Annotated in this window: 48 protein-coding genes, 5 tRNA genes, 3 rRNA genes and 2 pseudogenes; 19 read left to right on the forward strand and 39 right to left on the reverse strand. The window is 40.0% G+C overall.

Going from position 1 to position 57671, the window contains the following annotated elements; all coding sequences use genetic code 11:
• The first annotated feature begins 55 nt into the window (after positions 1-55).
• On the forward strand, positions 56-748 hold the full coding sequence (gene can / locus PARA_RS08640) for a carbonate dehydratase (RefSeq protein ID WP_014065436.1): 693 nt from the start codon (positions 56-58) through the stop codon (positions 746-748).
• A 59-nt stretch (positions 749-807) separates the two neighbouring features.
• Here the strand turns inward: can and bioD are convergent, their stop codons facing one another.
• The 8 genes from bioD to rlmE form a co-directional block, all read right to left on the reverse strand.
• Positions 808-1542 (reverse strand): dethiobiotin synthase, encoded by a 735-nt coding sequence (gene bioD / locus PARA_RS08645; protein WP_014065437.1) that lies wholly within the window; start codon positions 1540-1542, stop codon positions 808-810.
• Between the two features lie 102 nt (positions 1543-1644).
• Positions 1645-1911, reverse strand: a complete 267-nt coding sequence (locus PARA_RS08650; protein ID WP_014065438.1) for a YcgL domain-containing protein — start codon at positions 1909-1911, stop codon at positions 1645-1647.
• Positions 1912-1981: 70 nt separating this feature from the next.
• Positions 1982-2527 carry a histone gene (locus PARA_RS08655; protein WP_014065439.1) on the reverse strand — a complete coding sequence of 182 codons (546 nt, stop codon included), beginning with the start codon at positions 2525-2527 and terminating at the stop codon, positions 1982-1984.
• Positions 2528-2769: 242 nt separating this feature from the next.
• The gene (gene sixA, locus PARA_RS08660) at positions 2770-3261 is read right to left on the reverse strand and encodes a phosphohistidine phosphatase SixA (protein WP_014065440.1); all 492 of its coding nucleotides are present in this window, start codon (positions 3259-3261) and stop codon (positions 2770-2772) included.
• A gap of 70 nt (positions 3262-3331) precedes the next feature.
• On the reverse strand, positions 3332-4666 hold the full coding sequence (gene glmM / locus PARA_RS08665; RefSeq protein ID WP_014065441.1) for a phosphoglucosamine mutase: 1335 nt from the start codon (positions 4664-4666) through the stop codon (positions 3332-3334).
• A gap of 76 nt (positions 4667-4742) precedes the next feature.
• Positions 4743-5570 carry a dihydropteroate synthase gene (gene folP / locus PARA_RS08670; protein ID WP_041918270.1) on the reverse strand — a complete coding sequence of 276 codons (828 nt, stop codon included), beginning with the start codon at positions 5568-5570 and terminating at the stop codon, positions 4743-4745.
• Positions 5571-5684: 114 nt separating this feature from the next.
• A complete protein-coding gene (gene ftsH / locus PARA_RS08675; RefSeq protein ID WP_041918271.1) occupies positions 5685-7583 on the reverse strand; it encodes an ATP-dependent zinc metalloprotease FtsH in 1899 nt (632 codons plus the stop codon).
• Positions 7584-7675: 92 nt separating this feature from the next.
• Positions 7676-8308, reverse strand: coding sequence for a 23S rRNA (uridine(2552)-2'-O)-methyltransferase RlmE (rlmE, locus tag PARA_RS08680; protein ID WP_005697532.1), 633 nt, complete (start codon positions 8306-8308; stop codon positions 7676-7678).
• A gap of 166 nt (positions 8309-8474) precedes the next feature.
• On the opposite strand from rlmE, the gene yhbY reads away from it, so the two are divergent.
• A complete protein-coding gene (gene yhbY / locus PARA_RS08685; protein ID WP_014065444.1) occupies positions 8475-8774 on the forward strand; it encodes a ribosome assembly RNA-binding protein YhbY in 300 nt (99 codons plus the stop codon).
• A gap of 32 nt (positions 8775-8806) precedes the next feature.
• Here the strand turns inward: yhbY and greA are convergent, their stop codons facing one another.
• A complete protein-coding gene (greA, locus tag PARA_RS08690) occupies positions 8807-9283 on the reverse strand; it encodes a transcription elongation factor GreA (RefSeq protein WP_014065445.1) in 477 nt (158 codons plus the stop codon).
• A gap of 151 nt (positions 9284-9434) precedes the next feature.
• Here greA and dacB point away from each other — a divergent pair, with 151 nt between their 5' ends.
• A complete protein-coding gene (gene dacB, locus PARA_RS08695) occupies positions 9435-10874 on the forward strand; it encodes a serine-type D-Ala-D-Ala carboxypeptidase (protein WP_014065446.1) in 1440 nt (479 codons plus the stop codon).
• 126 nt (positions 10875-11000) lie between these two features.
• Here dacB and purF read toward each other — a convergent pair whose 3' ends face one another.
• The 3 genes from purF to yfbV form a co-directional block, all read right to left on the reverse strand.
• Complete coding sequence (gene purF, locus PARA_RS08700; protein WP_014065447.1) at positions 11001-12518, reverse strand: amidophosphoribosyltransferase; 1518 nt, start codon at positions 12516-12518, stop codon at positions 11001-11003.
• Positions 12519-12532: 14 nt separating this feature from the next.
• Positions 12533-13024: a CvpA family protein gene (locus PARA_RS08705; RefSeq protein ID WP_005696203.1), complete on the reverse strand. Its 492-nt coding sequence runs from the start codon at positions 13022-13024 to the stop codon at positions 12533-12535.
• A gap of 105 nt (positions 13025-13129) precedes the next feature.
• Positions 13130-13576 (reverse strand): terminus macrodomain insulation protein YfbV, encoded by a 447-nt coding sequence (gene yfbV, locus PARA_RS08710; RefSeq protein WP_014065448.1) that lies wholly within the window; start codon positions 13574-13576, stop codon positions 13130-13132.
• 221 nt (positions 13577-13797) lie between these two features.
• Here yfbV and PARA_RS08715 point away from each other — a divergent pair, with 221 nt between their 5' ends.
• The 3 genes and pseudogenes from PARA_RS08715 to pta form a co-directional block, all read left to right on the forward strand.
• Positions 13798-15003: an acetate kinase gene (locus tag PARA_RS08715; RefSeq protein WP_014065449.1), complete on the forward strand. Its 1206-nt coding sequence runs from the start codon at positions 13798-13800 to the stop codon at positions 15001-15003.
• 64 nt (positions 15004-15067) lie between these two features.
• A pseudogene (locus tag PARA_RS10525) lies at positions 15068-15346 on the forward strand (phosphate acetyltransferase); the annotation flags it as partial.
• 183 nt (positions 15347-15529) lie between these two features.
• Positions 15530-16519 (forward strand): annotated as a pseudogene (gene pta, locus PARA_RS08720) (phosphate acetyltransferase); the annotation flags it as partial.
• Between the two features lie 87 nt (positions 16520-16606).
• Here the strand turns inward: pta and rnd are convergent.
• The 14 genes from rnd to wecA all read right to left on the reverse strand — a co-directional run bounded on the left by rnd (position 16607) and on the right by wecA (position 29817).
• Positions 16607-17758: a ribonuclease D gene (gene rnd, locus PARA_RS08725; protein WP_014065451.1), complete on the reverse strand. Its 1152-nt coding sequence runs from the start codon at positions 17756-17758 to the stop codon at positions 16607-16609.
• A gap of 69 nt (positions 17759-17827) precedes the next feature.
• Positions 17828-19516 carry a long-chain-fatty-acid--CoA ligase FadD gene (fadD, locus tag PARA_RS08730; protein ID WP_014065452.1) on the reverse strand — a complete coding sequence of 563 codons (1689 nt, stop codon included), beginning with the start codon at positions 19514-19516 and terminating at the stop codon, positions 17828-17830.
• Positions 19517-19562: 46 nt separating this feature from the next.
• Positions 19563-20105 (reverse strand): Slp family lipoprotein, encoded by a 543-nt coding sequence (locus PARA_RS08735; RefSeq protein ID WP_014065453.1) that lies wholly within the window; start codon positions 20103-20105, stop codon positions 19563-19565.
• Between the two features lie 20 nt (positions 20106-20125).
• Positions 20126-20836, reverse strand: a complete 711-nt coding sequence (tsaB, locus tag PARA_RS08740; RefSeq protein ID WP_014065454.1) for a tRNA (adenosine(37)-N6)-threonylcarbamoyltransferase complex dimerization subunit type 1 TsaB — start codon at positions 20834-20836, stop codon at positions 20126-20128.
• A 2-nt stretch (positions 20837-20838) separates the two neighbouring features.
• On the reverse strand, positions 20839-22761 hold the full coding sequence (locus tag PARA_RS08745; protein WP_014065455.1) for an ATP-dependent DNA helicase: 1923 nt from the start codon (positions 22759-22761) through the stop codon (positions 20839-20841).
• Positions 22762-22882: 121 nt separating this feature from the next.
• Positions 22883-22998 (reverse strand): 5S ribosomal RNA (gene rrf, locus PARA_RS08750).
• A 144-nt stretch (positions 22999-23142) separates the two neighbouring features.
• Positions 23143-26040: ribosomal RNA gene (locus tag PARA_RS08755) — 23S ribosomal RNA — on the reverse strand.
• 244 nt (positions 26041-26284) lie between these two features.
• A tRNA-Ala gene (locus tag PARA_RS08760) sits at positions 26285-26360 on the reverse strand.
• 53 nt (positions 26361-26413) lie between these two features.
• A tRNA-Ile gene (locus tag PARA_RS08765) sits at positions 26414-26490 on the reverse strand.
• A gap of 82 nt (positions 26491-26572) precedes the next feature.
• Positions 26573-28112: ribosomal RNA gene (locus tag PARA_RS08770) — 16S ribosomal RNA — on the reverse strand.
• Together the 16S, 23S and 5S rRNA genes with 5 tRNA genes alongside form the textbook arrangement of a ribosomal RNA operon.
• Before the next feature lie 173 nt (positions 28113-28285).
• Positions 28286-28362: transfer RNA gene (locus tag PARA_RS08775), tRNA-Pro, on the reverse strand.
• Between the two features lie 24 nt (positions 28363-28386).
• Positions 28387-28462, reverse strand: a tRNA-His gene (locus PARA_RS08780).
• 30 nt (positions 28463-28492) lie between these two features.
• Positions 28493-28569, reverse strand: a tRNA-Arg gene (locus PARA_RS08785).
• 183 nt (positions 28570-28752) lie between these two features.
• Positions 28753-29817, reverse strand: coding sequence for a UDP-N-acetylglucosamine--undecaprenyl-phosphate N-acetylglucosaminephosphotransferase (gene wecA, locus PARA_RS08790; protein ID WP_014065456.1), 1065 nt, complete (start codon positions 29815-29817; stop codon positions 28753-28755).
• A 120-nt stretch (positions 29818-29937) separates the two neighbouring features.
• On the opposite strand from wecA, the gene hemL reads away from it, so the two are divergent.
• On the forward strand, positions 29938-31221 hold the full coding sequence (gene hemL, locus PARA_RS08795) for a glutamate-1-semialdehyde 2,1-aminomutase (protein ID WP_014065457.1): 1284 nt from the start codon (positions 29938-29940) through the stop codon (positions 31219-31221).
• A 45-nt stretch (positions 31222-31266) separates the two neighbouring features.
• On the opposite strand, the gene glnD is transcribed toward hemL, so the two are convergent.
• Positions 31267-33852: a bifunctional uridylyltransferase/uridylyl-removing protein GlnD gene (gene glnD / locus PARA_RS08800; RefSeq protein ID WP_014065458.1), complete on the reverse strand. Its 2586-nt coding sequence runs from the start codon at positions 33850-33852 to the stop codon at positions 31267-31269.
• A 291-nt stretch (positions 33853-34143) separates the two neighbouring features.
• The gene (map, locus tag PARA_RS08810; protein WP_014065459.1) at positions 34144-34947 is read right to left on the reverse strand and encodes a type I methionyl aminopeptidase; all 804 of its coding nucleotides are present in this window, start codon (positions 34945-34947) and stop codon (positions 34144-34146) included.
• 125 nt (positions 34948-35072) lie between these two features.
• Between map and erpA the strand changes: the two genes are divergently transcribed.
• The 12 genes from erpA (at position 35073) to PARA_RS08870 (ending at position 47041) form a co-directional block, all read left to right on the forward strand.
• Positions 35073-35420, forward strand: a complete 348-nt coding sequence (erpA, locus tag PARA_RS08815) for an iron-sulfur cluster insertion protein ErpA (protein ID WP_005696219.1) — start codon at positions 35073-35075, stop codon at positions 35418-35420.
• A gap of 1 nt (position 35421) precedes the next feature.
• Positions 35422-35775, forward strand: coding sequence for a YacL family protein (locus tag PARA_RS08820; protein ID WP_041918273.1), 354 nt, complete (start codon positions 35422-35424; stop codon positions 35773-35775).
• Positions 35776-35799: 24 nt separating this feature from the next.
• Positions 35800-38199, forward strand: coding sequence for a penicillin-binding protein 1B (gene mrcB / locus PARA_RS08825; RefSeq protein WP_014065461.1), 2400 nt, complete (start codon positions 35800-35802; stop codon positions 38197-38199).
• A gap of 219 nt (positions 38200-38418) precedes the next feature.
• Entirely contained in the window at positions 38419-40323 is a 1905-nt protein-coding gene (locus tag PARA_RS08830) for an FTR1 family protein (protein ID WP_014065462.1), read from the forward strand.
• A gap of 28 nt (positions 40324-40351) precedes the next feature.
• Positions 40352-40873, forward strand: a complete 522-nt coding sequence (locus PARA_RS08835; RefSeq protein ID WP_005696223.1) for an iron transporter — start codon at positions 40352-40354, stop codon at positions 40871-40873.
• A gap of 114 nt (positions 40874-40987) precedes the next feature.
• On the forward strand, positions 40988-42382 hold the full coding sequence (locus tag PARA_RS08840; RefSeq protein ID WP_014065463.1) for a Fe-S-containing protein: 1395 nt from the start codon (positions 40988-40990) through the stop codon (positions 42380-42382).
• On the forward strand, positions 42382-43722 hold the full coding sequence (locus tag PARA_RS08845; protein WP_014065464.1) for an ABC transporter permease: 1341 nt from the start codon (positions 42382-42384) through the stop codon (positions 43720-43722). The genes PARA_RS08840 and PARA_RS08845 overlap by 1 nt, the downstream gene beginning before the upstream one ends.
• Positions 43709-44842, forward strand: coding sequence for an ABC transporter permease (locus PARA_RS08850; RefSeq protein ID WP_014065465.1), 1134 nt, complete (start codon positions 43709-43711; stop codon positions 44840-44842). Before PARA_RS08845 ends, PARA_RS08850 begins: the two co-directional genes overlap by 14 nt.
• A gap of 1 nt (position 44843) precedes the next feature.
• Positions 44844-45515, forward strand: a complete 672-nt coding sequence (locus PARA_RS08855; protein WP_014065466.1) for an ABC transporter ATP-binding protein — start codon at positions 44844-44846, stop codon at positions 45513-45515.
• On the forward strand, positions 45505-45984 hold the full coding sequence (locus PARA_RS08860) for a TlpA family protein disulfide reductase (RefSeq protein ID WP_014065467.1): 480 nt from the start codon (positions 45505-45507) through the stop codon (positions 45982-45984). The genes PARA_RS08855 and PARA_RS08860 overlap by 11 nt, the downstream gene beginning before the upstream one ends.
• A 5-nt stretch (positions 45985-45989) precedes the next feature.
• Positions 45990-46313, forward strand: a complete 324-nt coding sequence (locus PARA_RS08865; RefSeq protein ID WP_014065468.1) for a c-type cytochrome — start codon at positions 45990-45992, stop codon at positions 46311-46313.
• Positions 46314-46414: 101 nt separating this feature from the next.
• The gene (locus tag PARA_RS08870; RefSeq protein WP_014065469.1) at positions 46415-47041 is read left to right on the forward strand and encodes a hypothetical protein; all 627 of its coding nucleotides are present in this window, start codon (positions 46415-46417) and stop codon (positions 47039-47041) included.
• A gap of 55 nt (positions 47042-47096) precedes the next feature.
• Here PARA_RS08870 and PARA_RS08875 read toward each other — a convergent pair whose 3' ends face one another.
• From PARA_RS08875 to PARA_RS08925, 11 genes are all read right to left on the reverse strand, one after another.
• Positions 47097-47918 carry a glutathione synthetase gene (locus PARA_RS08875; protein WP_041918326.1) on the reverse strand — a complete coding sequence of 274 codons (822 nt, stop codon included), beginning with the start codon at positions 47916-47918 and terminating at the stop codon, positions 47097-47099.
• 70 nt (positions 47919-47988) lie between these two features.
• Entirely contained in the window at positions 47989-48423 is a 435-nt protein-coding gene (locus tag PARA_RS08880) for a pseudoazurin (RefSeq protein WP_014065471.1), read from the reverse strand.
• Positions 48424-48435: 12 nt separating this feature from the next.
• Positions 48436-49209 carry an ABC transporter ATP-binding protein gene (locus tag PARA_RS08885; protein ID WP_005696236.1) on the reverse strand — a complete coding sequence of 258 codons (774 nt, stop codon included), beginning with the start codon at positions 49207-49209 and terminating at the stop codon, positions 48436-48438.
• The gene (locus PARA_RS08890) at positions 49209-50258 is read right to left on the reverse strand and encodes a FecCD family ABC transporter permease (RefSeq protein WP_014065472.1); all 1050 of its coding nucleotides are present in this window, start codon (positions 50256-50258) and stop codon (positions 49209-49211) included. The genes PARA_RS08885 and PARA_RS08890 overlap by 1 nt, the downstream gene beginning before the upstream one ends.
• 15 nt (positions 50259-50273) lie before the next feature.
• Positions 50274-51389, reverse strand: coding sequence for an ABC transporter substrate-binding protein (locus tag PARA_RS08895; RefSeq protein ID WP_014065473.1), 1116 nt, complete (start codon positions 51387-51389; stop codon positions 50274-50276).
• Between the two features lie 99 nt (positions 51390-51488).
• Positions 51489-52628, reverse strand: coding sequence for a cytochrome-c peroxidase (locus PARA_RS08900; protein WP_014065474.1), 1140 nt, complete (start codon positions 52626-52628; stop codon positions 51489-51491).
• A 79-nt stretch (positions 52629-52707) separates the two neighbouring features.
• On the reverse strand, positions 52708-53820 hold the full coding sequence (locus PARA_RS08905; protein WP_014065475.1) for a lytic murein transglycosylase: 1113 nt from the start codon (positions 53818-53820) through the stop codon (positions 52708-52710).
• A 33-nt stretch (positions 53821-53853) separates the two neighbouring features.
• Positions 53854-54657 carry a glycosyltransferase family 2 protein gene (locus PARA_RS08910; protein ID WP_014065476.1) on the reverse strand — a complete coding sequence of 268 codons (804 nt, stop codon included), beginning with the start codon at positions 54655-54657 and terminating at the stop codon, positions 53854-53856.
• 22 nt (positions 54658-54679) lie between these two features.
• Positions 54680-55561, reverse strand: coding sequence for a glycosyltransferase family 2 protein (locus PARA_RS08915; RefSeq protein WP_014065477.1), 882 nt, complete (start codon positions 55559-55561; stop codon positions 54680-54682).
• Positions 55554-56753 carry a hypothetical protein gene (locus PARA_RS08920; RefSeq protein WP_014065478.1) on the reverse strand — a complete coding sequence of 400 codons (1200 nt, stop codon included), beginning with the start codon at positions 56751-56753 and terminating at the stop codon, positions 55554-55556. The genes PARA_RS08915 and PARA_RS08920 overlap by 8 nt, the downstream gene beginning before the upstream one ends.
• Before the next feature lie 7 nt (positions 56754-56760).
• Positions 56761-57531 carry a glycosyltransferase family 25 protein gene (locus PARA_RS08925; RefSeq protein ID WP_014065479.1) on the reverse strand — a complete coding sequence of 257 codons (771 nt, stop codon included), beginning with the start codon at positions 57529-57531 and terminating at the stop codon, positions 56761-56763.
• Positions 57532-57671: the final 140 nt, after the last annotated feature.

The raw sequence follows: 57671 nt of genomic DNA on the forward strand, positions 1-57671 counted from the left end.
TTTCATTTATTGTGCTTAAAGCAATCGTTCAGTACGCATATTAAGGAAAGTAAAAATGGACAAAATTAAACAGCTCTTTGCTAACAATTACAGTTGGGCGCAAAGAATGAAGGAAGAAAATTCCACTTATTTTAAAGAACTGGCTGATCATCAAACCCCTCATTATCTTTGGATTGGCTGCTCTGATAGCCGTGTTCCCGCCGAAAAATTAACAAATCTTGAACCTGGCGAGTTATTTGTTCATCGTAATGTAGCCAACCAGGTTATCCATACCGATTTAAACTGTCTTTCTGTTGTGCAATATGCCGTTGATGTACTCGAAATTGAACATATCATTATCTGTGGCCACACAAATTGCGGTGGTATTAAAGCAGCTATGCAAGATAAAGATCTTGGATTAATCAATAACTGGTTACTCCATATTCGTGATATCTGGTTCAAACATGGGCACATATTGGGAAAACTTTCTGCAGAAAAACGTGCAGATATGTTAACTAAATTAAATGTGGCAGAACAAGTTTATAACCTTGGACGTTCTTCTATCGTAAAAAGTGCTTGGGAACGAGGACAAAATCTTTCTCTACATGGATGGGTGTATGATGTAAATGATGGATTCTTAGTAGATCAAGGTGTAATTGCAACAAGCCGAGAAACCCTTGAAATATCTTATCGCAATGCCATTGCTCGTTTATCTAGCCTAGCGGAAGAAGATATTCTGAAAAAAGAACTCTCTGAAAACGAAGAATAAAAAAGTGCGGTTAAAATCTAATAAGTTTTAACCGCACTTTTACTTTTTATTTAAAGTGACTATTTAACTAATTCTGTCTGCATATACATTAAGCGATCAATATTCGTTAAATAATGTCCTAACTCTTGGGATTCTGGTTTATGGATATAAGGAATTTTCCCTAATAATGGTGCATCAATCTGAGCTTCTAAAATCTCTATAACTTCTTTGTAGTGGCCCAAGCAAGGATTAATTCGATTCGCAATCCAACCCAGTAAAGGCACGCCAAGTTGTTTAATTACTTGAGCAGTAAGTAGTGCATGATTGATACAGCCTTCCTTAATGCCAACAACCAATACAATGGGCATTTTATGCTCAACAACCCAATCAGCAAAGCTTTTACCTTCCGCCATGGGGGTGAGTAAGCCAAATGAGCCTTCCACGACAACAGATTGATATTTTTTAACTAATGTCGTTAAAGCCTGATCAATCTTGCTTAATTTAATGCGTGATTTATCTCGAGTCAGCATCGGCAAAGAATGAGCAAAAGTATAGCTATTTACTTCTTGATAAGATACGGGCTCATTCGTTGCATCCATTAAAGCTAACACATCTGAATTATTGTCAGCATCATAATCTGTTTGGGATTCATTAGACTGATTTTCGACAGGATAGATACCCTCTTCACAGCTACAAGCTATTGGCTTATAACCCACAATTCGCACGCCCTTTGCTTGTAATGCCTGAATAATGGCACGGCAGGCGGTGGTCTTACCCACGTCGGTATCTGTACCTGCCACAAAGAAACTACTCATTTTCATTCTCCTTTTAAAAGTGCGGTGAATTTTAAATGAGTTTTTTGAAGAAAATATTGAGGTAAAGCAAGATTTGAAGATTTTTACGAAAAAATAAGAAGGTTATTTGATCTCACTCAAACTATTAAATAACCCATCATCCTGTTTTGGCATCTGAAGATAAAATCCTTGCTGGGTAATTTTCTCCATGACTTCATCTTTATCAGCCTGAACAAGCGGTTTACTTCCTTTCAAATTGAAAGGCATAAGAAACTGAGGTTTACCAAAACTCTGCATCAATATATCTGGTACAGCTGAAAAATCATCTCGTTTGGAAATGTAAAGGTAACAGCCAGGTTTACGTTTACTTTTATAAATTGCACATAACATTCATATTGCTCCCAAAATAAAAAAACCTACCAGATAATCTCTGATAGGTTTTTATTCTACAAAAGTTTAATTATTTAGTCACAGCTTCTTTTACTTCAGCTGCTTTATCTGCCGCTGCATCTTTCATTTCTGTGGCTTTATTTACTGCAGCATCTTTTGCTTCAGAAGCGGCATTTTTTACCTCTTCAACTTTAGAAGATACGGCTTCTTTTGCTTCAGCTACTTTATTAGCTGCTGCATCTTTTGCTTCTTCTACTTTAGCAACGGCTGAATCTTTCGCTTCTGTCACTTTAACTACAGCTACATCTTTCGCTTCAGCTACTTTTTCTACTGCTGCATCTTTTTTGTCTGCTGCAGCTTCTTTAGCATTTGTTGCAGCTTCTTTTACAGAATTCATTGCATCACTTGCTGCATTTTTAACATCAGCTGCAGCTTCTTTTGCTGCATCTTTCACATCGTTAGCTGCTGAAGCTGCTACATCTTTAACTTGTGCAGTGGCGTTTGCTGCTGCATCTTTTGATGCGTCAACTTTTTGAGCGGTTTCTTGTTTATCGAAACAACCTGTTACCGCTAAAGATGCACCTAATACTAATGCAGCTAATACTGATTTTTTCATTGTTACTCTCCATTTTATGGTTAAGAACTAATCCAAAGCCATTTACTTTGTGCGACTTAGTCTACGCAAAAACACTTAAAAGAAAATACCTTCAAAAAAAATTTACATTTCTAAAGACATCACTTTTTGAGATTTTCTTTAATAATCGTTCATAACTAAATGATTTTAAATAAGTTAAATAAAAGTTCCACAGGAAATTTTTATTTTTTGTAAAGATTGAAAATTCATTTTTTGTATTTTTTTTAATCAAAAACTTCATTTTCTTTTGGATAATGGAAAGCTTCAATGATGCCTTTTTCTCCATTCCAGTCAATTTGAACGATCGTTGAGGGATAAAAACTGATAGGATTTCTCTTACCATAAAGCTCTGAAACAATGCTTCCTACTAAAGGTAAATGAGAAACGAGCAAAACACTTTCAATGCCTTGTTCCTGCAAAACAGATAAATAATCTGCTACCAGTGTCGCATTCCCATAAGGTGTAATCCCACTCCAAGTTTCAACATCACTAAGAATATTGTCTAACGCTGAATTGACAAGTTCAAACGTTTCTTGAGCACGAACATAAGGACTGACAATCACTTTCTGAACTGAAAGTGCGGTTGAATTTAGATGTGTTTTAAGCCATTGACCTTGTGATATTGATTGTTTGCGTCCATAGTCAGTTAAACGCCGAGTCTCATCTGATGAAGCCACTACTTCAGCCTCCCCATGTCGCATAATAAAAATTTTCATCTCTTTGCTTTCCTAAAAATAATAAAAGATAAATTTTATGATCAAAAATGGGGCCCCCCCCCCCATTCAATTAATTCGCTTTCACTGCTTCTGCAATTTCTTCTGCGCATTGTTTTGCAAGTGCACCGTCTTCACATTCCACCATTACGCGAATAAGTGGCTCAGTACCAGACTTACGCAGTAAAATTCGACCTTTACCTTCTAAGCGTTTTTCCACATCAGCGGCTACCGCTTTTACTGCTTCACTTTCTAATGGATTTGCACCGCCCGCAAAACGAACATTAATCAACACTTGAGGGAACAATTTCACTGCACTTGCAAGCTCGTTTAATGATAAACGATGTTGAACCATTGCACTTAATACCGCTAACGATGCAATAATACCATCACCTGTTGTGTTTTTATCAGCAATAATGATATGGCCTGAGTTTTCTCCACCTAATGTCCAGCCATGCTCTACCATTTTTTCTAATACATAACGGTCACCAACATTAGCACGAACGAAAGGCACACCTAACATTTTTAAGGCAATTTCTAGGCTCATATTACTCATTAATGTGCCGACTACGCCACCTTTTAATTGACCTGAACGTAAAGCTTCACGAGCGATAATGAAAAGAATTTGGTCGCCATCTACCTTATTACCTAAGTGATCCACCATCATAATACGGTCGCCATCACCATCATAAGCTAAGCCAACATCCGCTTTAGTTTCAAGCACTTTTTCTTGTAATGCTTTTACATCGGTTGCACCACATTTCTCATTGATATTAATCCCATTTGGAGTAGCACCAATTTCAATTACTTCAGCACCTAATTCACGTAATACATTTGGTGCAATGTGGTAGGTCGCACCATTTGCACAATCCACTACGATTTTATAACCATCTAAACCAAGATGTGCAGGGAAAGTGCTTTTACAAAATTCGATATAACGTCCTGCGGCATCACTGATACGGCTTGCTTTACCTAAATCAGCAGACTCCACACAATCCATTGGCTGATCAAGCATGGCTTCAATCGCTTCTTCAATATCATCTGGTAATTTTGTGCCTTGTGAAGAGAAGAATTTAATCCCGTTATCATAATAAGGATTATGTGATGCCGAAATGACAATACCCGCTTCTAGACGGAAAGTGCGGGTTAAATACGCCACGGCAGGTGTTGGCATTGGACCAGTAAATGCAGCGGTTAATCCTGCTGCAGCTAAACCTGCTTCAAGTGCAGATTCCAACATATAACCTGAAATACGAGTATCTTTCCCGATTAATACCGTGCGAGAACCTTGAGAGGCTAAAACCTTACCTGCAGCCCAACCTAATTTCAATGCGAAATCTGGCGTGATTGGATATGTACCCACTTTTCCACGTACACCATCAGTACCGAAATATTTACGATTTGCCATGTTTATTCCTTATTAAATTTGAATAATGATGTTGCAGAAATCATTTATTCTACAACATATAAAATCTGTTAGTTTTTTACGCTTGTTGCGTTGCCTGCCATACCTTCAAGGCATCTGCTGTTGCTGCTACATCATGTACACGCAAAATTGTCGATCCATTTTGTGCCGCAATTAATGCGCCAGCTACACTTCCTACAACACGTTCAGTCACGGGCTTATCTAATACAGCACCAATCATCGATTTGCGTGAAAGCCCTGCTAAAACAGGATATCCGCTTTCACAGAAGTGAGCCAACTGTTGTAAAAGCTTGTAGTTATGCTGTACTGTTTTACCAAAACCAAACCCCATATCCCAAATAATATTTTCTTTGGCTATGCCTGCTGCTAAACAAGCTTGAGTTCTATCAGTTAAAAACTGATAAACATCTTGAACCACATCATCGTAATGCGGATTAGTTTGCATTGTACGAGGTTGTCCTTGCATATGCATAATACAAGTGGGTAAATTCAACTGTCCTGCTATTTCGAGTGCACCAGGTTCACGTAGAGCACGAATATCATTGATTAAATCCATGCCGACCTTCGCCGCTTCTTGCATCACAATTGCTTTAGAGGTATCCACTGAAATCCAACACTCAAAACGTTTTTGCACGGCTTCAACCAAAGGTATCACTCGTTGCAATTCTTCAGTTTCAGACACTTCTTCCGCCATTGGACGAGTTGATTCACCGCCAATATCAATAATTGTTGCACCTTCGTTCAGCATTTTTTCAACTTGAAATAATGCTTTGTCTAGACTGAAAAACTGCCCGCTATCAGAAAACGAATCAGGTGTGAAATTCAAAATCCCCATAATTTGAGGGAATGATAAATCTAGACATTTGTTATTAGCATAAAGTTTCATAAAGTGCGGTCAATTTTTAAATCAAATTTGAAGGGTTAGATTATAACGGAATATAGTCATGAAAAGAATGAAATAATAAATAAAAAAGCCTTCCCAATTAGGAAGGCTTTAATTTTATGCTTCAGGATCTTCTGAATGATTAACCGCACTTTCAGTTTTCTCTTCCTTCGGTTTTGCTGTTGGTTTCGTGTCTTTGTTATCTTCCCAACCAGATGGTGGTGTAACAGGTTCACGATTCATCAATTGCTTGATTTGTTCTTCTTCAATGGTTTCATATTTCACTAACGCATCTTTCATGGCGTGAAGAATATCCATATTGTCGATCAAAATCTGTCTTGCTCTCGCATAGTTACGATTTACAATAGCACGAACTTCTTCATCAATTGCATGTGCTGTTTCGTCAGACATATGTTTTGCTTTCGCCATTGAGCGACCTAAGAACACTTCGCCTTCATCTTCAGTGTAAAGAATCGGACCGAGTTTATCTGAGAAGCCCCATTGAGTCACCATATTACGTGCAATATTCGTTGCCACTTTAATATCGTTAGATGCACCGGTAGAAATATTTTCTTCACCATAAATCAAATCTTCTGCTAAGCGTCCCGCATAAAGTGTTGAAAGTTTACTTTCTAATTGTTTTTGGCTGATACTAATTTGATCGCCTTCAGGTAAGAAGAAAGTTACACCTAATGCACGGCCACGAGGAATAATCGTCACTTTATGTACCGGATCATGTTCAGGCACTAAGTAACCCACAATCGCGTGACCCGCTTCATGGTACGCTGTAGATTCTTTTTGTTTATCCGTCATGATCATGGTGCGACGTTCAGGTCCCATATTGATCTTATCTTTGGCTTTTTCAAACTCAAGCATCGATACAGTACGTTTATTGCTACGCGCAGCAAATAATGCCGCTTCATTAACCAAGTTCGCTAAATCCGCACCTGAATAACCTGGTGTACCACGAGCAAGTGTCATCGCATCAACATCATCAGCAACTGGCACTTTACGCATGTGTACTTTTAAAATTTGCTCACGGCCTTTCACATCTGGTAAGCCCACAACAACTTGACGGTCAAAACGGCCTGGACGAGTTAGTGCAGGGTCAAGTACATCTGGACGGTTCGTTGCGGCAATAACGATTACGCCTTCGTTACCACCGAAACCATCCATTTCAACTAACATCTGGTTAAGGGTTTGTTCACGCTCATCGTGTCCACCACCTAAGCCGGCACCACGTTGACGACCTACCGCATCAATTTCATCAATAAAGATTAAGCATGGTGCATTTTTCTTCGCTTGCTCGAACATATCACGTACACGAGAAGCACCAACACCCACAAACATCTCTACAAAGTCAGAACCTGAAATGGTAAAGAAAGGTACTTTTGCTTCCCCCGCAATAGCCTTAGCTAATAAAGTTTTACCTGTACCTGGAGGGCCAACCATCAAGATACCTTTTGGAATTTTACCGCCAAGGTTTTGGAATTTTTTCGGTTCACGCAAGAAATCAACCACTTCACCGACTTCTTCTTTTGCTTCATCGCAACCTGCAACGTCCGCAAAAGTGACTTTGATTTGGTCTTGGTTCAGCATTTTAGCGCGACTTTTACCAAAGCTCATGGCTTTGCCACCACCACCTTGCATTTGGCGCATGAAGAAAATCCATACCCCAACAAGGAATAGCATCGGGAACCACGAAATCAAAATTTGTGATAGTAAACTACGTTTTTCAAAAGGCGTACCTTCGATTTTGACTTTTTTATTTAATAAGTCATCTAAGAGTTTTTTATCTTCCAACGGTGGCATAACGGTCATATATTTAGAACCGTCATTTTTGGTCACAGTGATTTCATTCGCATCAAAACGCGCTTCTTTCACTTGACTATTACTCACATCATACACAAAAGTTGTGTAATCTGTTGAGTCACTCACGCCATTGGAGTTAAAACTTTGGTAAGCTGTCATCATGACAACTGCAACCACAACCCATAGAACTAGATTTTTGACCATATCGTTCAAGGTTTAACCTGCCTTTCTTAAGTTAATTAAAATAAAACGAAATACTATCTCATCCGTGACACAATGAAAAGCTATCAAAGCAATTATTCGCCTTTATAACCACTCGCGACAATATAAACTTCGCGAGAACGTCCACGAGAGGCTTCTGGCTTACGTACTTTTACCACACTAAACAGCGAACGAATTTCACGTAAATATTCATCGAAGCCTTCTCCCTGGAATACTTTGACCACAAAACTGCCTTTTTTCGCCAAAACTTGCTTACACATATCTAAAGCCAGTTCTACTAAATACATTGCTCGCGGAATATCAACCGATGGCATACCGCTAAAATTCGGTGCCATATCGGACATCACTACATCAACTTTAGCTTCCCCAACCCGTTCTAATAATGCATTCAACACGTTTTCATCACGGAAATCGCCTTGTAAAAAATCAACGCCGACAATTGGATTCATGTCCAAAATATCACACGCAATGACTCTTCCCTTTCCACCGATTTGGCTCACGACATATTGTGACCAACCACCTGGAGCAGCTCCGAGATCCACTACGGTCATTCCTGGCTTGAACAATTTATCTGTTTGTTGAATCTCATCTAGTTTAAAGTAAGCACGAGAGCGTAATTTTTGCTTGTGTGCTTTCTGAACAAACGGATCTTTAAAATGTTCGTTTAGCCAACGAGAAGAACTCGCTGAACGTTTTTTCTTTCCCATAAACTCTATCTTTTGTACTATTTTTTGTAGTAGTTTCATCTATATTTGGGTACAATCTGCCTAATTCAAGGCTAGACTTACCAAAAAGTGCTGAAAAACCACATTTTTCCTGACCGTTTTTTTCGGTCTCTTCATGACAAATATTCATTTTATTAAAGGATCCCTTATGACAATTTTATCAACAAAACAAAAACAATTTTTAAAAGGACTCGCTCATCACCTTAGTCCTGTCGTCATGCTTGGCGGTAACGGCTTAACCGAAGGGGTATTGGCCGAAATCGATAATGCATTAAATCATCACGAACTCATCAAAGTGAAAATTGCTGGCGCAGATCGTGAAACCAAACAACTTATCATCGATGCGATCGTGCGTGAAACACAATCATCTAACGTTCAAACTATCGGACATATTTTGGTTCTTTATAGACCAAGCGAAGAAGGCAAAATACAGCTGCCTCGTAAATAATTGTTATCCCCTCAATTTGAGGGGATGTTTTTTTAGATGTAATTAACTTCAATAATCTCGAACTCAACCGTTCCACCTGGTGTGGTGATATTCACGGTATCATCCAACTCTTTGCCTATCAAACCACGGGCAATCGGTGAATTCACAGAAATCAAACCTGATTTAATATCTGCCTCATCATCACCTACGATTTGATAAGTCACTTCTTCATCGGTATCGGTATTCACTAATACAACTGTGGCACCAAAAATAACTTTACCGTTATTAGGTAATTTAGTGACATCGATAACCTGACAATTTGCAAGTTTGCCTTCAATCTCTTGAATACGTCCCTCGCAAAAACCTTGTTGCTCACGCGCGGCGTGATATTCTGCATTTTCTTTTAAGTCGCCGTGCTCACGTGCTTCAGCTATCGCCTTGATAATTTCTGGGCGACGCTCATTTTTTAAGAAATCTAATTCTTCTCGTAATAACTCCGCACCGCGCACGGTCATTGGAATTTGTTTCATTCTTTTTCCTTGAAATTTGGTAAAAACAAAACCACGACAACGTCTTGCAACCTTGCCGTAGCCAATGAAAAATAAAAAATGATTTACTCAATTGAGTTCGGGGCTTATTATTATCCGTCTTAAGAAAAATAGCAACTAGAACAGTACAAAAATGAGTAAAAAATCTTCCATTTCGACCGCACTTAAAGCGGCATTTATCACTCTCGGATTTTCTTTTTCTTCTATGGCTGAAGTTAATGTTACTTCAATCACCCAATATTTACCGGAAGGTGCATCGGCTGGCATCATTGCCAAAAACCTCAATAAAGATCAAATTATTGCCGATTACAATGGATCAACCTTTATGTTGCCAGCCAGTACGCAAAAGATCTTTACCGCTGTGGCAGCTAAATTAGTATTAGGTGATGCTTTCCAGTTTGAGACTTCACTTTTAAGTAACGGAAAAACTCAGAATAATACCTTAGAAGGTGATCTTGTTGTGCAATTTACTGGGGACCCCGATCTCACCAGTGGCCAACTTTATACCCTACTCGCTAATTTAAAAAATCAAGGTATTCAGAAGATTAACGGCGATCTCGTGTTAGATACCTCTGTCTTTGCGAGCCACGACCGTGGGTTGGGTTGGATTTGGAACGATCTCACCATGTGCTTTAACTCTCCTCCTGCTGCGGCAAACATCGATAATAACTGTTTCTATGCAGAACTGGATGCGAATCAACCTGTAGGTGAAACCGTCAAAATTAACGTTCCCGCTCAATTTCCTATTCAAGTTTTCGGACAAGTTTATATTGTGGATCAGCAAGAGGCCGGTTATTGCCAGTTAGACGTTGTTGTTCACGACAATAATCGCTATCAAGTTAAAGGCTGTATTGCGCGTCAAGCAAAACCTTTCGGGCTCAGTTTTGCTGTACAAGATCCAGATGCCTATGCAGCTGCTATTATTCAACGCCAACTAAAACGTCTTGGCATCGAATTTACAGGTAAAGTGAAACAGCCTCAAAAACCACAGCAAGGGCAAAAACTTGCACAACATTTATCTAAACCACTGCCTGAATTATTGAAAAAAATGATGAAAAAATCAGATAACCAGATTGCAGATGCTTTATTTAGAGCGGTAGCCTACAATTACTATAAACGCCCAGCTTCATTCCAATTAGGTACATTGGCGGTTAAATCAGTATTACAAAAACAAGGCATTAAATTTGGCAACAGCATTTTAGCCGATGGTTCTGGCCTTTCTCGTCACAATTTGGTTGCACCGAAAACCATGCTTTCTGTTTTGGAGTACATCGCTAAAAATGAAGATACACTGCATTTAATGGAAACTTTCCCGATTGCAGGTGTGGATGGAACCATCAGCGGACGCGGCGGGTTAATTAATCCACCATTGGTTAAAAATGTCATTGCGAAAACAGGCTCATTAAAAGGTGTTTATAACCTTGCTGGTTTTATGACCAATGCAAGAGGTGAAAAAGTGGCTTTCGTTCAATTTATCAATGGTTACTCCACTGGTGATTTAGAAAGTAAGACAAAACGAGCACCACTTGTGCAATTTGAAAGTACACTTTATAACGATTTTTATAAAGACTAAAACGCATAAAAAAATGACCGCACTTTGAATACATCAAGTGCGGTCATTTTTCTTTATATTTAACCAAAAAGAAAAAGCACTAAACGCTTCATTGAATTTAGTGCTTTTTTACGACCTTAAATGCGATTAACCTTCATTATGAATTTCAAGGTTGCTTGCATCTTTTTCACGTTTTTTCTTTGCCGAATCACTACGTTGAGAAGCGATGCTATCAAGGTATTCTGGTGTGATATCGCCCGTAATATATTCACCAGTAAAGACTGAACAATCAAAGCCTTGAATAGCTGGATTTTCTTGGCGTACTGATTCAGTCAACGCCTCAAGATCTTGGAAAACTAATTTATCTACGCCAATCAATTTCGCAATTTCATCAACATTGCGGCCATAGGCAATAAGTTCTTGTTTTGTAGGCATATCAATACCGTATACATTCGGATAACGAATTTCTGGTGCCGCAGATGCAAAGTAAATTTTCTTCGCACCTGCTGCTCTAGCCATACTCACAATTTGTTCAGATGTGGTACCACGAACAATAGAATCGTCGACTAATAACACATTTTTGTCTTTAAATTCTGCTTTAATCGTATTGAGCTTGCGACGGACTGAACTGATACGTTGTGCTTGACCAGGCATGATAAATGTACGGCCAACATAGCGATTTTTCACAAAACCTTGACGATAAGGTTTGCCTAAAATTTTCGCAATCTGTAAAGCAATGTCAGTTGAAGTTTCTGGTACTGGAATCACAACATCAATGTTGTCTGCTTCCTCAACCCATTCTTTAGCAATTTTTTTACCTAAATGTTCGCCCATGTGAACTCGTGCGGCATAGACAGACACACCATCTATTGTTGAATCAGGACGAGCAAAGTACACGTATTCAAAAATACACGGATTTAAGACCGCACTTTCTGCGCACTGCTCAGCATAAAGCTGGCCATCAAAGGTCACATAAATCGCTTCGCCCGGTGCAACATCACGTACTAATTCAAAACCTGCGACATCTAACGCCACACTTTCAGAGGCAAACATATATTCCACAGAACCATTTTCTTCTCGTTTACCTAACACGAGTGGACGAATACCAAACGGATCGCGAAATGCTACCATGCCATGTCCAATAATCATGGCTAAGCATGCATAAGCACCACGGATATCTTTATGTGTTGCACGAATTGCATCAAAAATGTCTTGTGGATCGAGATGGTATTTATTCACTCTATCCAAATGGTTGGCAAGGATATTGAGAAGTAGTTCTGAATCCGAATTGGTATTTACATGACGACGCGCTTCTTTAAATAATTTATCTTTTAATTCGGCTGAGTTGGTTAAGTTGCCATTGTGAACAAGGCTTAAACCATAAGGTGAGTTAACATAGAAAGGCTGCGCTTCAGATACACTTGAACTGCCTGCAGTCGGATAACGTACATGTCCGAGGCCAGCATTGCCTTGTAAACGTAACATATGTTCTTGTCTGAAGACATCGCTTACAAGACCATTAGCCTTACGCAAACGAAAGCGGTTTTCATCATCGACCGTGACAATCCCTGCCGCATCTTGACCTCGATGCTGTAATAACGTTAATGCTGCATAAATGGATTCATTAACCGGATTTTGGCTAACGATACCGACAATTCCACACATACTGATTGACTACCTTATTGTTTAAAAGTTGAGTTTAAAAAACTAGAACTTGCTTGTAGTTGTTGGAAGAACCATTCAATAATGAAGCCGAAATGAGGAATTAATTTTGATTCTTTCCACCAATCGGTTTGTTCAAAGTTAGTGAAGGTATCCAAGAAGAATAAGATCGCAGCAACGATTAACGCCCCACGAATTAAGCCAAATGCCGCACCGAGAACACGATCTGTTCCGGTAAGTCCTGTTTTATCCACTAATTGGCTAATCACATAATTAACAATGCCACCTACGATTAAGGTTAAAACAAATAAAATGCCGATTGCGGTGCCGTTACGCACGTAGTCAGATTCGATTTGAGTGAGATAAGTGGCGAGATAAGGATAAAATTGGCTAGCAACAATAAATGCAACGACCCAGCTTGCAAGGGACATCACCTCTCGCACAAATCCACGTAATAAACTCACGATAATCGAAAATGCGATGATGCCAATGATAATATAATCAATCATTAAATAGTCTCTCAATTAAAAAGGGTCGCCATTGCGACCGCAGTATTTTACATAAAAAAAACACAAAAGGAAAACGTTTGCGTCAATTAAATTTGAAGCAATTGGCTAGATTTCTTGCCAAAATGCTTTATCCAATTTCTGCTGTGCCTTTCGTAATACTTCTGCCAAGTGCTGATATGTCGGTTTATCTTGCACGGTTGGCAAACTTTCATGTTGTTTTCTCAAACGTTCACTAATCTCATAAAACCACTGAGAACTTTGCGGTTCTAAGGGTGATTTTGCTCGTTTCCCCAACCAATATAAGCCTTGCAATGGCGTCACTAACGCACAAAGTGCGGTCAAAATAGCAATCGCTAATGCAGTAAGATCCGTCTTGGCATAAAGCTGTTGCCAAACCACCGAAAATACCGCCATAAAAGGCATGAACTTTTGTGCAAATTTCGTGGCTTTAATAATGCGATTTTCGGGAAAAATAATGCCGAGCTTTGCTTCTAATGGCCACGTTTGCAAATATATTTGCCCACATTTTAAGGTTGAAAAAAATGATGACATAAAAACATCCTAGAAAATAACCGCACTTATAATACTCTAGTTTAGGTTTAATTGTCATCCTTAACTAGAAACTGTTGAAATTTTCAACTTTTCTAATAAAAGATCGTATTTTTCCCCTCCAGTTAATTTATTTTATACGCTAAAAGGTGTATTCTATGCAAGATTTGTAGTCTGTTCTTTTGAATGGATTTTTATTAACCTCAATCAAAAATAGGGTTCCTATGTCAAAACTTGTTCTCATCCTTAACTGTGGTAGTTCTTCATTAAAATTTGCAATCCTTGATCCTGCAACAGGTGAAGAAAAATTATCAGGCTTAGCAGAAGCATTTTATCTTCCTGAAGCTCGTATCAAATGGAAACTTAACGGTGAAAAAGGTAGCGCAGATTTAGGTGCTGGTGCAGCGCACACTGAAGCGCTTAACTTCATCGCGTCAAATATTATGACTGATGAGCTTAAAAACTCTATCACCTCGATTGGTCACCGTATCGTTCACGGTGGTGAGAAATACACCCAATCTGTTGTTGTAACAGATGAAGTGGTTAAAGGTATTGAAGATGCAGCACAATTTGCTCCACTTCACAACCCAGCTCACTTAATCGGTATCCGTGAAGCATTCAAAACATTCCCACACTTAAAAGATAAGAACGTTGTCGTATTTGATACAGCATTCCACCAAACCATGCCTGAAGAAGCATACTTATATGCACTTCCATACTCACTTTACAAAGAACACGGCGTACGTCGCTACGGTGCACACGGTACCAGCCACTACTTCGTTTCTCGTGAAGTAGCTGAATACGTAGGTAAACCGGCAGACCAAGTAAACGCAATTATCTGTCACTTAGGTAACGGAGGTTCTGTTTCTGTGGTTCGTCATGGTAAATGTATCGACACTTCTATGGGCTTAACCCCGTTAGAAGGTTTAGTGATGGGTACACGTTGTGGCGATATCGACCCTGCAATCGTTTTCTACCTATATAAAGAATTAGGTATGTCAATGGATCAAATCGAAGAGACTTTAGTGAAAAAATCAGGTCTTTTAGGTTTAACTGAAGTAACAAGTGACTGCCGTTATGCAGAAGATAACTACGACGATGCATCTAAACCAGAAGCAAAACGTGCATTAGATGTTTACAGCTACCGTTTAGCGAAATACATCGGTGCATACATGGCCGTTTTAGGTGATGATCACTTAGATGCCATCGCATTTACGGGTGGTATTGGTGAAAACTCTGCTCACGTTCGTGAATTAGCCTTAGGCCACTTAAAATTATTCGGCATCAAATTAGACAAAGAACGCAACCTTGCTGCTCGCTTTGGTAAATCTGGCGTGATCACTGCTGATGACTCTGCATTCAAAGCGATCGTTCTTCCAACTAACGAAGAATTAGTAATTGCACAAGATACAGCACGTTTAGCGGGCTAATCAACTTCCTTCAAACCTGCTGAGAAATCAGCAGGTTTTTTCATTCATTAAAAGGTATATCAAAATGACTAAAGCAGTTATTCTTATTCCAACTAGTGCAGAAGCAAATTTAGCAGCAGCACTAGACGCAGCTAAAACAACAGGCGCGGTCGTATTCAATGCAGTAGAAGATGTAAAAGCCGCTCAAGCATTAATCGCAAATAATCAAAAAGACGTATTGTTAGAAAAAATCGTGGCTGATTTCCAAGCATTAAATGCAAATCTAGTGGTTGTTAAAGGTGTTCAACCTTTAGCTCAAGCACCTTTTGCAAATAGCTTAAACTTTGCGATTGCGCAAACCTTAGATGCACAAATCATCTTAGTGGCAAACAATGAAGAAGGCACATTAGTAGAAGCTGTTGCTTCAGAATTTGGCGGTGTGAACAACGCTGACATCTTAGGTGTATTTGGTGCGCAAGCCAGCAAAATTAAAGCCTTAGATGCACAAACATTAGCTGCGGCAATTTCTGCACCACTTGCTCGTGAAGCACGTATTTCTCCAGCAGCATTCCGTTTCAAATTAACTGACTTAGCACGTAAAGCGGGTAAAACTATCGTATTACCAGAAGGTGATGAACCTCGTACCGTTAAAGCAGCAGCTATCTGTGCTGAACGTGGTATTGCAAAATCGGTGTTATTAGCGGATCCAGAATCCGTGAAAAAAATTGCGGCAGAACAAGGCGTGACTTTAGGTGCTGACGTAACAATCATCAATCCAGCTGACGTACGTGAAAACTATGTTGCTCGTTTAGTTGAATTACGCAAATCTAAAGGTTTAACTGAAGAACAAGCACGTGCACAATTAGAAGATACCGTTGTATTAGGTACGATGATGTTAGAAGCGGGCGAAGTAGATGGTTTAGTCTCTGGTGCCGTTCACACCACTGCAAATACCATTCGTCCACCGATGCAAATCATTAAAACCGCACCAGGTAGCTCAATTATCTCGTCTGTATTCTTCATGTTATTACCAGACCAAGTATTAGTGTATGGTGACTGTGCAGTAAACCCAGAACCAACCGCTGAACAACTGGCTGAAATCGCAATCCAATCCGCTGAATCTGCCAAAGCGTTTGGTTTAAATCCAAAAGTTGCAATGCTTTCTTACTCTACCGGTACTTCTGGTTCAGGTCAATCTGTAGAGAAAGTGAAAGAAGCAACGCGTATTGCACAAGAAAAACGTCCTGATTTATTAATCGACGGTCCATTACAATACGATGCTGCGGTTATGAAAGATGTGGCGGCGTCTAAAGCACCAAACTCTAAAGTAGCAGGCCAAGCAAACGTATTTGTATTCCCTGATATCAACGCAGGTAATATCGGCTATAAAGCAGTTCAACGTTCTGCTGATTTAGTCGCTGTAGGCCCAATGCTTCAAGGTATGCGTAAACCGGTTAATGACTTATCTCGTGGTGCATTAGTGGATGATATCATCTACACCATCGCATTAACTGCAATCCAAGCAACTCAAGCTTAATTAAAGCCATCGTTGTAAAACACTAAAGAAAATAACCGCACTTTTGATGATTCAAAGTGCGGTTATTTTTAGGCTTGTTTTAAATGACTACTCTACGGATTTTAAGTATTCAACCAGCTTCAAGCCAATCTCTCTTCGCCACCCTAAAAGTAAATCGGGCTGTTTTGCCATATCTTCATTTTTTAACCAGACCCATTTAATGAGATCTTCTAAATTTCGTTTACTCGCCAGAATATCGAGGGTTAATCCTTTTGGGGTCAGTTCATAGGCTTTTTCTTGTAACAATCGAATTGCCTTTTTATAACGAGGATCATCCACAATACGCACTAAGCGTTTAGGGTAATCATAAGGGGAAATTCGGCGGCTTTGTGCTAACAATTGAAGCATCTTTTTGCCGCGTACACGCACTTCATTTTCAGATAATCCAAGCGCTAGCATTTCTGACGTATTGCGAGGATTATTTTTTGCTACTTTCCAAAGGTTGTCAGATTTCACCACATAAGAAAGGGCTAAATTTCGCGCAATTGCAGTTTCTTGTCGCCATTTGGCCAATAGCTGTAAACGCGCTAATTCGAGCGGATTCAATTTCCAAACATTCGGAATATCCAAATAAGCTTTATTTGGATCGCGATCATCTAATTTACTGGTTTTCGAGATCGCAAGCTGGCAATCATCAATTACGGCTTGAAGCCAAGGTGATTGCGCTAATTCTATTTGCATTTTTTGATAGACTGGCAATAAGTACCACACATCCCCTGCAGCATATTGTAGCTGTACAGGTGAAAGTGGACGTTTTAACCAGTTTGTACGGGTCGCCCCTTTATCCATTTCAATGCCTAAATAATGTAACACCAATTTGGCTAGACCCGCTGAATTAGCAAAACCGAGAAAACGTGCCATAATTTGCGTATCCATCATAGGTTGTGGAAGTGCATCAAACTCTTGTAAGAAAACCAATAAATCTTCATTACAAGCATGCAAAATTTTTGTCACCAGCTGATCGCGTAATAATTCTACAAAAGGTGAAAAATCAGTGATGGATAAAGGATCGATCAATGAAACACGTTCACCATCATAAAGTTGAATTAATCCTAATTTAGGATAATAGGTCGATACCCGCATAAATTCGGTATCTAAAGCGACCGCACTTTGCTGACGTGCTAACTGACAAACCTGAGCCAGTTCTTCATTATTTTGAATTAATGTAAAGTGCGGTTGATTTTGGCATTCTTTTATCATTGTAATAGGATGTATTTTCAAATAGAGGTACAGACTAAACAGGGATATGAACACATATCCCTGATTTAATTAATGTTGCGCGCGTTTTGCTATTTCTTCATCACGCAGTATGCGTCTTAAAATTTTGCCTACATTACTTTTCGGCAATTCATCGCGAAACTCAATATCTTTCGGGACTTTATAACCTGTGAGATGTTGTCTGCAATGCTGACGTAATTCATCACGCGTGAGGCTATCATCTTTCTTCACAACGAAGATTTTAATAGTTTCTCCCGACACCTCATGTGGTACACCGATAGCGACGACTTCAGCGACTTTGTAATTTAGCATCACCACATCTTCGATTTCATTTGGATAAACGTTAAACCCTGAAACCAAGATCATGTCTTTTTTGCGGTCAACAATACGGAGGCTATAGCTCTCGTCCATAATGACGATGTCACCCGTTGCCATCCAGCCATCTTTAAGTACTTCAGCTGTCGCTTCAGGACGTTGCCAATACCCACGCATGACTTGTTCACCTTTAACCCAAAGCTCTCCGGCTTCACCAAGTTGTGCTTCTGAGCCATCGTCTTTGATAATCTTAATATCAGTATTTGGCACTGGTACACCGATTGTACCATTGTGTTTCACCACATTAATCGGACAAGCGGCAATTAGCGGTGAGCATTCTGTCATGCCGTAACCTTCAATAATGTTACAGCCGGTTAAATCATGCCAACGTGTTGCGACTGATTGTTGGATCGCCATACCGCCGCCAACAGAAAGTTTTAATCGTGAAAAATCCACTTCTTTGAAATTTTCATTATTAAGCAGCGCATTAAACAAGGTATTTACCCCTGTAATCGCTTCAAAGCGGTATTTTTTGAGCTCTTTAACAAAGCCATCAATATCACGTGGATTCGTAATTAAAAGCGCAGTCACGCCAAGCTCTAAGAAAAGTAAACAGTTTACCGTTAAGGCGAAGACATGATAAAGCGGTAAAGCCAGTACGGCAACACGTTGCTTAGCATGATCGCCAATAAATGGCTCTGCAATCCACTTCGCTTGGAAAATATTGGTAATAATATTGCCATGTGTCAGCATTGCACCTTTGGCAACACCTGTTGTACCGCCTGTATACTGTAAAAAAGCTAAATCTTCACGATCCACTTGTGGACGAACATATTGGCGATATTTACCAATGCTTAACACTTCACGGAAAGTCACTGCATTCGGTAATTTATATTTTGGCACTAACTTTTTGACGTATTTCACCACAAAATTGACCAAATTACGCTTACCAAAAGAAAGCTGATCACCCATTCTTGTTAAAATCACGTGTTTCACTTTAGTATTAAACACGATTTTTTCTAAGGTTGAAGCGAAGTTTGAAACAACAACAATCGCCGTTGCGCCGCTATCTTGTAACTGATGTTCTAATTCACGTGGGGTGTAAAGTGGATTCACGTTTACGACAACTAGGCCCGCTCGTAAGATACCGAAAAGCGCAATAGGATATTGCAATAAATTCGGCATCATGAGAGCAACACGATCACCACGTTTTAATTTCAATTCATTTTGTAAATATGCAGCAAATGCACGGCTTCGCTCTTCTAATTTGCGAAAAGTTAGCACTTGTCCCATATTGATATAAGCAGGACGGTCTGGATGCTCACGAATTGCTTTATCTAAAATATCAAGAATCGAATCATATTTTGAGGTATCCAGCGTGGTTGGTGAACCTTCTGGATAATTTTGAAACCAAACTTTTTCCATTTTTTATCCTTATTCTTTGGAAAATTTTCTTAATTTTATCATGTAGTTAATAGAGATAATAGCGAATTTCAGGCTCGCCATACCAATAATATGGTCGTCGACCAAAAAAGCCCCAATCATCCCATATATCATCTTGATAATAATAGCTTTGCGAAAGTTTCCAGACACGATAATGATTGGTTTTAATAACCGGATAAATATAATTGGCTTGATCAACCTTGCCTTGTTCTGTTTTCAGTAAGGTGCCGCCAATTGTAATAAATTGGTCTTTTAAACTTTCTGGCTCCACAAAACCATCAAGATAAGTAATAAAACGTCCATTAGGTTGTTCATCAATCATAGGTTTTGCTGAGCTTGAATAAACTGGATAGCTTAATACTTCAATCTTAGTTTTATTTGGCAAGGCTTGTGCTGTTAATACTTTTCCGCCCAAACGAATTGATTTGCACTGACAGCTATAATCACTCGGTTGAATTGAAGATAATGATTTTAGAGTAAACTGCTCTTTTTCCAATCCTTTCGGTGCATTAACACATCCCACTAATGTGGCCGAAAGTGCGGTCAAAACTAAGATCGTTTTTTTATTCATCTTCAACTCCTTTTTAAAAATTATTCACGCCCAGGTAATTTTTTCCAAGTTACTTCATTACGCAAATAAACCGGTTCAATTTCCAAGGCAGATATGACTTTATTCTGCGCATAATCTGTTAAAGCAAGCTCAAGCATATATTGTGCAGAAGGTAAAATAATATCACTCCCTTCTAAACCACTGTCTTTAAATTGAGGATACGCAGCCCAACCTGTTCCGACTCGATAGGCGGTTAAATCTGAAAATTGCTCAAGTACTTTTTCTGGTTGGCAAACTTGTTCTTCAATAACAGGATTCCATTGGAAAAACTCACCCAATTCTGACCGCACTTTTTCTCGTTTTATTTGAGAAAAATAAACTTCATTCATTCTTGCATCAATGGCAGCTGCCACATTTTCAGCTTGATGTAATTCAAATGCAGCCTGAGCCATTGCTGTTAAATTTGATACCGCAATAACAGGTAAATCAGCACCAAATGCAAGCCCTTGAGCAATCCCTGCACCAACACGAACACCAGTAAAACTACCAGGGCCGCGTCCAAATGCTAACGCATCTACTTGCTTCAAATTGATACCTGAATTGGCAAGTAACTCATCAATCATTGGAAGAATACGTTTTGTGTGTGTACGTTGCGCTAATTCATCTAAATATGTTTTTTCGCCTTTATGCCAAAGTGCAACAGAACAGGCTTCTGTTGAAGTATCAAGTGCTAATAAGGTGATATTTTTCATTATTAATCCATTTTCTCATTTTGTAAGAATTGTACCACTTTGTTGAGATCTCGGGTACGGGTTGAATTAGGTAAACTTTTTAGAAAGGTTTCGCCGTAATTTCGCATAACAAGACGATTATCACAAATAATTACCGCACCACGATCAGTAACATCTCGAATTAGGCGTCCTACACCTTGTTTCAGCGTAATAACCGCTTCAGGGATCTGTATATCATTAAATGGATCGCCACCTTGTAATCGGCAATCTTCAATACGTGCTTTTAGTAAAGGTTCATCTGGTGCGGTAAAAGGCAATTTATCAATAATGACTAAGGAAAGAGCATCACCACGGACATCCACGCCCTCCCAAAAGCTAGAGGTGGCAACCAATACACTATGGGTTTCATGAATAAATTGTTCGAGTAATTTAGCTTTAGGCATTTCACCTTGTAATAAGATAGAAAGCTCACTATTTTCTCTAAAATACTCTGCCAAGCCTCTCATCATTAAATAGGAAGTACAAAGCACAAAGCATCGACCTTTATTCGCTTCAATGATAGGCAACAACATTTCACCAAGAGATTGTAACGTATTATTTTGATTCGTTGCCGGCAAATAACGTGGCACACAAAGTAGCGATTGATTAGGATAATCAAAAGGACTGTGAAGAATTTTTTGTTCTGCTTGCTCAATACCAAGTCGCTGACAGAAATGATTAAAAGTACCGCCGACTTCAAGCGTTGCCGAGGTGAAAATCCAAGCGGCTTCTTTATTATTTAACTGTTCACCAAATTTATCTGCGACAGTAAGTGGCGTAATATGTAAACCAAATTGTCGTCCCATACTTTCGTACCAATAACAATAGCCAACAATGGCCGTATCACAAAGACGCGTTAATTGATTCTTGATACTTTCAATACGTTCAAAAATACTATCCAAGGTTTGAGAGCGACCTAATGCAATCTTGATAACCTCAGAAAGAAACTCAATTTTTTCTTGTAATAATTCAACCGATTTTTTGACCGCACTTTGCTTAAATAGCTCACGCCAATTTCCTCGCTGATTTCCTTCACCAAGTAGAAGACGGAAATCCTGAATGACTTTAAGCAAAGTATCTGCCGTTGTGCCAAGCTGTGGCATATCTTTCAATTCTGTTCGATAAACAATATTTATATCTTTACATAAATCAAATAACTGGCGAGAGGTTAATGATTGACCAAAATACTGGCTTGCTATATCGGGAAGTTGATGTGCTTCATCAAAAATAATAACTTCTGCATTGGGAATAAGCTCACCAAAGCCACTTTCTTTTACCGCCATATCAGCAAAGAAAAGATGATGATTTACAACAACGAGATCTGCATTTAATGCCTTTTTACGAGCTTGTGCAACATAACATTCAGCGTAGTTAGGGCAATCTGTTCCCAAACAACTTTCTGCCGTACTCGTCAATTGAGGCAAAATTGGGCTATCTTCAGCCAATTCAATACATTCGGTCAAATCACCTGTTTTCGTCGCATTATTCCATTTTCTTACTTTACTTAAATCGGCTAAAACAGATTTATCCCCAAGCACACCTTGAGCAATAACTTGATCCAGACGCTCCAAACACAAATAATTGGATCGTCCTTTCAATAACGCAATTTTTCCAGAATAATTTAAGGCTTTTTTTATGGCTGGTAGATCTCTTGAAAAAAGCTGATCTTGTAGATTTTTAGAGCCAGTTGAAATGATTGTTTTTTTTCCTGCAATGAGTGCCGGCGCCAAATAAGCAAAAGTCTTTCCTGTGCCTGTTCCAGCTTCTACAACAAGCGATCGCTTATGTTGAATAGCATATCCTACAGATTGAGCCATTTCGAGCTGCTCTGCTCGTGGCTTAAATCCTTTGATATTCTTACTCAATTCGCCATCACTGGAAAAGATCTTACTTATCTGTTTTTTCATAATTATTGCTATCTAGAAATAGGCGAAGATTTTATCATTATTAGACTCATTTATATATGAATTCTAATATTTTATATAAAACAAAAACCCCAAGCCATTCAGCTCGGGGTTCACATTCAGTACCTGGCGGTGTCCTACTCTCACATGGGGAAGCCCCACACTACCATCGGCGCATCGGCGTTTCACTTCTGAGTTCGGTATGGGGTCAGGTGGGACCACCGCTCTATCGCCGCCAGGATTATTCCTTTAATAACTTCTTCTATCTCTTTCTGCTCTCACTATCTCTAGTGCTCACAACCAAACAAGCTGATTTAACCTTAAAACTTTCTTCTTTTCTGAGTTTGTTTCGTCTTCTCAACACCCAAAACCCTTGAGCGTTGTATAGTTAAGCCTCTCGGGCAATTAGTATCTGTTAGCTCAACGGCTCGCACCGCTTACACACCAGACCTATCTACGTCTTAGTCTTAAACAACCCTTACTGTCTTAAAGACAGGGAGAACTCATCTCTTGGCAAGTTTCGTGCTTAGATGCTTTCAGCACTTATCTCTTCCGCACTTAGCTACCCGGCAATGCGTCTGGCGACACAACCGGAACACCAGTGGTGCGTCCACTCCGGTCCTCTCGTACTAGGAGCAGCCCCAATCAATTCTCCAACGCCCACGGCAGATAGGGACCGAACTGTCTCACGACGTTCTAAACCCAGCTCGCGTACCACTTTAAATGGCGAACAGCCATACCCTTGGGACCTACTTCAGCCCCAGGATGTGATGAGCCGACATCGAGGTGCCAAACACCGCCGTCGATATGAACTCTTGGGCGGTATCAGCCTGTTATCCCCGGAGTACCTTTTATCCGTTGAGCGATGGCCCTTCCATTCAGAACCACCGGATCACTATGACCTACTTTCGTACCTGCTCGACTTGTCTGTCTCGCAGTTAAGCTTGCTTATACCATTGCACTAACCTGACGATGTCCGACCGTCATTAGCAAACCTTCGTGCTCCTCCGTTACTCTTTGGGAGGAGACCGCCCCAGTCAAACTACCCACCAGACACTGTCCGAGACCACGTTTCGTAATCTTCGTTAGAACATCAAACGTTAAAGGGTGGTATTTCAAGGACGACTCCACAATCACTGGCGTGACTGCTTCTAAGTCTCCCACCTATCCTACACATCAAAATTCAATGTTCAGTGTCAAGCTATAGTAAAGGTTCACGGGGTCTTTCCGTCTAGCCGCGGGTACACCGCATCTTCACGGCGATTTCAATTTCACTGAGTCTCGGGTGGAGACAGCCTGGCCATCATTATGCCATTCGTGCAGGTCGGAACTTACCCGACAAGGAATTTCGCTACCTTAGGACCGTTATAGTTACGGCCGCCGTTTACTGGGGCTTCGATCAGGAGCTTCTCTTTCGATTACACCATCAATTAACCTTCCAGCACCGGGCAGGCATCACACCCTATACGTCCACTTTCGTGTTTGCAGAGTGCTGTGTTTTTAATAAACAGTTGCAGCCAGCTGGTATCTTCGACCGGTTCAACCTTCGCCCGCAAGGGACTACAATCTACGCCGGCGCACCTTCTCCCGAAGTTACGGTGCTATTTTGCCTAGTTCCTTCACCCGAGTTCTCTCAAGCGCCTGAGTATTCTCTACCTGACCACCTGTGTCGGTTTTCAGTACGGTTTAGATAAACCTGAAGCTTAGTGGCTTTTCCTGGAAGTGTGGTATCGGTTACTTCAGCTCCGTAGAGCCTCGTCATCATCTCTCAGTGTTAAAGAAGTCCGGATTTGCCTAAACTTCACACCTACAAACTTAAACGCACATATCCAACAGTGCGATAACCTAACCTGCTCCGTCCCCACATCGCAGTTTATCCAAGTACGGGAATATTAACCCGTTTCCCATCGACTACGCTTTTCAGCCTCGCCTTAGGGGCCGACTCACCCTGCCCCGATTAACGTTGGACAGGAACCCTTGGTCTTCCGGCGAACGGGTTTTTCACCCGTTTTATCGTTACTTATGTCAGCATTCGCACTTCTGATACGTCCAGCAAACCTCTCGATTCACCTTCATCCGCTTACAGAACGCTCCCCTACCCAACAGACTTTCGTCTGATGCCGCAGCTTCGGTGCTATATTTGAGCCCCGTTACATCTTCCGCGCAGGCCGACTCGACTAGTGAGCTATTACGCTTTCTTTAAATGATGGCTGCTTCTAAGCCAACATCCTAGCTGTCTAAGCCTTCCCACTTCGTTTCCCACTTAATATAGACTTTGGGACCTTAGCTGGCGGTCTGGGTTGTTTCCCTCTCCACGACGGACGTTAGCACCCGCCGTGTGTCTCCTGAGTATCACTCTTCGGTATTCGTAGTTTGCATCGGGTTGGTAATCCGGGATGGACCCCTAGCCGAAACAGTGCTCTACCCCCGAAGGTGTCCGCTCAAGGCTCTACCTAAATAGATTTCGGGGAGAACCAGCTATCTCCCGGTTTGATTGGCCTTTCACCCCCAGCCACAAGTCATCCGCTAATTTTTCAACATTAGTCGGTTCGGTCCTCCAGTTAGTGTTACCCAACCTTCAACCTGCCCATGGCTAGATCACCGGGTTTCGGGTCTATACCTTGCAACTAGACGCCCAGTTAAGACTCGGTTTCCCTTCGGCTCCCCTATTCGGTTAACCTCGCTACAAAATATAAGTCGCTGACCCATTATACAAAAGGTACGCAGTCACCCCAAAAGGGCTCCCACTGCTTGTACGTACAAGGTTTCAGGTTCTATTTCACTCCCCTCACCGGGGTTCTTTTCGCCTTTCCTTCACAGTACTGGTTCACTATCGGTCAATCAGGAGTATTTAGCCTTGGAGGATGGTCCCCCCATCTTCAAACAGGATATCACGTGTCCCGCCCTACTTATCGTTAGCTTAGTACCATGACCTGGACTTCGAGTACGGGGCTATCACCCTGTATCGCCAAGCTTCCCAGCTTGTTCCTCTGTCTCTGTCATTATCACTAACAGGCTCCTTCGCGTTCGCTCGCCGCTACTAACGAAATCTCGGTTGATTTCTTTTCCTCGGGGTACTTAGATGTTTCAGTTCTCCCGGTTTGCCTCACTTACCTATGGATTCAGTAAGTGATAGTAGATTCTTCATCTACTGGGTTTCCCCATTCGGACATCTTGGATTAAACGCCTCTTATCGACTCATCCAAGCTTTTCGCAGATTAGCACGTCCTTCATCGCCTCTGATTGCCAAGGCATCCACCTTGTACGCTTAGTCACTTAACTATACAACCTCAAAAATTCTTGATGTTGTGTTTTCAACTAAACACTTGATTGCTTTTGTTCAATCAAGATTTTATTCTTACTCAGACTTTTTCTTATCCTTTAAAGGACTTGAAAGTCTCTTCAGTTTTTCAGCTTGTTTCCTGGTTGTTAAAGAACAGAAATAACATTTTCAGTTATCATCGTTAAATAAACTCATTAAAGCATTTTAAGCATTAAATCAGTCAATTTACTTAACGATGATAAGTGGTGGAGATAAGCGGGATCGAACCGCTGACCTCCTGCGTGCAAGGCAGGCGCTCTCCCAGCTGAGCTATATCCCCATGTCATCGTTTATTTATTACCTTATTCACCTTCGTCACTCACTCAGTTTGAGTGGTGGGTCTGAGTGGACTTGAACCACCGACCTCACCCTTATCAGGGGTGCGCTCTAACCACCTGAGCTACAGACCCAAGGGAATAACGGCTTTCTGCTCTATATTGTCTACAATATATCAATCAATCTGTGTGGACACTTATTGTCTCTCGTTTTTGGTAAGGAGGTGATCCAACCGCAGGTTCCCCTACGGTTACCTTGTTACGACTTCACCCCAGTCATGAATCATACCGTGGTAAACGCCCTCCCGAAGGTTAAGCTATCTACTTCTGGTACAACCCACTCCCATGGTGTGACGGGCGGTGTGTACAAGGCCCGGGAACGTATTCACCGCAACATTCTGATTTGCGATTACTAGCGATTCCGACTTCATGGAGTCGAGTTGCAGACTCCAATCCGGACTTAGACGTACTTTGTGAGATTCGCTCCAGCTCGCACTATCGCTTCCCTCTGTATACGCCATTGTAGCACGTGTGTAGCCCTACTCGTAAGGGCCATGATGACTTGACGTCATCCCCACCTTCCTCCGGTTTATCACCGGCAGTCTCCTTTGAGTTCCCGACCTAATCGCTGGCAACAAAGGATAAGGGTTGCGCTCGTTGCGGGACTTAACCCAACATTTCACAACACGAGCTGACGACAGCCATGCAGCACCTGTCTCAGAGTTCCCGAAGGCACCAATCCATCTCTGGAAAGTTCTCTGGATGTCAAGAGTAGGTAAGGTTCTTCGCGTTGCATCGAATTAAACCACATGCTCCACCGCTTGTGCGGGCCCCCGTCAATTCATTTGAGTTTTAACCTTGCGGCCGTACTCCCCAGGCGGTCGATTTATCACGTTAGCTACGGGCGCCAAACTTAAAGCTCAACCCCCAAATCGACATCGTTTACAGCGTGGACTACCAGGGTATCTAATCCTGTTTGCTCCCCACGCTTTCGCACATGAGCGTCAGTACATTCCCAAGGGGCTGCCTTCGCCTTCGGTATTCCTCCACATCTCTACGCATTTCACCGCTACACGTGGAATTCTACCCCTCCCTAAAGTACTCTAGCGACCCAGTATGAAATGCAATTCCCAGGTTAAGCCCGGGGCTTTCACACCTCACTTAAGTCACCGCCTGCGTGCCCTTTACGCCCAGTTATTCCGATTAACGCTCGCACCCTCCGTATTACCGCGGCTGCTGGCACGGAGTTAGCCGGTGCTTCTTCTGTAGTTAACGTCAATCACCTAGTCTATTAAACTAAATGCCTTCCTCGCTACCGAAAGAACTTTACAACCCGAAGGCCTTCTTCATTCACGCGGCATGGCTGCGTCAGGGTTGCCCCCATTGCGCAATATTCCCCACTGCTGCCTCCCGTAGGAGTCTGGGCCGTGTCTCAGTCCCAGTGTGGCTGGTCATCCTCTCAGACCAGCTAGAGATCGTCGGCTTGGTGAGCCTTTACCTCACCAACTACCTAATCCCACTTGGGCTCATCCTATGGCATGTGGCCCAAAGGTCCCACACTTTAATCTTTCGATATTACGCGGTATTAGCTACAGTTTCCCGTAGTTATCCCCCTCCATAAGCTAGATTCCCAAGCATTACTCACCCGTCCGCCACTCGTCATCAAAGAAGCAAGCTTCTTTATGTTACCGTTCGACTTGCATGTGTTAAGCCTGCCGCCAGCGTTCAATCTGAGCCATGATCAAACTCTTCAATTCAAGTTCAATCGCTCAATACTGCTGACATAAAATGTCACTACTTAAAAAAGTATTATGAATTTCTAGTTAGCACCTATTAAGACTTCAAAATTAAAAAATATTTTTAAAACAAGTCAATCAACAAGTGCCCACACAGATTGTCTGATATATTGTTAAAGAGCAAAAAAATAAATTGGTCGGCGAGATAGGATTTGAACCTACGACCCACTGGTCCCAAACCAGTTGCGCTACCAAGCTGCGCTACTCGCCGTCAGATTTCTCAATTAAGAGAATATGGGGTGGCTAATGGGATTCGAACCCACGACAACTGGAATCACAATCCAGGGCTCTACCAACTGAGCTATAGCCACCATTGATTAGTTGTTTACCGCATTGACTTCTGGCGCGCTCGACAAGATTCGAACTTGCGACCTTTGGCTCCGGAGGCCAACGCTCTATCCAACTGAGCTACGAACGCGTTACTGCGTCGTTGCAGGGGCGTATATTAATGATTTCCCAATACCTTGTCTAGCACTTTTTTGAAAAAAAATATCAAAAGATAAATTTTTGTTCAATTTGTATAGAATTTATTATGTATTCGTCTATTTTTAGTGCTAAAACGTAAAAAAGGATAGCAAATGGCTATCCTCTTTTATTTAATTTATTGCTTGTTACGACGTGCACGACGTTTCATTCTTCTTACCCATCGGGTGATTTTCCATGCTTTTGTTATTGAATAAGCATAAAGGAAGAATAATACAATAAACGCAATAAACATTGCCCATTCATTAATATAGAAGACTTCACCTAAGATCCCGATTGTCGCACAAATTGCCGCAAAGAAGGTAATTAATAAAAAGGCTTGGCGAGAGGTTAATCCTGCACGAACCATTAAGTGGTGTACGTGTAAGCGATCCGGACGGAATGGACTTTTCCCTTTACGTAAGCGACGATAAATAATGGCCACCATATCAATTAAAGGAACAGCAATAATCCAAAGTGCGGTCACTGGATTCATCGGATGTCCTTTTCCTTGTGTACTTAAAAGTAGAATCCAAATAATAGTAAAGCCGATTAAAGTACTTCCTGCATCGCCCATGAACACTTTATATTTTGGTCCGAATGGAATCCCTAAGTTTAATAATAGATAAGGTAAAATCGCTACAATTAAGCCAAAACTCCAATATGCCATATCCATCTGTCCATCACGGAACATTAAGATACCAATGGCAGCAAATGAAACAATAGACAACCCTCCTAGCAATCCATCAATACCATCAATCATATTAAAGGCATTAATAATCGCGATTGTGGCAAATACGGTAATAATCAATCCGATAGAACCAAGTGTTAATTGGAATGGCCCGAGAATTTGGCCTAAATGATCTAAATAAACATTACCTAAGTCGATCATTAAAATGGCAAGCACCGCTTGAATTCCTGCACGCAAGAAAGGGCTAATATCAAAGCGGTCATCTAAGATACCGATTGCGAGTAGAACAAAGATACTGAATATATAAAGATAAGGTAAACGAAGTTGATCCCACTCCATTAAATAATAGCAAAGGTTTCCTATAAAAAGAGAAACACCGCCAATCAGTGGAATCGCACCTTGGTGACGCTTACGATAATTTGGCTTATCAACCAAGCCAATTTTATTGGCAATTGGTCGCATGACAATTAAGGTTAAAAATGCCCCTAAAAAAGTGACGAGAAGACTTAGCATAGTTTTTATCCTAAAATTTTTTTGCAAAGGATAACATAAAGAAAAATCAGCACACAAAGATTTTTCTCAAATTCAGTTTTTTAGTACAATATGACCACTTTTAATATAAGGATTCAAATCATGACAAAATCAACCGCACTTTTCTCTCGTGCACAAGAAGTTATTCCTGGTGGCGTAAACTCCCCTGTTCGTGCCTTTAAAGGCGTAGGTGGTACACCTGTATTTATTCAAAAAGCCAAAGGCGCTTATATTTACGATACTGAAGGCAAACAATATATCGATTACGTAGGCTCTTGGGGTCCTATGATTTTAGGTCACAACCACCCTGCTATTTTAGATGCCGTATTAAAAGCAGCGGAGAATGGTTTAAGCTTTGGTGCACCAACCCCCTCTGAAATTGATTTAGCAGAATTAGTCTGTGAAATTGTGCCATCTATTGAAATGGTTCGTATGGTGAGTTCTGGTACTGAAGCAACCATGACAGCTATCCGTCTTGCGCGTGGTTATACAAATAGAAGCAAAATCTTAAAATTTGAAGGTTGTTACCACGGCCATTCTGATTCACTTTTAGTAAAAGCCGGTTCGGGTGCATTAACACTTGGTCAACCAAGCTCACCAGGTGTACCTGAAGATTTTGCAAAACACACTTTAACAGCAGAATATAACAATCTTGATTCTGTTAAAAAACTCTTTGAAGAATTCCCTAACGATATTGCTTGTGTGATTATTGAACCTGTCGCAGGCAACATGAACTGTGTTCCACCAAAAGAAGGATTCTTACAAGGCATTCGTGAAATTTGTGATCAATATGGTGCACTTTTCATTATTGACGAAGTCATGACAGGTTTCCGTGTTTCACTTGCCGGCGCACAAGCTTATTATGATGTAACGCCGGATCTCACCACATTAGGTAAAGTCATTGGCGGCGGTATGCCTGTTGGTGCTGTGGGTGGTAAAAAAGTGATTATGCAACACCTTGCACCGACCGGTCCGGTTTACCAAGCGGGTACCCTTTCTGGTAACCCGATTGCAATGGCTGCAGGTTTAGCCTGTTTAACTGAATTGAAAAAAGCAGGTAACGAGCAACACCTTGCAGAATTAACCACAAAACTTTGTGATGGCTTAAAAACATTAGCCCAAAAACATAATGTGCCATTTGTGATTAATCATGTAGGCGGAATGTTTGGTATTTTCTTCACTGACCAAAAACAAGTGGCCTCTTATGCAGAAGTCATGAAATGTGATACCGAAAAATTCAAAATATTCTTCCATAAAATGCTCGATCAAGGCGTTTATCTTGCCCCTTCTGCTTTTGAAGCTGGCTTTATGTCTTTAGCACATACAAATGAAGACATTGAAAAAACGCTTGCTGCCGCTGATATTGCATTTGCCGCAGTGGCTTAAATACAAAAAGTGCGGTTAAATTTAACCGCACTTTTTTATTTCATATTATAAACGTTCATAGAGCACGTTTTCTAACAATCCCCTTTCCTCTTCAGTTAATGCTGTGCCTTTTTCATTTGTCAGAATGAAGAAGTCTTCGGCTTTTTCCCCTACAGTCGTGATTTTTGCATTACAAATATTGAGTTTTAACTCGGTAAAAATTTGACTGATTTGAGCCAATAAACCGGGTTTGTCTAAAGCAACGATTTCTAACTCCGTATGCTCTTTTTTGGTTTCTTTCAAAAAACGTACATCAGTTTTTACGGTAAAATGTTGCAACTGTCGATTATTTGCAAAAGACACAGATGGCAATTTTTCGCCTAATAAAACAGAGGTTAATACTGCTTCTAATTCTCGGCGACGTTCTGAACGAACCAATTCACCATTTAATTCTGTGATGATAAAGCTGTCGAATACATACCCATCATCCGATGTTAAAATTTGGGCATCATGAATACTGAATTTTTTCGCACCAATGGTTGAAACCACTTTATTAAATAAGTTGGCTTGATCAGGGCAATAAACGAAAATTTCAGTCCCACCGCTAGAAAAACGATTACTAATTTTAACCAGTACTTCACCATCAAATTCAGTTAATAACTCGGTATGCCATGCAATTTGTTTTGGGCTATTTCGTAAAAAATAATCATCAGGACAACGTTGCCAGAGTGCTAAGATTTTTTCTTCCGATAATTCTGGTTGATCTTCGGATAAAATTGCCAGCGCCAATTGGCGATTTTCAAGGATCTTTTCTTTATTATCTAATAATAAATTCATCCCTTGTCGGAATTGTTGCGACGTATAATCGTATAAAGAGGCAAAAAGAGAACGTTTCCAGCTATTCCACAAGGTACCGTTTGTTGCACAAATATCGGCAACCGTCAAACAAGTGAGATAATCTAAACGCACATGATTTTGTACACTTTCCGCAAAGCTCATCACAACTTCTGGATCATGAATATCTCGACGCTGTGCAGTGATTGACATGAGCAAATGCTCTCTCACTAGCCAAGCCATCGTTTCAATTTCTCGACGATCAAAGCCATGCAAATGAGCAAATTCAGCTATATCTTCAGCCCCTAACTCTGCATGATCCCCTCCTCGGCCTTTCGCTATATCATGGAAAAGTGCGGCAACATAAAGCAAAGTGCGGTCAGAAATTTGACTAAATATTTGATGGCAAATGGGGTGAGATTCTGCCTCATTTTCGGCTAAGAAACTTTCCAATTTCAACATCACTCGCAAGGTATGCTCATCCACGGTGTAAATATGGAAGAGATCAAATTGCATCAAGCCTTCAATCCCCTGCCATTGTGGCAAATAAGCCGTTAACACACCATATTGGTGCATTGGGAGGAATGCACGCTGAATCGCTTTCGGTTGATTAAATAACCGAATAAATTTTTCTCTTGCTTCAGGAATATCACACAATTTCTGCGTCAAACTTTCTAACGCAATCTGAAGTTGGCGTAATGTTGAGGAATGAATTTCGGCTTGTTCATGCTGCGTTAGATAGAAAAAAAGATCCAAAATACGATCGGGATAACGTAAAAACAGATCATCTTGACGTAAACACAAACTTTGATTTACTAGCTCAAAATTATCATCCAAAGGATGAATAGAAACCTCGCCATCCGTTGATAAAAAATGTTCTTTATAATGCTTAATCAGGATATCGGTTAAACGAGAAATCGTGCGTAAAGCTTGGAAAAAACATTTCATCATTTTTTCGACACCACGGTTTCCGTCGCCTTCAAAACCAAGCATCTCGCTCACTTTGATTTGACGATCAAACAGTAGTCGGTTGTCATAACGTTTTAAAATCAAGTGTAAAGCGAACCGCACTTTGAATAAAAATGCTTGGCTCTCTAATAATTGTTGGTGTTCTGATGGGTAAATAAAGCCGCTTTCCAAAATGCCATCAAGGGTCATTTCTCCGGTATGACGTAATGCGATCCAATATAAAAGGTGAAGATCCCGTAAACCACCTGGGCTGTATTTTAAATCGGGTTCTAGATTATAACTGGTGTTGTTATAGCGCTGATAACGTTCAATTTGTTCTTGTACTTTTGCGTCAAAGAATAGTTTTACCGCCCAAAAATCTGGCTTTTTCAATATTTCCCCTAAGGCATTAAAAAGGGATACATCTCCCGATAAATAACGAGACTCAAGCAAATTAGTGGCAATAGTAATGTCGTGTTTGCCTTCCTTTTCACATTCTTCTAAAGAACGAACACTGTGCCCTACGTCGAATCCACAATCCCATAGAAACTGAACGAGTTGACCAATTTTCTCTTCTGTTTCAGACTCTCTTTTTTCTTTTGAAAGAATAAGAACATCCAAATCAGATAAAGGAAACATTTCTTGTCTTCCGTACCCACCTACTGCAATTAAGGTAAGATTAGCTTTATCTAATTCAAATTGCTGCCAAAGCTGTTTTAACAAATCATCACAAAATTGTGTACGGTTAGCGATCAGCTCAAAAACAGAATAATCAGTAAAGTGCTGACGTTCAAATTCCTTCAAATTTTCACGCTGAATTTTGACCGCACTTGGCGTGAGTGGAGAATCGAAATGATAAGGAAAAAGCATACTGTTCTCTTAATTAAATAAAAAGCCCATAAAAATGAGCTTTCAATAACCATGATAGGAATTAATCTTTGTCAAATACCCAATGAAACACTGAACAGATCCAAAAGACACCTAGTACAACTGCACCAATTGGTAGTGTAACGAAGTAGCCAATCCACACTAAAGCTATTACAGGCTCTCCTTCTCCTATCACCTCAAAAATAATAAGGGGAAGGCACGCAAAAAATACGATAACTAAACTGATCAGAAGGAAAGTTCTAAATCTCATAACTCAAATTTTCTTTTAATACTTTAAATATTGACCATCATACGTTGAATTCGGCCTTCTGCAATTTCTTCATCACGAATAGTCATCACTTCACAACCGGTTTCTGTCACAACAATTTGGTGTTCATATTGCGCTGAATGGCTACGGTCTTTGGTTTTTACCGTCCAACCATCGCCCATAATGCGCACTTCTTTTTTACCCGCATTAATCATTGGCTCAATGGTGAATACCATGCCAGGTTTTAAAATCACACCACCATCATCGGCATAATAGTGTAATACTTGCGGTTCACAGTGGAATTCAGTTCCCACGCCGTGACCACAGTACTCACGCACTACACTAAATCCTTGGCTTTCAGTATATTTTTGTACCGCTTTACCAATTTCGTTTAAACGAATACCCGGCTTAACCGTACGTAATCCCACATAAAGTGCTTCTTGTGCCGCTTCAACCAATTTTTGGCTACGAATATTGGTTTCTCCCACGACATACATCTTCGAATTATCACCGAAATAACCGTCTTTAATCACAGTCACATCAATATTGACAATATCACCACGTTTTAATTTTTTATCGTCGCTTGGAATACCATGGCAAACCACTTCATTTATAGAAATACAGGTTGCTTTCGGAAAACCATGATAATTTAAGCACGCAGGAATCACTTTTTGTACATTCACCATATAATCATGACAAATGCGATCCAATTCACCTGTGGTCACCCCTTCTTTGACATAAGGTTCGATCATGACCAAAACATCAGACGCTAATTTACACGCTTCACGCAACTTAACAAGTTCTTCTTCAGTTCTTAATGGAATGCCCATTATTTCTCCTTATTTAATTCTGATTTATTCGCATATAATAGCACTAATTCCGTGAAAAATCTTGAATGAATTAACAGGTTATTAGATAATACAAGGATTATTTTTAGGAAAGTGGGGATAGAGATATGTCAGATTTAGATATGGCCGTACCGCTAACTTTTACTGATGCGGCAGCCAATAAAGTAAAAAGTTTAATTAGCGAAGAAGAAAACAACGAATTAAAACTACGCGTTTATATCACCGGTGGCGGTTGCAGTGGTTTCCAATATGGTTTCACCTTTGACGATAAAGTCAATGAAGGTGACTTAACCATTGAAAAAGCCGGTGTGCAATTAGTGATTGACCCAATGAGTTTACAATACTTAATTGGCGGTACCGTGGATTACACTGAAGGCTTGGAAGGTTCTCGTTTTGTGGTGAACAATCCAAATGCAACCAGTACCTGTGGTTGTGGTTCTTCATTCAGCATCTAACATGGATTTTCAATTTACCCATTATCTAGGCAATGTACATACTAAATGTTCGATGGAACACATTGCCCTAGCCAATTGGTTTAATTCAGAAGTGCGGTCAAATCCTCAAGCGTTTTTGACCGCACTTTCTGCCTGTGAGCAGATTAAAAATAATGATGAAGTCACGCTGATTGGCTCTGAATACACGCTTTTTATCAATACCGATGAAGTGATGATTCGCGCCAATAACCTTGCGATTGAAACAGATGAAATTTTAGAAGACGACTTCCATTATTATGATGAAGAAAGTATCGCCTTCTGCGGTACAACAGACTTCATCCACTTTCTTAATGCCTATTTTGAATTTATTGCTTAACCTCATTCTCTGAAGCTAACTATTATGTCGGAAACGGAAAACACCTCATCAGAACAACAAGAAACACAAGCGCCAAATAAGCGTCGTTCTTGTAAAATCTTTTTAGCCAAAGCGGCCTTTACTTTAGGGACGCTTGCCGTATTTTATGGTGGCTATTTAGACTGGCAAATTCGCTCCAAAATGGATGGCCAGATTTGGCGTTTACCGGCAGAAGTGTATAGTCGCTTAGAAAGCGTTAAACTTTCTGATAACCTTTCTTTTGACGAAGTGATTCAAATCTTACTCGATAACGAATACCGTCAAACTACCATGATTGCAGCACCGGGCGATTTTAAACTCGAAGAAGATACCATCGTATTACTTCGTCGCGCATTCCCTTATCCTGACAAGCCAGAACCACAACGTGTATTACGTTTACGTTTTACAGATAACAAACTTTCTCGCATTGAAGACTTAGTCAACGTAAAAGCGGTTGATGAATTCCGTCTTGCGCCTAAATTAATTGCAATGTTGGAATCAGATAATGAAGATCGTTTAGCAATCCCGTTACAGCAATACCCTCGTTTACTCATTGATGCCTTATTACTTACAGAGGATCGCCGTTTTTATGAGCATAACGGGATTAATCCAGTAGGGATTGTGCGGGCAATGATTGCCAATATTAAAGCCGGTCAAACGGTTCAAGGCGGCAGTACGCTCACTCAGCAATTAGTTAAAAACTTATTCTTATCCAGCGAACGTTCTCTGACACGTAAAGCCAATGAAGCCTTGATGTCATTGGTGCTAGATTGGCGATATGATAAAAACCGAATCTTAGAAACCTATCTTAACGAGATTTACCTTGGTCAAAATGGTGATATCCAAATTCACGGTTTTGCATTGGCGAGCCAATTCTATTTTGGTCGTTCTATCCGTGAAATTAGCCTAGATCAAATTGCCCTTTTAGTTGGCATGGTGAAAGGACCATCCCTTTATAATCCATGGCGAAATCCACAATATGCACTCGAACGCCGAAATGTGGTGTTAAAACTGATGCTTGATCACCAAATGATTGGAGATGAGCTTTATGAGATGTTGAGTAAACGTCCATTAGGTGTACAAGCAAAAGGACAAATTTCACGTAAATATCCTGCTTTCATTCAAACCTTACAAGCGGATCTTCGCCGTCAATTAGGGGAAAACAAAACCTCTGCACTACTTGGTGCGAGAATTTTCTCCACCATGGATTTAAAACAACAGGAACAAGCTGAAAATGCCGTGGTAAATACGGTCAATCAATTGCAAGTACAAACTAAAAATCCACATTTAGAAGGTGCAATGATTGTCGCGGATTATCACTTAGGTGAAATACGTGCGGTTGTCGGTGGATTACAAACAGAATATGCCGGATTTAACCGCGCCTTAATGTCAAAACGTCAAATTGGTTCTTTAGTAAAACCATCCATTTATTTAACCGCACTGATGAATCCGGAACAATTCCGTTTAAATACACCAATTCAAAACCAACCAATCACGATTTATGTTAAAGGTAGCCAACCTTGGCAACCTCGTAACTACGATCGCAAATACAGCGGTTCGGTGATGTTGATGGATGCCCTCGCTCGCTCGCTGAATATTCCAACGGTAAATATTGGGATGAAAGTTGGCTTAAGCAAAGTGATTGATACACAAAAAGCCATGGGTTGGGATAATGTAGCCATTCCAAAAGTGCCTGCAACCTTGCTCGGTTCTTACAGTATTTCACCTTATGATGTGACCAAACTCTACCAAACCATTGCGAATCAAGGTGGCAAAATTGAGTTAAGTACCATTCAAAGCATTGCCGATCGTCAAGGAAATATTATTTACGAACACAATACCGTGCCGGATCAAGTGGTGCCGAGAGAAGCGGCTTATCAAACCTTGTATGCGATGCAACAAACGGTCGAACGTGGTACCGCGCGTAGCTTACAAAATGATTATGAGGATCTTCGTCTTGCGGGTAAAACGGGGACCACCAATGATGCACGTGATACGTGGTTCGTGGGTATTGATGGTAAAAATGTCAGCACCATTTGGTTAGGTCGTGATGATAACGGTGAAACCAAATTAACCGGTGCCTCAGGTGCATTACAAATCTATAAAGATTACTTAAACCGTGTTGTCATTGAAAAACTGAAACTTGGTCAACCTTCTACCATTAAATGGGTTGGCATCAATGCTTACGGTAGTTGGAGTTGTGGTAGCAGCCGAACAATCCCAGTTTGGGCAAATAAAGATCAAAATTTCTGCGCTTCTGCACCAACGACGAGTACTGCGACTGCTACCGCGGCGCAAACCACGCAATCGCCACAACCTGAACAACCAGAATCCCCCAAACAAGAAAGTGTATGGGATGTGTTAGATAATAAAGCGCCTGTTGAAGAAGCAGCACCCACTCAATAAACTCGCTTATTTTTGACCGCACTTTTATCTCTCCATAAAGCGCCTAACAAAGGCGCTTTATTCTTTTAAGCATACAATCACCCTCTAGACATTTCCGACTCTTGTGAATTTTTTGATCTCCATCACAAAAATTAAAATTATTTATTGTCATTTCACTGATATCAAAAGATAATTATAAATAGGAATTAATTTCATTTTAGGCAATGAGGTAAATAGACGATGCTATTCCGTTCTATTCGATTTTTCTTTTTAATTTTTTCACTCGCCTTCTCTTCTTCACTCTTTGCGCAAGACAACTACCAACAGTGGGTTAATGATATTACGTCGCGCTTAGACAAAACCGCTCAACTTGTCCAGCAAGGTAATACCGATGATGCGCGTACTGAAGTGCAAATGGCTTATTTTGAAGTGTTTGAAAATCTAGAAGGTCCGATTCGTATCAATTTCTCGGCACAAAAAAGTTACCAAATGGAAGCGACTTTTGGCGAGATCCGTAAAATGATCGGTGAAGGCAGTTCACAAAAAGAGATTCAAGCTAAAATCGATCAGCTCAAAAAAGAATTACAAGAAGTGTTGCCATCATTGATTGAAGGTCATCAGCTCAATGCAGATGGTCAACATGGTGTTTATGATAATCAAGAGATCGCCGCTTATTGGCAACAAAGTTTTAAAACCATTGATGATTTGCTCGCTCAAGGACTCGAAGCGTATCAAAACGGTGATCTCGCTAACGCGAAAAAATTGTTCCAACAAGCGCAATACGATGGCTATAAAAATTCAGAAATGGAAATGTCCATTCGCCAAAATCGCTCTGCAGAAACTTCAGCGGCGATTAATCAACAGTTTTACAACATCATCCGTTTAAGTGAACAAGCCGATCAAATCACAGAGATTGGTTATCAAAGCACGCAATTATTACAAGATATTGAAGAAAACTTGCCTAACCTGCCAACGACACGTGAAGAACAAAATGTTCAATCCAATGCAGCGCAGCAAGCAACAGATAATCAACAAGAGCAAGATTGGAATAAAATTAAACAAGAGATCAACCAACGTATTCAACAAGCTATTGCGCTCTATCAACAAGGTGAAAGCAAAAAAGCAATTCTTTCTGTACAAGACACCTATTTTGATGTGTTTGAAAGCAGCGGCATGGAAAACAAAATTGGTTCTCGTGATAGCAACTTTAAAGCGGAACTTGAAGGCTACTTCACCCGCTTAGTCAGTTTAATGAAAGCTGAACAAGGTGATAAGTTACAAGCACAAGCTGATGGTTTAGACCAGAATCTAACTAAAGCGGTTGAAATGTTACAGGGCGGAGAACAAAGCGATTGGTCGATGTTCTTATATAGCCTTTTAATCATCCTTCGTGAAGGTTTAGAAGCCTTGTTAATTGTTGCGGCTATCGTGACTTACTTAATTAAAAATAACCACCAAGATAAATTGCCAGTTATCCGTCAGTCTGTTTATGTGGCATTAATTGCCAGTGTGATTACCGCATTTATCTTCCAGCTTATCTTTGAAAATTCCGGTCAAAACCGTGAATTGCTCGAAGGCTTTACGATGATTTTTGCCGTAATCATGCTCTTTATGATGAGTTACTGGTTATTGTCCAAAGTCGAAGCGCAAAACTGGAAACGTTATTTAGAAGGTAAACTCTCCACTGCCCTCACTACTGGCTCACTCATTGGCTTATGGCTGACCAGCTTCTTAGCCGTGTATCGTGAAGGAGCGGAAACCGTATTGTTCTACTATGCCCTCGTGGGTGATGCGAAAAGTGCGGTCAGTTTTATCTACCTTTTCGCAGGTATCATTGTCGGCGCAATTATTCTCACCATTTGCTACTTCGTGATGCGTTATACCGTGGTGAAATTACCGCTTAAACCATTCTTTATGTTTACGGGTTCATTTATGTACTTAATGGCCTTTATATTCGCCGGTAAATCTGTTTTAGAACTCATTGAAGGCAAACTTTTCGAGCCAACGCTGATTAGCGGTGTGCCTGAAATTTCGTGGTTAGGTATTTATCCTTATATGGAAACCCTAATTCCACAAGCAATCTTACTCATCGCAGCCGTATTTGCTCTGTTTATTATGAAATATCAAAGCAAAAAAGCCGCGTAATACCCAACAATCCTTTAGGAGAAAAACAATGAAAAAAGCACTTTTAGCAACAGCATTATTTGCGGGTATTTTTACCGCGTCTACTGCAAACGCATTCCAAGAGTATCCAATCGGTGAAGCGGTAACCATGAATGAAATGGAAATTGCAGCGGTTTATCTCAAACCAATCGATATGGAACCACGTGGCATGGGTTTACCTGCTGCGAAATCAGATATCCACTTAGAAGCAGATATCCACGCAGTAAAAGGTAACAAAAATGGCTTTGGTGATGGTGAATGGATGCCTTACTTAACCATCAACTATACTTTAGTGAATACCGATACTGGTGAAAAACAAGAAGGTACTTTCATGCCAATGGTAGCAGGTGACGGTCCTCACTACGGTGCAAACGTGAAAATGATGGGCGTGGGTAACTATAAATTAACTTACCACATTGACCCTCCTTCAAAAGCGGGTATGCACCGCCACACCGACTCTGAAACAGGTGTAGGCCGTTGGTGGAAACCATTTGATGTAAGCTATGAATTCAAATTCACTGGCATCAAATAATCTAAGGTAAATATTGATTTTACCACTTGCCTTCCCTTGTTTATCAGGGGAAGGCAATAGCATTTCATTTAACCTTAAAATATCGTCTGTTTTATCCTATTAAATGGTCAAACTATGAATTATTTTTTTACTTTTTTCCTTCAAGCACTTTTACCTTTTTCATTATTGCTCGGTGTTTATCACAGTAAACAATCCTCTGTAAGTGCAAAAAAAATAATTTGGCTTAGCCTATTCGGTTTTATTGCCGGTATCGTACTGCGCCTTAGTTTACCTGCGGGACAAATAACCAATTTAATCGTCAATGCGGTAATATTGGTGTTATTGATTATCTTTGCCTTATGTTTAATTTTCGGCAAAGGTCGCTTACCTGCCTTTTGGCAAACTATATTAATGCTCATCGCTGGAAGCTTCTGGGCAAAAGATCCCAACATTACCGCGCTTGTTTCTACAGATGTCATCAACACGGACTCAATCCTGCACATAAGTGCGGTCATTTTTGCCTTTGTTTTTTGTTTATGCTTACAAGGTTGGATCGATTTACTTTTAAAACAAGCGGGAAAAACACAACAAAAATCGACCGCACTTTTAAAAGGTGTGATGAGCCTTCTCTTAATTGGCTTACTGGTTCCACTTATTGGCGAACTCTTATTAATTTTAATGAAACTTCAAGTGCTTGAACTCACCAAACTACGTTTAAGCTTTGTTGCAAAATCAGGCGAAATCACTCGTTGGTTAAATTACATCTGTGCAGCATTGCTCTTAGTTGTACTTGCCATCTTTTACGGCAAAATTCATTTATCACGCAAGCAACAAGTTAATACCACACAAGAACCGATTGAAAAACGCCAAAAATTAGCTGCATTACGTACGTCCTCTCACTTACTTGGTTGGGGATATTTATCTTTAGCAATTACTTTTGCAACGCAACTTTATTGGGAGCAAATTGCTTCTCGTCCTCCACAACTTTCAGAGGCAATTCCTGTTACCTTAGATGAAAAGCAACAAGTTCATATTCCAATTGAGCAAGTAAAAGATGGCAAATTGCACCGTTTTGTTTGGATTGCTGATGATGGTAAAGCTGTACGTTTCTTTGTTATTAATCGTCAGCCAGACAAATTGAGTCTAGCCGCGGTATTTGATGCCTGCTTGCTTTGTGGTGACCAAGGTTATGTGATGGAAGGCAACCAAGTGGTTTGTGTTGGTTGTGGCGTACATATGTTTATTCCATCTATTGGTAAACCGGGTGGCTGTAATCCTGTACCGATTGAAGATTGGCAACAAACTGAGACTGAAATTCTCATTAATCGAACCGGCTTAGAAGAAGGGCTGAATTTATTTAGCACGATTGTTGAAATCGATGTAAAAGATCCGATTAGTGGCACCCAAATGAAAAACACTAAAACGGAGCACAAATACAATTATGAAGGTAAAACTTACTTCTTTGAAAGCGAGAAAAACCTCGATTTATTCCGTGATAACCCTGAAAAATATTTAGGTAAGGGGGAATAATGCTAGCAAGAATGTTATTCCAATCTTGGCGTTTTAGCATAAAACGTAAGTTTTTAGCCGTGGTGACTATTTTCTTGGCAGCTGGATTAGTCTCTGCACTATTGGCTGTTTCCATTGATATCGGCGACAAAATGGCGAAAGAGCTCAAATCTTACGGTGCCAATATTTTAGTCGAACCTGCGAGTAATGCAGCCTTACCTGATGAGCTCAGTCACAACACAGATTTAAGTAGCCAAGATTTCCTCGATGAAAAAGAACTGCCGAATATTAAAGATATTTTCTGGCGAAATAACATTGTGGGATTTGCGCCATTATTAAGTGCAGATGTGAAAGCAGAAATTCTTTCTGATAAAACTCATGAAAAATCGACCGCACTTGAACAAATTAATGTGCTTGGTACATTTTTCGATCACAACATTCCTGTACCAGATGAAGATGATTTCCATACTGGCCAAAAGATTATTAGCCCTTATTGGCATGTTCAAGGGGAATGGGTAAACGATCTTGAAACGCCTGAAGGTGAATTTATTCCAGCGCTCATTGGTGAACAATTAGCGCAACGAACTGGTTTAAAACAAGGCGATAAGATCAAGCTTCACTATCAAAATAATGAACTTGATAATCAAAGCGCGGTTGAAATTACCGGTATTTTATCTACGGGTGGTGCCGAAGATAATCAATTAGTCATGCCACTCAATGCTGTACAAAAATTACTGGGTTTAGAAGGGAAAATTCAATCAGTTAAAGTTTCTGCGCTGACCGTGCCTGAAAATGATCTTTCTCGTAAAGCACGAGCTAATACAGATGCGTTAGATGCCGAAGAGTACGATCGTTGGTATTGTACAGCTTATGTCTCTTCTATTTCACATCAGTTAGAAGAAGCCATTTCTGGTGCTATTGTTCGCCCAATTTGGCAGGTTGCGGCCTCAGAAGGTGTGGTTATTGGTAAAATCCAGTTATTGCTTGCTGTCGTGACTCTCGCCGCCTTAATCGCCGCTGCTATGGGGATTGCCTCATTAATGAGTACAGGGATCATTGAACGCTCAAAAGAAATTGGTTTAATGAAAGCGTTAGGCGCATATCAATGGCAAATCGCCTTATTATTTTATTGTGAAGCCATTATTAGCGCCTTAATTGGTGGGACTCTTGGTTGTATTGCAGGATGGGGCTTAGCAAGATTTATTGGTTCTGCGCTATTTGGCGTGCCACTGAGTTTTGCTTGGATTGTAATTCCTTGCGTATTGATGCTGTCTATTTTAATTGCTGTAGTGGGCACTTGGTTCCCAGCCCATCGTATTGCCAAACTTTACCCAGTGGAGGTGCTGTATGGCCGCCAATAAAAGTATGTTTTGGCGTTTAATCTTCCAAGCATTACGCCTACGTTTACAACGGGTATTTATTATCTTCTCTGCGCTGACTGTCGGTGCATCTATTGTGACCGCAATGGCCGCAGTGTATTTCGATATTAATACCAAAATGAGCCAAGAGCTCCGTACTTTTGGGGCTAACTTTTACATTGGTGCTGCCAATGGTGGCTTGATGAAAGAACGCCAATTAAAGCAAATTCTTCATCATGCACCGGATAATTTCATCACAGCAGCCAGCCCTTATTTATATGGCGTTGCACGAAGTGATTTAGAAAAAATCGTCATTATGGGCGTATGGTTTGAAGATATGCGTGTTCTCGCACCTTATTGGCAAATTACCGGCTCAGCTATTAATGTGAATTTTGACGATCGCAATGCCATGATTGGTAAAACTTTAGCTGAACGTCTCAATTTAGGTGTTGGAAGTAAATTAAAGCTTTCCAAAAATGCCGTTGAAAAACATGAGTTCACAATTAAAGCGATAGTTGAGGCAGGCGATGCCACAGATAACATGTTAATCGTTAGTTTAGAATTTGCACAAAGTTGGTTAGATAAAGAAGGATTGGCAAACAACGCCTTACTCAATGTGAAAAATGAACAAGGTAACGTTGCACAATTTGCGCAAGACATTATGCAACGCCAACCCGATCTAACCGCTCGCCCAATTCGAAAAGTTTCCGCTTCTGAAGGGCAAATTTTAGATAAAATCAAAGGATTGATGGGCTTAATCTCATTAGTCATTTTGATTCTCGCCACCCTTTGTGTGAATACCACGTTGATTGCGATTGTTGGTGAGCGAGCAAAAGAATTTGCACTGCAAAAAGCCTTGGGTGCCAAACAAAGTGACATCATTAAGCAAATTAGTACCGAGATTCTGATCATTGCACTCTGTGCGATAGTTGCGGGCCTGATTCTCGGCTACATCTTAGCGCAATTACTTGGATTAACCGTATTCAAATCTTATATTGATATGCGTCTACCGGTTATTCCAATTACTATCGTCTTATCGTTATTGGTTGCCTTTATTGCGGTGATTGTACCAACCAAACGCGCTTTAAATATCCAAACCGCAAATGTGTTAAAAGGGGAATAAAATGAGTGAATTTGTGATTGAAACGCAACATTTATATAAACGATTCGGGCAAGTCACTGCTTTAGAAGATATTAATATTCAAATTCGCCAAGGTGAGTTTATTGCCATCATGGGCGCATCGGGTTCAGGTAAAACCACACTCATGAATATTCTAACTGGCTTAGATACGGCCAGTGAAGGTAAAGTGATCTTAGACGGCATCGATGCGGCACAACTGGATGAAGTGGGTCGCCAACGTTTCCGAGCGGAAAAAATTGGTCTAGTCTTCCAACAATTCCATTTGATCCCTTATTTGACCGCACTTGAAAATGTGATGCTCGCTCAGCATTATCACAGTGTGATTGATGAAGCAGCAGCGAAAGCGGTACTCGAACAAGTGGGATTAGGTCATCGTATTGATCACCGTCCAAGCCAACTTTCTGGAGGCGAACAACAACGGGTATGTATTGCTCGTGCATTAGTGAACCAACCACCCGTTATTTTTGCCGATGAGCCTACAGGTAACCTCGACGAAAAAAATGAAGCGCTTGTGCTGGATTTACTACAAGAATTAAATCGCCAAGGTCGAACCATCGTTATGGTTACACACAATCCTGAATTGGGTGAGTTAACCGATCGTGTTATTTATCTCCATCACGGAAAATTTGTAAAAGAGGACATTAATGAAAAATAAATTCGTCAAACTACTCGCCATAAGTGCGGTCATTTTCGGCAGTGTTTCTTGTAAAGATGAAGTTGCTGCGATTGGTCAAAAAGCACCAGATATTGCAGCCTATGATTTACAAGGTAAAGAGGTGAAACTTGATGATTGGAAAGGCACTCGTCTACTGACATTCTGGTCTGAAACCTGTGGGCGATGTGTCGCAGAGTTAAAAGAATTTGAAAAATTGGCTGAAGCTAATCCAAATAAGGTTCAACTTATCGCTATTAACGTAGATGGTGATAAAGTGGATACCAAGGCTGTAGTCGCCAAACGTCAGCTTACGTTACCGGTTATCAAAGACCAATTAAAAATTACTGCTGAACGCTATCAGCTTATCGGTACGCCAACAAGTTTTGTGATTACACCTGAAGGTAATATTCAGGCTAAATATGAAGGCGCAATTCCCGCAGAAGATTTAGATAAATTATTTAAAGGCTAGCCAAAATGAAAAAACGAATTTACTTACTCTCTACACTTCTACCAACTTTAGGCTTTTTATTTGCGACTCCGGCCCTTTCTGCCGAAGCTGACTTAGTGAAAGCAGAAAAGGTATATAAACGCTCTTGTGCCACTTGCCATGGGAAACAAGGTGAAAAACCAGCAATGGGTGAATCCAAAATTATTAATCAATTAAAACCAGAAGAAATTTCAACCGCACTTTCAGAACGAAAAGCAGGAAATATTACTGGTGCAGGAAGCCCTGCAAAACAACGTTTAAGTGAGCAAGATATTCATAATCTAAGTGAATATATTCAAACACTAAAATAGTTTTTGAAATTTTTTTAAACTAATTTTAAAATGTAAGGTCTTAGAAAGGGCTTAGTTTTTATAAGCTAAGAAATTTTTTATATATCAATAAAGGATTGTTTATGAACAAATTTACTAAAATCAGTGCAACTGCATTATTTGCATTATTCTTAACTGCTTGTGATAAACCAGCAGATAAACCAGCAGATAAACCAGCTCCAGCAAAACCTGAAACAACTCAGCCTGCGCCAGAAGCTAAACAAGAAGCAGCAAAACCGGCTGAAGCGGCTAAACCAGCTGAAGCAACGCCTGCTCAAGAACAAGCTGACTACAACAAATTACTTGAATGGAATGCAAGCCAAGCTCAAGCTCAAATGGCTGCACAACAAAAACTTCAATCTGATTTAACTGCTGCGGTTCAAGCAAAAGATGAGAAGAAAATTGAAGAAGCAATCAAAACCTTCAACAAAACTGTCGAAGATACAATTGCAAGCTTAGACAAATTAGATATTGCTGCGCCTTCAGTGAAAAGCATTAAAGATCAAAATAAAGAGGTGCTTGCATTATCAAGCGAGTTATTAGTTGATCAATTAAACTTAGCAACTAAAGCGCCAACTGAAGAACAAACTAAAGCTTACCAAGCTAAAGTTGAAAAACTACAAGCTGCAGTAGCTAAATTACAAAAGGACGGTGCTGATTTAGCACAAAAATTTGCACCTGCAGCACCAGCTGCTCCAGCTGCAAAATAATTAATCGTTAAGATGAAAAAAACCTTACTGTAAAAAGTAAGGTTTTTTTATGTGCTTATTTTAGTATTTTGCTTTTTAACACATCCACAAATCGCTCTGTTGCCCCTTCCCAACGATCTAAATATAACGCAGGCTCAATCAATTCTAATTCATTCAATAGAAATTGATTGTTAATAATCGTTCCATCTACTCGTGCATAGATAGGCATTTCTGGCAATTTATGCAGAACATGACGAGCGGTTTCAATAATATGACTATCAACCTCAACAGGGATAATTTCAACTTTATATTGTGAATTCGCTCGCCATTCATTTTGAGGTGGCTGTCGGCGAATAGCATGACTAAATACACCATTGAAAAAGATCAAACTGGTTTCACCATTTATTGCTACTTCAGGAATAAACGGCTGTAACACAACTTGCTCACCATACGCAGAAAGATTGGGTAATGCTTCACGTTGTTTGAGTTTTGTCACCAAATTGCCACTCTGCCCTACAGCGGGTTTAATCACAAATTCTGGCCAATCTTGGCTTTCAAGTGCGGTTAAAATTTCAGATGTTTTTGTTGAGCAAATAAGAGTAGGAATGACATTGACACCCAACTTCTGCAAATCACATAGATAGCCTTTATGGCTATTCCATAACATTAATTCCGCAGGATTGATGAATGCATTCTTATGCTGTTTAATCCATTGAGTAAATTCATTGTAGAAATTCGCATAATCCCATGCCGCTAAAGGCAGAATAAACTGACTCCGTAATGTTTCTTGCCAAGGCAAAATTTGAGTAGGAATACCTTGATTAGAAAGTTGTGTTTGTACAGGAATAAGATTTTGAGGGGCTGAAGGATAAGTTTTGCAAGTGGTAATCGTAAGCATGGTAAATAATGACTGGTTTAAGCATAAAGAAGATGCGCCAATCATTAAACTGGCGCATCGATTTCAATAATTATTTTACTTGAGCAAAATATTTTTCAAGACGACCTTTGTTCGTCATGGATTTCTTCTCAAGGTCTTTCACCACTTTCTCTGCTTGTTCTTTGTTTGGTAGATTATCCCCCACTTGAATCACACCATTCATATTCATCGAGCGGTGTACTGGGCAGGTATAAACATATACACCTTCTTTATCTAAAGTGATCGTGAGTTCCTGATCTTCTTCAGATTGGAATTTTTGTGCGCCTTCAGGAATTGCTTTGCTGTGCACAAAATGACTTTTATTTTCTGCACGAAATGTCACCGTATCACCTGGTTGTACTTTTAAATAACCCGGTTCAAAAACCATTGAGCCTTCACTGTTTGAATTCAACATTTTGATGTCATGATGAGCGGCTTGAGCAGCAAAACTTAAACCTAATAATGCTGCAAGTGCGATTTTCTTCATTTTCATTTCCTTCTAAGAATGTGCTGATTTACGTTGTGGACGAACCACCGGCAAACCGGCACTACATTGCAATAATTCAACGTTTACACGATATAAACGATTAATGGTTTCTACTTGTAAAACATGATGCGCATCGCCCACGCCTTGTACTTTACCTTCACCAAGTAAAATCAACTCATCTGAAAATTGAGCGGCAAGACTTAAATCATGTAATACCATTATAGTAATCAGATTTTTCTGTTTCGTATAGGTGTAAACTTCTTCTAATAGATTAAGCTGATGATGCATATCTAACGCACTCACCGGCTCGTCCAACATTAAAATCTGTGGCTCACGTAATAAAACCTGAGCAAACATCACCATTTGGCGCTGTCCACCACTGAGATTCAGAATATCACGATGGGCTAAATGACCAATACCTAATTGTGCCATGATACTTGCTGCTTCAGTAAGAAGCTCATCGCTTACTCGCATCGTTAGACTATCCATTCGTCCTAAAAGGACCACTTCAAGTGCAGTCAAGCTTGCATCTACTCGGCTATCTTGAGGCATATAGCCAATTGGTTTACGCCAATCCGCTAACTTCGTCCGTTCTAGCTGTTTGCCTTGATAGGTAATCATTCCTTCATGTGGCAATTCACCAAAAATGGTTTTCAGCATGGAGGATTTTCCTGTGCCGTTTGGCCCAAGTACCGTGTAAACTTTACCTTCTTCAAAACGGACATTAATGTGATCAGCAACGGTGAGATCACCTCGTTTTACCGTAAGATTCTTTAATTCTAACATTATTGTCCCCTCTTGTTATTTAAAATAATCCAAAAGAAGAAAGGCACCCCAATAAAAGAGGTAACAATCCCCACTGGGAACAATGCACCAGGGATAATGACTTTGGATAATACCGAAGAAAGGGATAAGAACGCTGCACCGACTAACATTGCTCCCGGTAAGAAGAAACGTTGATCTTCACCAAGTAACATGCGAGCAACATGTGGTGCAACTAAGCCGATAAAGCCAATCACGCCCACGAAACTAATTGCTGTCGCCGTCATCATTGCGACAAGAACTAAAACCTTAATACGTAATACTTGCAAATTGATACCAAGACTTGCTGCACGATCTTCACCTAAACGAAGTGCGGTCAATTTCCAAAGCTCTTTGGAAAGTAATGCTACGCATATCGTCGTCACAACAGTAATGATGACTAAGCTTTGCCACGTAGCTTTATTTAAGCTACCAAATAGCCAGAAAAGAATTTGTTGCGAGACTTCTGGAGCAGAAATAAATTGTACTAATGAAAGTAGGGATTGGAAAATAAAGAGCAATGCAATCCCTACCAGTACGAGCATTTCAGAACTAAATCGACGTTTAGACGCAAACAAGAAAAGAATCCCTGACGCAAGCATGGTCATGACAAACGCACCAATTGGCACGGCAACTTGTACCGGTAAACCAAAACTTCCGAAAGCAATCACAACAGAAGCCCCAAAACCTGCTGCTGCAGCGAGTCCTAATGTATAAGGACTTGCCATAGGGTTATTTAATAAGGTTTGGATCTCTGCCCCACCTACAGCCAATGTTGCCCCAACTACAAGCGCCATCAAGGCCATAGGTAAACGTAAATTATGCACAATATTGTCTGTCATTTTATCGACTTCACCGATATCGAATAACGAATTCACAACTTCCGATACCGATAACATCGCAGGGCCAGTCATCACATCGAGAATAAGACTGACCACGCCAATCACAAGAAAAGATAAAATAACAAACCAGCGTTTGCGTTCAAGCTTACGCTGGTTAGCCACAATATCTGCTACAACAGAATTGTTTTTCATTGATTAGTATTTTCCTTATTTAGTTTCAGGGAAAAGATAAATCGTACCTTCCGGAGTAACCGGTAAGTAGTTTTTATAGAAATTTAAGTAAGTTTGTTGCGGATCTAAATCTTTAAACAGATCAGGATACGCCGCTTTAGCCACAAACTGAACAGATGCGCTGTCTGATAAAGTACGAGAGTTAGCATGATATGCTGCATAAACACGGTTATTTTTCACTGCCGGTAATTCAGCCCAGCCAGCACGTTGTTTGAATCCATTTAAACGACGTTCCGCTTCTGCTTTTTCAATACCAAAGCCCATTACCATACCTTCTTGATTTTTCTTCAATTCAGTTTCACGGCCTGTAATAATAATCGCATCCGGTTTCGCGGCTAATACTTTTTCAGCAGCTAATGTGCCCCATTTGCCAATTTCTGCAGGCGCCACGTTTTCGGCGCCTACAAGGCTAATCATTGAGCCCCACATACTTGAGAAGAATGTCATCCCTTGTTCAGCAGGACCACCACGACCAAACTCCACGTACACTTTCGGTTGTTTTGCTAATTTCGCATTTTTAACCGTCGTTTGAATATGTTCTACGATATCTTTGTATTCTTTAGCCATTTTCGCGGCACGATCTTTCTGCCCCGTCAATTGACCAATAATTTCCGTTGATTTGATGTGTTTATCTAAGGTTTGAGCGTTGTAATCTAATACAACAATTGGAATACCCGCTTCATTGATGGCATCTAAATCAGATCCTAACATTTCGTACTGCCAATCAGCTAAGACTAAAAGATCAGGTTTTAATGAAAGCACTTTTTCCACAGAGAACGTGCCTTCCTCTACTTCACCCACATCATCTAATTGATTTAATTTTGGCACCGCCTTGCTGAATAACTCCCAGCTTGCTGGTGCCCAAGAAGACCATACTTTCTTAGAAAAACCGACAACGTTATCTAACGCTTTGTCACCACCAACTGCCATATAATCTTGGTAATAGAAACCAAGTACCACGCGTTTTGCCGGTAAATCTACAGTGACTTCACGATCAAGTATATCTTTTACTTTCACGGGATCAGCATTGGCAAAACCTGCACTTAAACCAAGAATAGTGGCAATCGCTAAAGTTGAAAAACGTCTTTTCATAAGAAAAATCTCCTAAGTAAAATTAAACAATTTAAATGATAATAATTATCGCCACGTATAGTAGCGAAAACGATTGCTAAATTCAACTCAGACGTTTAATTATTCTTCGTAAGCTTCGTCAGTTAATGTTTTTAAGAATGCCTCTAACGCATTAATCTCTTCATCTGTTAGCGGTTTGGCTTTTAAAACATCAGGATTAATGGTTTGAGCATATTCGGCTTTATCCCACGCTTTTCCTGTTTCAGGATTAATTTTACGATTAGGATTATTGAAACTGTCTTTAAATAGTAAAACGGTTTTTAAATCGCGGAAAACACCGTTATGCATATAAGGTGCAGTAACACCAATGTTACGCAAAGTTGGCACTTTAAATTTACCTTTTTGTTTTTCATCGCCTTTCACCATCGGATTATCCAATAGTCCATTATCCACATAATCAGCCGCAAGTTTATTCAACTTAATTAACGCTTGGTTACTTGGCACGCCGATATTGTAATAGCGATAATTCGTAAAGGTTTCTTTTGCTGAATTCGCTTCACTTGATTGGTGGCAGTTACTGCAGTTTGTTCGCGTTTTATCGAAAAATAATGCCTTACCTTCGGCTTCAAGTGCGGTCAATTCTGCTTCACCTTTTAGAGTGCGATCATATTTTGAAGAGAATTGCGCAAATAATTCATGCTTTTCGAACTCCGCAATGGCTTTTTCCATAATGGCATAGATTTTGTCGGTATCTGCCCAAATGCTTTCGCCATAAACATCCGTAATCGCCTTGTAATAAATTGAATTCGCTTTTAGACGTTCGACAATCGATTTTTTATCTGGCATGCCCATTTCTACAGGATTAACTGGTGGACCACCAGCTTGCTCGGCTAAATCTTTTGCACGTCCATCCCAGAATTGTCCGCCAACATAATCTTGAATTTTTTCATCAAAGTGAAAATCTGGTGAAAACATCGCATAAAGTGCCGTATTGGCATTACGATTGCCATGAAGATGCGGATTATCCCCCTCGGAGACCATTTGATTTGCCGAATTTTTACGTTGATCCACAAAGGCGGTACCTGGATTGTGACAAGTTGAACAGCTTTGTGTTTTATTAAAAGAAAGCGATTTATCAAAAAACAGAACTTCGCCCAATCCTTGATAATTCAATTCTTTTTTCTTAGCTTGATCAGCTAAGGCATAATTGCTCTGCATCAAAGGTGCAAACAATAAAATAGAAAGCCATTTTTTTTGCATCGTGTTCTCCAAATATTCAAATTATAGATAAAAAATAATCCAACAAAGCTTTGTTGGATTATAAAAGGAAAATAATTTTCTACAAGCCGGTTGCCATCTTAATGCGATCAGCAAACATACCAATACTCACGCCAAAATAGTTCGATTTGTTCCAATCTAAAATTGTGCGGTAGTTATTGGAGACCAAGAATGCACGCCCAACTTCTTTATCAGGACGAACTAACCAAAGATCGGCTTGCGAAAGTGCGGTCAATTTATCTTGTTCTTGTTGGCTGAAACTTGCTAAGGTGATACCTTTAGACTGCCAATCACTTAATGAACGTGCTTTGTTCTTTTCAATACCAGACAGCGATAAATCTAATGGTTGATTTAATGTGACTTCAACGCCCCAAGGCAATTTGTTATCCCAACCCACAGTGTGAAGATAATTTGCAATTGAAGCAAACGCATCAAATTGGTTCGTCCAAATGTCCTTCACGCCATCATTATTACCATCTGCCGCATAATTTAAGAATGCGCTTGGCATGAATTGGGTTTGCCCCATTGCACCCGCCCAAGAGCCTAACATTCTGTGACGTTGAATATGATCACGTTCTAACATTTTCATCGCATTTACAAATTCTTTACTGAATAAAGCTTCACGTCTGCCATCAAAGGCTAATGTAGCTAAAGCTGAAAGCACATCATAGCTACCTTGGTAGTGACCAAAGCTACTTTCCATACCCCATAAGGCAAGGATATATTCCTGTTGAACACCATAACGTTGGCTTGCTTGTTGTAATGGCGCTTGTACTTCCCAATAACGCTCTTCGGCAATATCCACTTTGTTTTGGGTCAGTACTTTATTCAGATAATTAGTTGTACCATTTGGATTGGGTAACTGTGGTTTATCTGCATTACGCTGACTTCTACCCGCTTGCGCACGATCTAAATCCACAGCCTTTTGCATATACTGAATATTATTTTGTGCATTCAATACAGAAGCAGACACACCTTCAGCTGCCGCTTTGCCTTTTAAGAACAGCACATAATCATTGAAGTTATCCAACGTTCTTGGTTTGCTATAAACAGCATTGCTGCTTACTGATGGAATACTTTTTGTTGATGATGTTGTCGTAGTACTGCTTGAACAACCAACTAATAAAAGTGCGGTCGATAATGCAGTCATTTTTAACGTTGAGATTAAATTCATTTCTTTTCCTTTTTTAATTATCAAAATATCGCATTATTTGCGTAAAAATTGGTTATAAACCGCTTTCAATAATGAGGTTGGTAATAAGCGAGAACCTGAACGCAAGGCAAAGGTGAATAGGCCAGAAAATAAGCCTTGAATACCTAAGCGGTGCTTCAATTTAAACAAACGCCATTCTGCCTTGGCTTGGTTTAAACCACGACGACGCCCTACCATACCATTGCCCACGCGAGCATAAACTAAAATATCCGGCAAGTTTGCCACTTTTTGACCTTGTGCTACAAGCTTAATCCACAGGTAATAATCTTCCTGTAAATCTTCATATCCACCACAATTAATGACCGCACTTTTTTGATACGCGACTGTCATGTGATTGAACGGACAACGTTTTTGCGTAAATTTAACGATATCTTGTGCTTCAGTCGGCACGTTACGATATGCCACGATGTCTTGAATATTTTCGCCAAACTCAGCAATCTGCCCACCGAAAATAATCGTATCCGGATGTTGTTCAATAAACGCCACTTGTTTCGCGAAACGCTCAGGCACACAAATATCATCTGTGTCCATACGAAAGACCCAATCGTGAGAACAATGTTTTAATCCTTCATTGAGCGCTTTGCCTAAGCCTAAGTTCTTTGGCAACTTCACTAATTTTAAGGGTAATTTGGTTTCGAATTCAGCAACCACGGCTTCTAATTCTGGCGTTACCACACCATCAAACACCAATACGATCTCATCTGCAGGATGGGTTTGAGCCACTAAACTTTCAAAACATTCTCTTAAATATTGTGGATTTTCCTTAATATATAAGGACATTAAAACTGAAAATTTCATACTTCTCTATCTAATAAGTTATCTACATAAACCGTTTCAAATTAATTGCCAATTTAGGTGAAATTAAAACCACAAAGGCAATAATTAGCTGCTTAATACTTTTCGTTAATTTAAAAATTTCAAAATAGTAAAAAGCCGCTTTACGGGATAAATTCATAATATGTGGGTAAGCCAACATATATTGTGCGTTGATGGCAAAATTCTTTTCTTGCTCTGCCGTTTTCACATAATTTTCACGGATATAATCAATCGCTTTTTGCGTATTAGTCGTATCCGTTGATACGCTAGAACGCTTAGTATGGAACGTACAATAAGTTAATGGTTCTGCTACTTTACACGCTTTAAACGTAGGATCTTGCACAAGTTTCAGCAAGAAATCATAGTCTTCCAATGAACGAAGTGCGGTTGATAATCCGCCAATTTTTAAAAACAGATCTTTTTTCACCCCAATCATCGGCATACCACCAATTTTATTCGCCAGTAAAATTCGTTCAACGCTGATCTCTTGTGGCTCAATTGGGTTGGTCACATAGCTAAAGCCTTCATTCACCATTTCACATTTAGCTGGATGGTAAACAAAGTTAACATCAGCATGCTCGGTAATCACATCGGCTAATTTCTGACATTTATCATTTGCAAAACGATCATCATCATCAAGGAATAACAACCAATCATTATCGGCATTTCTTGCCCCGATATTACGGCTTTCTGCTGCCCCTTGGTTGGTTTCGTTACGAATAACTTTAACTGCAAATGGATAAGATTGTGTCACTTCAACGGGTTCTTTAGAACAATCATCCACAATCACCACATCAAAATTATAAGTGGTTTGCTTGGTTAAACTTTCCAATAACGCAGGAATTTCTTCTTTCCGATTATAAGAAGGCACGATGATACTAAACATCTTTCGGCTCCTTTTGTTTAAATAAAATAAGTTGTTTACCGTGAGTGCCAAAAAGCGATAAGAACATCAGCATGACAAACATAATGCCCGGGAAAGCAAAGGTGTCTGCTTTGATATTACAGAACGCTAAAATCACAAAGGCAGAAAGGATAAATTTCCAGCTACCATCAAACCAGTTTAAGGCAACTTTGCGTACAAAATAGAATGTCACGGCAAAACACACTAAAGCATAAGACACGCCGCCATAAAGAATTTGGCGTAAGAAACCAGAGTCTGTATGTCCATAATAACGACCAACTTCTAACTCACCTGTCATATACATACCATCGCCATAAATGAACTGCTTGAGTGTAGGCATAAAGAGGTGGTTTTTCATCAAGGTATCTGTTGACGAACTGACAAATCCTGCACCGTGTAATAAATTAATCACGGGCTCTAAAGCATGTGCCACATAAGGATTTTCTGGTAGGAAATACGCCAATAACAAGACCAAAATAGCAAATGCAATGAGTGATGGGACATAACGCCATTTGAAATACACTAAAATGCTTACGACGGATAACAGAAGGAATGTGCGTCCTGAAATTAATCCGATACATAGCATAAAAAACACTAAAATACTTGGAAGTGTATTATGTTTAGCGTTGTAAGCCAGTAAGAAATGCAACAGCATTAAATAGAATAAACTCAATTGAAAAAAGGCGGTTGCGGTGATGTTATATAAGCGATATTCCTGCTCTGAACCATAAAAACGTGCAGGCAACACCGCATTGGTCGAAAGCAAGAAATCGATCATAAATGATGCGCCAAGCAAGCCAATGATGCCCACAACAAACTGCACCACCACACCAAGTTGTAAATCACGCACCACCTTCAGTTGACCATTTACATTGGCATAGAAGGCATTATAAAGTCCCACGCCGAAGATAAATAAAATCAGCTCTTTCACATACATGGTGATGACAGAAAAATCTCGCGTACCATTGACTAAAAGTGGAATCACGCTAAATGCAATCAGCCCAATGATAACGACTAAACTATCCACTGGTACAGTGATACCTTGTGGTTTCTGCTTTTTAAAATACTGATAAGCCAATACAATCAATGCCGCTAAACCTGCGACGAATGACATTCGTACAACATGAAACAGCCAAGGATCGTAAAGATAAAAAAGATTAAAAAGTGCGGTCATTTTTACGTTATTTTCCTAAATTCTTTTTCACTGCTAAGATTTTTTTGAGTGGATATTTAATTAATTTCTTCACTAAATTATTAGATTTTGAACCACGAATCGCTTCCAAATTACTCACTAATTGTGGATTTTCAATGGCTACAAGCGGACGAACCACATTGTTATTAATCTGGAATTGGGTTTCAAATAGCAAGAAATCATCAGCAAGCCAAAACGGTTTTTCTTGTTCGAGTTGTTGTAAAAATGCACGCGCTGCTGATTTTTTAATTAAGTATGCCACCGTACCCGCAAAATAACTTTTATACGGATAAGCTACGGTGACATCACCAATAGTTTGGCGTAAGAATGAAAAAGTGGTTGGATAATTAATTTCTAATTCCACATCATTAAATTCAGCAATTTTTGACTGCCCGATTAATACAATATCCGCATCACATTTTTCGGTTAAGAGTGCGATCGTTTTTGGTGATAAATTAGCATTAAATAACGCATCATCTTCACAGACTAATGCATAGTCATTTTCCGTCACATTTTGATCTTCTACGATCTGACGATAAACCGCTAGATGACTTAATGTACAACCAATTTCGCCTTTTGTGACGTTGCGTCCATAATGCTGTTCAAACTTCGTTGGATTGAATACTTCTGCCAATTCTTCCCACTCTTTTTGCATGGTATTAATCGCTGAAAAGACAACGAAATCTGCTGTATCCGGTTGAGCAAAAAACAGCTCACGACGCTGAACATCTTTATCTAGTGAAATCAAATATTTATTCATAATTATCTCAAATTTGGTTTTTGCAGTATTTTGATTACAACAAACGGAAATAGTTGCAAATTATACTAAAGAAATAGTCCAATAGCATGGCTTTTAGCACAACTTTAAAAAGCCTTAAAAAAATAACCGCACTTTAAATG

Origin of the sequence: Haemophilus parainfluenzae T3T1, assembly GCF_000210895.1 — a bacterium.
Lineage (GTDB): Bacteria > Pseudomonadota > Gammaproteobacteria > Enterobacterales > Pasteurellaceae > Haemophilus_D > Haemophilus_D parainfluenzae_A.

Excerpts from the sequence above, each read along its gene's own strand:
- rlmE (WP_005697532.1), bottom strand. The coding sequence starts at position 8,308 with ATGGGAAAGAAAAAACGTTCAGCGAGTTCTTCTCGTTGGCTAAACGAA.
- PARA_RS08735 (WP_014065453.1), bottom strand. The coding sequence starts at position 20,105 with ATGAATAAAAAAACGATCTTAGTTTTGACCGCACTTTCGGCCACATTA.
- PARA_RS08850 (WP_014065465.1), top strand. The coding sequence starts at position 43,709 with ATGGCCGCCAATAAAAGTATGTTTTGGCGTTTAATCTTCCAAGCATTA.
- PARA_RS08745 (WP_014065455.1), bottom strand. The coding sequence starts at position 22,761 with ATGAAAAAACAGATAAGTAAGATCTTTTCCAGTGATGGCGAATTGAGT.
- mrcB (WP_014065461.1), top strand. The coding sequence starts at position 35,800 with ATGTCGGAAACGGAAAACACCTCATCAGAACAACAAGAAACACAAGCG.
- PARA_RS08715 (WP_014065449.1), top strand. The coding sequence starts at position 13,798 with ATGTCAAAACTTGTTCTCATCCTTAACTGTGGTAGTTCTTCATTAAAA.
- PARA_RS08925 (WP_014065479.1), bottom strand. The coding sequence starts at position 57,531 with ATGAATAAATATTTGATTTCACTAGATAAAGATGTTCAGCGTCGTGAG.
- PARA_RS08820 (WP_041918273.1), top strand. The coding sequence starts at position 35,422 with ATGGATTTTCAATTTACCCATTATCTAGGCAATGTACATACTAAATGT.
- yfbV (WP_014065448.1), bottom strand. The coding sequence starts at position 13,576 with ATGTCATCATTTTTTTCAACCTTAAAATGTGGGCAAATATATTTGCAA.
- erpA (WP_005696219.1), top strand. The coding sequence starts at position 35,073 with ATGTCAGATTTAGATATGGCCGTACCGCTAACTTTTACTGATGCGGCA.
- PARA_RS08835 (WP_005696223.1), top strand. The coding sequence starts at position 40,352 with ATGAAAAAAGCACTTTTAGCAACAGCATTATTTGCGGGTATTTTTACC.
- PARA_RS08855 (WP_014065466.1), top strand. The coding sequence starts at position 44,844 with ATGAGTGAATTTGTGATTGAAACGCAACATTTATATAAACGATTCGGG.
- PARA_RS08885 (WP_005696236.1), bottom strand. The coding sequence starts at position 49,209 with ATGTTAGAATTAAAGAATCTTACGGTAAAACGAGGTGATCTCACCGTT.
- PARA_RS08650 (WP_014065438.1), bottom strand. The coding sequence starts at position 1,911 with ATGTTATGTGCAATTTATAAAAGTAAACGTAAACCTGGCTGTTACCTT.
- PARA_RS08915 (WP_014065477.1), bottom strand. The coding sequence starts at position 55,561 with ATGTTTAGTATCATCGTGCCTTCTTATAATCGGAAAGAAGAAATTCCT.
- ftsH (WP_041918271.1), bottom strand. The coding sequence starts at position 7,583 with ATGGTCAAAAATCTAGTTCTATGGGTTGTGGTTGCAGTTGTCATGATG.
- yhbY (WP_014065444.1), top strand. The coding sequence starts at position 8,475 with ATGACAATTTTATCAACAAAACAAAAACAATTTTTAAAAGGACTCGCT.
- PARA_RS08655 (WP_014065439.1), bottom strand. The coding sequence starts at position 2,527 with ATGAAAAAATCAGTATTAGCTGCATTAGTATTAGGTGCATCTTTAGCG.
- PARA_RS08910 (WP_014065476.1), bottom strand. The coding sequence starts at position 54,657 with ATGAAATTTTCAGTTTTAATGTCCTTATATATTAAGGAAAATCCACAA.
- PARA_RS08870 (WP_014065469.1), top strand. The coding sequence starts at position 46,415 with ATGAACAAATTTACTAAAATCAGTGCAACTGCATTATTTGCATTATTC.
- map (WP_014065459.1), bottom strand. The coding sequence starts at position 34,947 with ATGGGCATTCCATTAAGAACTGAAGAAGAACTTGTTAAGTTGCGTGAA.
- rnd (WP_014065451.1), bottom strand. The coding sequence starts at position 17,758 with ATGATAAAAGAATGCCAAAATCAACCGCACTTTACATTAATTCAAAAT.
- PARA_RS08905 (WP_014065475.1), bottom strand. The coding sequence starts at position 53,820 with ATGAATTTAATCTCAACGTTAAAAATGACTGCATTATCGACCGCACTT.
- PARA_RS08840 (WP_014065463.1), top strand. The coding sequence starts at position 40,988 with ATGAATTATTTTTTTACTTTTTTCCTTCAAGCACTTTTACCTTTTTCA.
- PARA_RS08865 (WP_014065468.1), top strand. The coding sequence starts at position 45,990 with ATGAAAAAACGAATTTACTTACTCTCTACACTTCTACCAACTTTAGGC.
- PARA_RS08900 (WP_014065474.1), bottom strand. The coding sequence starts at position 52,628 with ATGCAAAAAAAATGGCTTTCTATTTTATTGTTTGCACCTTTGATGCAG.
- glmM (WP_014065441.1), bottom strand. The coding sequence starts at position 4,666 with ATGGCAAATCGTAAATATTTCGGTACTGATGGTGTACGTGGAAAAGTG.
- PARA_RS08705 (WP_005696203.1), bottom strand. The coding sequence starts at position 13,024 with ATGATTGATTATATTATCATTGGCATCATCGCATTTTCGATTATCGTG.
- glnD (WP_014065458.1), bottom strand. The coding sequence starts at position 33,852 with ATGCTTTTTCCTTATCATTTCGATTCTCCACTCACGCCAAGTGCGGTC.
- can (WP_014065436.1), top strand. The coding sequence starts at position 56 with ATGGACAAAATTAAACAGCTCTTTGCTAACAATTACAGTTGGGCGCAA.
- PARA_RS08875 (WP_041918326.1), bottom strand. The coding sequence starts at position 47,918 with ATGCTTACGATTACCACTTGCAAAACTTATCCTTCAGCCCCTCAAAAT.
- tsaB (WP_014065454.1), bottom strand. The coding sequence starts at position 20,836 with ATGAAAAATATCACCTTATTAGCACTTGATACTTCAACAGAAGCCTGT.
- dacB (WP_014065446.1), top strand. The coding sequence starts at position 9,435 with ATGAGTAAAAAATCTTCCATTTCGACCGCACTTAAAGCGGCATTTATC.
- sixA (WP_014065440.1), bottom strand. The coding sequence starts at position 3,261 with ATGAAAATTTTTATTATGCGACATGGGGAGGCTGAAGTAGTGGCTTCA.
- wecA (WP_014065456.1), bottom strand. The coding sequence starts at position 29,817 with ATGCTAAGTCTTCTCGTCACTTTTTTAGGGGCATTTTTAACCTTAATT.
- hemL (WP_014065457.1), top strand. The coding sequence starts at position 29,938 with ATGACAAAATCAACCGCACTTTTCTCTCGTGCACAAGAAGTTATTCCT.
- PARA_RS08895 (WP_014065473.1), bottom strand. The coding sequence starts at position 51,389 with ATGAAAAGACGTTTTTCAACTTTAGCGATTGCCACTATTCTTGGTTTA.
- PARA_RS08845 (WP_014065464.1), top strand. The coding sequence starts at position 42,382 with ATGCTAGCAAGAATGTTATTCCAATCTTGGCGTTTTAGCATAAAACGT.
- PARA_RS08860 (WP_014065467.1), top strand. The coding sequence starts at position 45,505 with ATGAAAAATAAATTCGTCAAACTACTCGCCATAAGTGCGGTCATTTTC.
- PARA_RS08880 (WP_014065471.1), bottom strand. The coding sequence starts at position 48,423 with ATGAAGAAAATCGCACTTGCAGCATTATTAGGTTTAAGTTTTGCTGCT.
- PARA_RS08920 (WP_014065478.1), bottom strand. The coding sequence starts at position 56,753 with ATGACCGCACTTTTTAATCTTTTTTATCTTTACGATCCTTGGCTGTTT.
- folP (WP_041918270.1), bottom strand. The coding sequence starts at position 5,570 with ATGAAACTTTATGCTAATAACAAATGTCTAGATTTATCATTCCCTCAA.
- greA (WP_014065445.1), bottom strand. The coding sequence starts at position 9,283 with ATGAAACAAATTCCAATGACCGTGCGCGGTGCGGAGTTATTACGAGAA.
- PARA_RS08890 (WP_014065472.1), bottom strand. The coding sequence starts at position 50,258 with ATGAAAAACAATTCTGTTGTAGCAGATATTGTGGCTAACCAGCGTAAG.
- bioD (WP_014065437.1), bottom strand. The coding sequence starts at position 1,542 with ATGAGTAGTTTCTTTGTGGCAGGTACAGATACCGACGTGGGTAAGACC.
- PARA_RS08830 (WP_014065462.1), top strand. The coding sequence starts at position 38,419 with ATGCTATTCCGTTCTATTCGATTTTTCTTTTTAATTTTTTCACTCGCC.
- fadD (WP_014065452.1), bottom strand. The coding sequence starts at position 19,516 with ATGGAAAAAGTTTGGTTTCAAAATTATCCAGAAGGTTCACCAACCACG.
- purF (WP_014065447.1), bottom strand. The coding sequence starts at position 12,518 with ATGTGTGGAATTGTCGGTATCGTTAGCCAAAATCCGGTTAATGAATCC.